The sequence below is a fragment of the Nocardia sp. NPDC058499 genome (assembly GCF_042719915.1).
Classification (GTDB): domain Bacteria; phylum Actinomycetota; class Actinomycetes; order Mycobacteriales; family Mycobacteriaceae; genus Nocardia.
The window spans coordinates 544,251-601,921 of the sequence record NZ_JBHXMZ010000003.1; the positions used below are offsets into that span (position 1 = coordinate 544,251).

Annotated in this window: 46 protein-coding genes and 2 tRNA genes (2 of these 48 cut by a window edge); 20 read left to right on the plus strand and 28 right to left on the minus strand. The window is 67.0% G+C overall.

Translation table 11 applies throughout. The features are described 5' to 3' along the window. Window positions 1-175, plus strand: the 3' end of a protein-coding gene (locus ACFWPH_RS12710; protein WP_378750350.1) for a TetR/AcrR family transcriptional regulator. The gene continues 407 nt to the left of window position 1, outside the view; the window shows 175 of its 582 coding nt (coding positions 408-582); the start codon falls outside the window, past its left edge; it ends in the stop codon at window positions 173-175. A 72-nt stretch (window positions 176-247) separates the two neighbouring features. Here the strand turns inward: ACFWPH_RS12710 and ACFWPH_RS12715 are convergent, their stop codons facing one another. The 4 genes from ACFWPH_RS12715 to ACFWPH_RS12730 all read right to left on the minus strand — a co-directional run bounded on the left by ACFWPH_RS12715 (window position 248) and on the right by ACFWPH_RS12730 (window position 4,283). After that, the gene (locus tag ACFWPH_RS12715) at window positions 248-1,606 is read right to left on the minus strand and encodes an MFS transporter (RefSeq protein WP_378750352.1); all 1,359 of its coding nucleotides are present in this window, start codon (window positions 1,604-1,606) and stop codon (window positions 248-250) included. A gap of 153 nt (window positions 1,607-1,759) precedes the next feature. Then, window positions 1,760-2,581, minus strand: coding sequence for an SDR family oxidoreductase (locus ACFWPH_RS12720; RefSeq protein WP_378750354.1), 822 nt, complete (start codon window positions 2,579-2,581; stop codon window positions 1,760-1,762). A gap of 153 nt (window positions 2,582-2,734) precedes the next feature. Continuing rightward, on the minus strand, window positions 2,735-3,595 hold the full coding sequence (locus ACFWPH_RS12725) for an acyl-CoA thioesterase domain-containing protein (RefSeq protein ID WP_378750356.1): 861 nt from the start codon (window positions 3,593-3,595) through the stop codon (window positions 2,735-2,737). 82 nt (window positions 3,596-3,677) lie between these two features. Continuing rightward, window positions 3,678-4,283, minus strand: a complete 606-nt coding sequence (locus ACFWPH_RS12730) for a TetR/AcrR family transcriptional regulator (RefSeq protein ID WP_378750358.1) — start codon at window positions 4,281-4,283, stop codon at window positions 3,678-3,680. A gap of 195 nt (window positions 4,284-4,478) precedes the next feature. On the opposite strand from ACFWPH_RS12730, the gene ACFWPH_RS12735 reads away from it, so the two are divergent. Next, window positions 4,479-5,279, plus strand: a complete 801-nt coding sequence (locus tag ACFWPH_RS12735; RefSeq protein WP_378750360.1) for a ferredoxin reductase — start codon at window positions 4,479-4,481, stop codon at window positions 5,277-5,279. 36 nt (window positions 5,280-5,315) lie between these two features. Here ACFWPH_RS12735 and ACFWPH_RS12740 read toward each other — a convergent pair. The 3 genes from ACFWPH_RS12740 to ACFWPH_RS12750 form a co-directional block, all read right to left on the minus strand. Beyond that, window positions 5,316-5,406, minus strand: a tRNA-Ser gene (locus ACFWPH_RS12740). A gap of 56 nt (window positions 5,407-5,462) precedes the next feature. Further along, window positions 5,463-5,909: a nucleoside deaminase gene (locus ACFWPH_RS12745; RefSeq protein WP_378750724.1), complete on the minus strand. Its 447-nt coding sequence runs from the start codon at window positions 5,907-5,909 to the stop codon at window positions 5,463-5,465. A 28-nt stretch (window positions 5,910-5,937) separates the two neighbouring features. Beyond that, window positions 5,938-6,477: a tRNA adenosine deaminase-associated protein gene (locus ACFWPH_RS12750; protein ID WP_280415033.1), complete on the minus strand. Its 540-nt coding sequence runs from the start codon at window positions 6,475-6,477 to the stop codon at window positions 5,938-5,940. Window positions 6,478-6,535: 58 nt separating this feature from the next. Between ACFWPH_RS12750 and ACFWPH_RS12755 the strand changes: the two genes are divergently transcribed. Further along, the gene (locus tag ACFWPH_RS12755; RefSeq protein WP_378750362.1) at window positions 6,536-7,492 is read left to right on the plus strand and encodes a prephenate dehydrogenase; all 957 of its coding nucleotides are present in this window, start codon (window positions 6,536-6,538) and stop codon (window positions 7,490-7,492) included. Between the two features lie 100 nt (window positions 7,493-7,592). On the opposite strand, the gene ACFWPH_RS12760 is transcribed toward ACFWPH_RS12755, so the two are convergent. Both ACFWPH_RS12760 and ACFWPH_RS12765 read right to left on the minus strand, forming a co-directional pair. After that, window positions 7,593-8,207 (minus strand): putative glycolipid-binding domain-containing protein, encoded by a 615-nt coding sequence (locus ACFWPH_RS12760; protein ID WP_378750364.1) that lies wholly within the window; start codon window positions 8,205-8,207, stop codon window positions 7,593-7,595. 67 nt (window positions 8,208-8,274) lie between these two features. Continuing rightward, on the minus strand, window positions 8,275-8,517 hold the full coding sequence (locus tag ACFWPH_RS12765; protein WP_378750366.1) for a type II toxin-antitoxin system Phd/YefM family antitoxin: 243 nt from the start codon (window positions 8,515-8,517) through the stop codon (window positions 8,275-8,277). Between the two features lie 62 nt (window positions 8,518-8,579). Here ACFWPH_RS12765 and ACFWPH_RS12770 point away from each other — a divergent pair, with 62 nt between their 5' ends. Both ACFWPH_RS12770 and ACFWPH_RS12775 read left to right on the plus strand, forming a co-directional pair. Beyond that, window positions 8,580-8,864, plus strand: a complete 285-nt coding sequence (locus ACFWPH_RS12770; protein ID WP_378750368.1) for a type II toxin-antitoxin system Phd/YefM family antitoxin — start codon at window positions 8,580-8,582, stop codon at window positions 8,862-8,864. Continuing rightward, window positions 8,861-9,130 (plus strand): type II toxin-antitoxin system RelE/ParE family toxin, encoded by a 270-nt coding sequence (locus tag ACFWPH_RS12775; RefSeq protein WP_378750370.1) that lies wholly within the window; start codon window positions 8,861-8,863, stop codon window positions 9,128-9,130. The genes ACFWPH_RS12770 and ACFWPH_RS12775 overlap by 4 nt, the downstream gene beginning before the upstream one ends. Before the next feature lie 27 nt (window positions 9,131-9,157). On the opposite strand, the gene ACFWPH_RS12780 is transcribed toward ACFWPH_RS12775, so the two are convergent. Further along, window positions 9,158-9,242, minus strand: a tRNA-Ser gene (locus ACFWPH_RS12780). 78 nt (window positions 9,243-9,320) lie between these two features. Further along, the gene (locus ACFWPH_RS12785) at window positions 9,321-10,496 is read right to left on the minus strand and encodes an alpha-hydroxy-acid oxidizing protein (RefSeq protein WP_378750372.1); all 1,176 of its coding nucleotides are present in this window, start codon (window positions 10,494-10,496) and stop codon (window positions 9,321-9,323) included. A 463-nt stretch (window positions 10,497-10,959) separates the two neighbouring features. Between ACFWPH_RS12785 and ACFWPH_RS12790 the strand changes: the two genes are divergently transcribed. Continuing rightward, the gene (locus tag ACFWPH_RS12790; protein WP_378750374.1) at window positions 10,960-11,958 is read left to right on the plus strand and encodes an NAD(P)H-quinone oxidoreductase; all 999 of its coding nucleotides are present in this window, start codon (window positions 10,960-10,962) and stop codon (window positions 11,956-11,958) included. A 19-nt stretch (window positions 11,959-11,977) separates the two neighbouring features. Here the strand turns inward: ACFWPH_RS12790 and ACFWPH_RS12795 are convergent, their stop codons facing one another. Beyond that, window positions 11,978-13,180, minus strand: a complete 1,203-nt coding sequence (locus ACFWPH_RS12795; protein ID WP_378750376.1) for a cysteine desulfurase-like protein — start codon at window positions 13,178-13,180, stop codon at window positions 11,978-11,980. 136 nt (window positions 13,181-13,316) lie between these two features. On the opposite strand from ACFWPH_RS12795, the gene ACFWPH_RS12800 reads away from it, so the two are divergent. From ACFWPH_RS12800 to ACFWPH_RS12825, 6 genes are all read left to right on the plus strand, one after another. Next, entirely contained in the window at window positions 13,317-13,907 is a 591-nt protein-coding gene (locus tag ACFWPH_RS12800) for a bacterial proteasome activator family protein (RefSeq protein WP_378750378.1), read from the plus strand. A gap of 204 nt (window positions 13,908-14,111) precedes the next feature. Next, window positions 14,112-14,966 (plus strand): ABC transporter permease, encoded by an 855-nt coding sequence (locus ACFWPH_RS12805; RefSeq protein WP_378750726.1) that lies wholly within the window; start codon window positions 14,112-14,114, stop codon window positions 14,964-14,966. A gap of 13 nt (window positions 14,967-14,979) precedes the next feature. Next, window positions 14,980-15,861: an ABC transporter ATP-binding protein gene (locus ACFWPH_RS12810; RefSeq protein WP_378750380.1), complete on the plus strand. Its 882-nt coding sequence runs from the start codon at window positions 14,980-14,982 to the stop codon at window positions 15,859-15,861. Continuing rightward, window positions 15,858-16,826 carry a glycosyltransferase gene (locus tag ACFWPH_RS12815; RefSeq protein WP_378750382.1) on the plus strand — a complete coding sequence of 323 codons (969 nt, stop codon included), beginning with the start codon at window positions 15,858-15,860 and terminating at the stop codon, window positions 16,824-16,826. Before ACFWPH_RS12810 ends, ACFWPH_RS12815 begins: the two co-directional genes overlap by 4 nt. A 125-nt stretch (window positions 16,827-16,951) precedes the next feature. Then, entirely contained in the window at window positions 16,952-17,671 is a 720-nt protein-coding gene (locus ACFWPH_RS12820; protein ID WP_378750384.1) for a hypothetical protein, read from the plus strand. 356 nt (window positions 17,672-18,027) lie between these two features. Next, window positions 18,028-18,879, plus strand: a complete 852-nt coding sequence (locus tag ACFWPH_RS12825; RefSeq protein ID WP_378750386.1) for an SDR family oxidoreductase — start codon at window positions 18,028-18,030, stop codon at window positions 18,877-18,879. Window positions 18,880-19,289: 410 nt separating this feature from the next. On the opposite strand, the gene ACFWPH_RS12830 is transcribed toward ACFWPH_RS12825, so the two are convergent. Together ACFWPH_RS12830 and ACFWPH_RS12835 are read right to left on the minus strand one after the other, a co-directional pair. Beyond that, window positions 19,290-21,188, minus strand: coding sequence for a glycosyltransferase (locus ACFWPH_RS12830; protein WP_378750388.1), 1,899 nt, complete (start codon window positions 21,186-21,188; stop codon window positions 19,290-19,292). A 74-nt stretch (window positions 21,189-21,262) separates the two neighbouring features. Beyond that, entirely contained in the window at window positions 21,263-21,805 is a 543-nt protein-coding gene (locus tag ACFWPH_RS12835; protein ID WP_378750390.1) for a GtrA family protein, read from the minus strand. A gap of 98 nt (window positions 21,806-21,903) precedes the next feature. Between ACFWPH_RS12835 and ACFWPH_RS12840 the strand changes: the two genes are divergently transcribed. Next, entirely contained in the window at window positions 21,904-22,899 is a 996-nt protein-coding gene (locus ACFWPH_RS12840; RefSeq protein WP_378750392.1) for a glycosyltransferase, read from the plus strand. Beyond that, on the plus strand, window positions 22,896-24,416 hold the full coding sequence (locus ACFWPH_RS12845) for a DUF2142 domain-containing protein (protein ID WP_378750394.1): 1,521 nt from the start codon (window positions 22,896-22,898) through the stop codon (window positions 24,414-24,416). Before ACFWPH_RS12840 ends, ACFWPH_RS12845 begins: the two co-directional genes overlap by 4 nt. 2 nt (window positions 24,417-24,418) lie before the next feature. Here the strand turns inward: ACFWPH_RS12845 and rfbB are convergent, their stop codons facing one another. The 3 genes from rfbB to ACFWPH_RS12860 form a co-directional block, all read right to left on the minus strand. Further along, window positions 24,419-25,429, minus strand: coding sequence for a dTDP-glucose 4,6-dehydratase (rfbB, locus tag ACFWPH_RS12850; protein ID WP_378750396.1), 1,011 nt, complete (start codon window positions 25,427-25,429; stop codon window positions 24,419-24,421). A gap of 28 nt (window positions 25,430-25,457) precedes the next feature. Further along, complete coding sequence (locus tag ACFWPH_RS12855) at window positions 25,458-27,440, minus strand: hypothetical protein (protein ID WP_378750398.1); 1,983 nt, start codon at window positions 27,438-27,440, stop codon at window positions 25,458-25,460. 114 nt (window positions 27,441-27,554) lie between these two features. After that, window positions 27,555-28,595, minus strand: coding sequence for an acetyl-CoA carboxylase biotin carboxylase subunit family protein (locus tag ACFWPH_RS12860; RefSeq protein WP_378750728.1), 1,041 nt, complete (start codon window positions 28,593-28,595; stop codon window positions 27,555-27,557). A 494-nt stretch (window positions 28,596-29,089) separates the two neighbouring features. On the opposite strand from ACFWPH_RS12860, the gene rfbA reads away from it, so the two are divergent. The 3 genes from rfbA to ACFWPH_RS12875 all read left to right on the plus strand — a co-directional run bounded on the left by rfbA (window position 29,090) and on the right by ACFWPH_RS12875 (window position 31,430). After that, the gene (gene rfbA, locus ACFWPH_RS12865) at window positions 29,090-29,962 is read left to right on the plus strand and encodes a glucose-1-phosphate thymidylyltransferase RfbA (protein ID WP_378750400.1); all 873 of its coding nucleotides are present in this window, start codon (window positions 29,090-29,092) and stop codon (window positions 29,960-29,962) included. An 8-nt stretch (window positions 29,963-29,970) separates the two neighbouring features. After that, the gene (locus ACFWPH_RS12870) at window positions 29,971-30,525 is read left to right on the plus strand and encodes a dTDP-4-dehydrorhamnose 3,5-epimerase family protein (protein WP_378750402.1); all 555 of its coding nucleotides are present in this window, start codon (window positions 29,971-29,973) and stop codon (window positions 30,523-30,525) included. A 413-nt stretch (window positions 30,526-30,938) separates the two neighbouring features. Beyond that, on the plus strand, window positions 30,939-31,430 hold the full coding sequence (locus ACFWPH_RS12875; RefSeq protein ID WP_378750404.1) for a hypothetical protein: 492 nt from the start codon (window positions 30,939-30,941) through the stop codon (window positions 31,428-31,430). A gap of 132 nt (window positions 31,431-31,562) precedes the next feature. On the opposite strand, the gene ACFWPH_RS12880 is transcribed toward ACFWPH_RS12875, so the two are convergent. Next, a complete protein-coding gene (locus ACFWPH_RS12880) occupies window positions 31,563-31,985 on the minus strand; it encodes a GtrA family protein (RefSeq protein ID WP_378750729.1) in 423 nt (140 codons plus the stop codon). A 265-nt stretch (window positions 31,986-32,250) separates the two neighbouring features. On the opposite strand from ACFWPH_RS12880, the gene ACFWPH_RS12885 reads away from it, so the two are divergent. Both ACFWPH_RS12885 and ACFWPH_RS12890 read left to right on the plus strand, forming a co-directional pair. Then, window positions 32,251-33,726, plus strand: coding sequence for an FAD-binding protein (locus ACFWPH_RS12885; RefSeq protein ID WP_378750406.1), 1,476 nt, complete (start codon window positions 32,251-32,253; stop codon window positions 33,724-33,726). Beyond that, window positions 33,723-34,502, plus strand: coding sequence for a decaprenylphospho-beta-D-erythro-pentofuranosid-2-ulose 2-reductase (locus ACFWPH_RS12890; RefSeq protein ID WP_378750408.1), 780 nt, complete (start codon window positions 33,723-33,725; stop codon window positions 34,500-34,502). The genes ACFWPH_RS12885 and ACFWPH_RS12890 overlap by 4 nt, the downstream gene beginning before the upstream one ends. 243 nt (window positions 34,503-34,745) lie before the next feature. Here ACFWPH_RS12890 and ACFWPH_RS12895 read toward each other — a convergent pair whose 3' ends face one another. From ACFWPH_RS12895 to ACFWPH_RS12910, 4 genes are all read right to left on the minus strand, one after another. Next, complete coding sequence (locus ACFWPH_RS12895; protein ID WP_168433881.1) at window positions 34,746-34,907, minus strand: hypothetical protein; 162 nt, start codon at window positions 34,905-34,907, stop codon at window positions 34,746-34,748. A 122-nt stretch (window positions 34,908-35,029) separates the two neighbouring features. Continuing rightward, window positions 35,030-38,449, minus strand: a complete 3,420-nt coding sequence (locus ACFWPH_RS12900) for an arabinosyltransferase domain-containing protein (RefSeq protein WP_378750731.1) — start codon at window positions 38,447-38,449, stop codon at window positions 35,030-35,032. A gap of 530 nt (window positions 38,450-38,979) precedes the next feature. Continuing rightward, window positions 38,980-41,229, minus strand: a complete 2,250-nt coding sequence (locus tag ACFWPH_RS12905; RefSeq protein WP_378750411.1) for a galactan 5-O-arabinofuranosyltransferase — start codon at window positions 41,227-41,229, stop codon at window positions 38,980-38,982. Between the two features lie 184 nt (window positions 41,230-41,413). Continuing rightward, window positions 41,414-44,731, minus strand: coding sequence for an arabinosyltransferase domain-containing protein (locus ACFWPH_RS12910; RefSeq protein WP_378750412.1), 3,318 nt, complete (start codon window positions 44,729-44,731; stop codon window positions 41,414-41,416). 193 nt (window positions 44,732-44,924) lie between these two features. Between ACFWPH_RS12910 and ACFWPH_RS12915 the strand changes: the two genes are divergently transcribed. Next, window positions 44,925-45,425, plus strand: coding sequence for a peptidylprolyl isomerase (locus tag ACFWPH_RS12915; RefSeq protein WP_378750414.1), 501 nt, complete (start codon window positions 44,925-44,927; stop codon window positions 45,423-45,425). 68 nt (window positions 45,426-45,493) lie between these two features. Here ACFWPH_RS12915 and ACFWPH_RS12920 read toward each other — a convergent pair whose 3' ends face one another. The 6 genes from ACFWPH_RS12920 to ACFWPH_RS12945 all read right to left on the minus strand — a co-directional run. Beyond that, entirely contained in the window at window positions 45,494-47,038 is a 1,545-nt protein-coding gene (locus ACFWPH_RS12920; protein ID WP_378750416.1) for an acyl-CoA carboxylase subunit beta, read from the minus strand. Next, window positions 47,035-52,512, minus strand: coding sequence for a polyketide synthase Pks13 (pks13, locus tag ACFWPH_RS12925; protein ID WP_378750418.1), 5,478 nt, complete (start codon window positions 52,510-52,512; stop codon window positions 47,035-47,037). Before pks13 ends, ACFWPH_RS12920 begins: the two co-directional genes overlap by 4 nt. A gap of 306 nt (window positions 52,513-52,818) precedes the next feature. Then, on the minus strand, window positions 52,819-54,729 hold the full coding sequence (fadD32, locus tag ACFWPH_RS12930; protein ID WP_378750420.1) for a long-chain-fatty-acid--AMP ligase FadD32: 1,911 nt from the start codon (window positions 54,727-54,729) through the stop codon (window positions 52,819-52,821). A 187-nt stretch (window positions 54,730-54,916) separates the two neighbouring features. Continuing rightward, complete coding sequence (locus ACFWPH_RS12935) at window positions 54,917-55,936, minus strand: LLM class F420-dependent oxidoreductase (RefSeq protein ID WP_033243840.1); 1,020 nt, start codon at window positions 55,934-55,936, stop codon at window positions 54,917-54,919. A gap of 436 nt (window positions 55,937-56,372) precedes the next feature. After that, complete coding sequence (locus tag ACFWPH_RS12940; protein WP_378750423.1) at window positions 56,373-57,365, minus strand: cutinase family protein; 993 nt, start codon at window positions 57,363-57,365, stop codon at window positions 56,373-56,375. Window positions 57,366-57,374: 9 nt separating this feature from the next. Then, a protein-coding gene (locus ACFWPH_RS12945) for a DUF732 domain-containing protein (RefSeq protein ID WP_280415178.1) crosses the window boundary here: on the minus strand, window positions 57,375-57,671 show its 3' portion. Its footprint extends 237 nt past the window's final position; the window shows 297 of its 534 coding nt (coding positions 238-534); the start codon falls outside the window, past its right edge — the gene reads right to left on this strand; it ends in the stop codon at window positions 57,375-57,377.

Below are 57,671 nucleotides of genomic sequence, written 5' to 3' on the forward strand. Positions count from 1 at the left end.
GGCTTTCGCTCGACGCGTCGGCCGGCAACCCGACGACCCACTGGTCCGGTATTGGACCGGTGCCGTCGCGGGTGTGGCGGTGATGGCCTATCTGCGTGCGGTCGACCAGGACGAGGACATCTACGTCGTCGTCAACGAGGCGCTGGAGTTCCTGGAGAACGGTATGCCTCTCTGACACAGCAGAACCGCCACCCGGGACCCAGTTTGTCCCGGGTGGCGGTTTCGGTCGCACAGTGCGCGCTGGGAGCTACCGGAAGGCGCTGCCCTGTTCGCGGTCGAGTGCCGTCTCGCTCTTGTTCTTCAAGGCGAAGAGATACACGAGCAGCGACGCGAAGACGACAACGGTCACGTACACGATGAACAAGGTCACGTGCCCGCCGTTCTTCGCCGCCTGGTAGATCATCGGCGCGGTGCCACCGAACGCCGAGTTCGCCAGCGCGTACCCGACACCCACGCCGAGAGCTCGGATATGTGACGGGAACAGTTCGGCTTTGACGATGGCGTTGATAGAGGTGTAACCGGTGAGGATGATGTAGCCGATACCGGTCACCAGCAGGGTCGCCGCGATCGAGGTCGCGTCCTGCAGATAGGTGATCAGGAACCAGGTGTAGGCGACACCGCCGACGCCGAAGAACACCAGCACCGGTTGGCGGCCCACCTTATCGCTGATCATCCCGCCGACCGGCTGCAAGAGCATGAGGAAGATCAGGCCGGTCAGGTTGATCCATGTGGCCGTCATACCGCGGTCCCCGAACGCGGTCTTGATCATGGCGGGAGCGTTCACGCTGTAGACGTAGAAGGCGAGAGTGCCGCCCATGGTCACCAGGAAGCACAGCACCAGCGGGCGCCAATGGTTGCTTACCAGCTCGCGCAGTGACCCCGATTCGGAATCCTCACCCCGCTGGACGGCTTCGAGCTGCTCCGTGCTGAGCGATTCGTCCATACTGCGCCGCAGCCAGAACACGACCACCGCGGCGATACCGCCGATGAAGAACGCGATACGCCAGCCGTAGTCGGAGATCTCCTGCTTGTCCATGAACAGTTGCAGCACCAGCAGGGTGAGCTGGGCGAGTACATGACCACCGACGAGGGTGACGTACTGGAAGGACGAGAAGAAACCGCGGCGTTCCCGGGTGGCGGCCTCGGACATGTAGGTCGCCGAGGTACCGTACTCGCCACCGGTCGCGAATCCCTGCACGAGCCGGCACAGGATCAGGATCACGGCGGCACCGACACCGATCACCTCCCGGCCCGGCACCAGCGCGATCACCAGGGAACACGCCGCCATGAGCGAAACGCTGAAGGTGAGCGCCGCGCGCCTGCCGTACCGGTCGGCGTAGCGGCCGAAGAACCACGACCCCACCGGCCGCATGAGGAAGGTGACGGCGAAGATCGCGTACACGTAGACGGTGGAATTCTTATCCGCCGAATCGAAGAAATGGCTTTCGAAGTACGAGGCGAACACCGTGTAGACGTAGACGTCGTACCACTCGACCAGGTTGCCGGACGAGCCGCGCAGTGTGTTCCAGACGGCGCGGCGGGTGGCTGCCCGCGATGATGCCGGTTCGCCGGGTCCGACCGGGTCCGCAGTGGTGGTTTCGGACATTCGCGCTTCCTCCCGTTCGCCGGTGCGCGCCGACGTGCTACCCGCGCCGCTGCATGCTCAGTGTGCAGGTAGGAAAAGGGATTCGGAGCCGAGTACGGATTTTCCGGGCAGCACAGGATGCAGGGACCACCCGCGACCGACGCGGGCGAAAGTTCAGCCGCGCATCGCCGCTCGCATCGTCGCCACGACTCCACCGTCGACGAGCAGGTCGGTGCCTGTAATGAAGCTACTGGCGGGGTCGAGCAGGAAAGCGACTGCGGCGGCGATATCTTCGGCGGTGCCGACGCGACCGGTCGGCGAGCTGTCGACCATCTGCCGCATCCGCGCGCCCGATTCACCGGCCAATTCGTCCTGCCCCATCGCGGTGGAGATCACGCCCGGGCTGATCGAATTCACCCGGGCCCCGGCCCGGCCCCACGCACCGGCCGCCGCTTGCACACGAATAATGGCTCCACGCTTGGCGACCGGGTAGGCGTGCATCGGATTCAGCTCGGCTGCCGCGTTCAGGAACGGTAGATCGGCGAGTTCCGCGGGCGGTGTCGCGGCCAGGGCAGCCTCCTGTTCGGCGGTCAGCTGCGCCATATGTCCGGCCATACTGGCGATCACGACACCGGCCCCACCGCGGGCCATCCGAGGACCGAATTCGTCCAGTACATACGCCACCCCGCACAGGTCGACCCGCACGATCACCTCGGTGGAAGCGTGCACCGGAGAAACCCCTGCCGTATGCACCAGGTGCCGGATCGGCCCCGCCTCGGCGGCCGCGGCGGCGAGCGCTGCCACCGACTCCGGATCCCCGGCATCTACCTGCCGGGTGCTCACCTCGAATCCCTGCTCGGTGAACTGCGCGGCCGTCTCGGCCAGTAGGCATTCGTCGAAATCGGCCAGCAGCAGATGCCGGCCGCTACCGATCCGCGCGGCGATGGCACGCCCCATTCCCCCGGCACCGACGACAACGCTGACTTCGCTGTTCATACCGCTTCCTTTCAAGTCTGTTCTGTGACAGTCCGCACTGTAAGGCCCCGTCGTCGCGGATATCGCCGAAGCCGCACCGCATACCGTGGATGTCGCCGTCGCCGATCTCCACGGCTGAAACTCCGACGTCACTGCCCTCCGAGCGACCCGCACTCACCCCCGTGGCCGGTAGATACGCCCTTGGCTGGTCGCTGTTGCTCGCGGTTCACCGTTCCGGTCGATGAGAGCCGCTTCGATCGTCGCGAGTTGTCCCCGGGTGCCGGCATTCGCGTGCAGCAGCGTGGCCACGGGCGGGTTGGCGAGGCGTGTCCACGTAGCGGAGAGGTCCAGCGTCACCACGGCCGTGTCCGGTTGTTCATCGCGCAGGACAGCGTCGACGAGGTGCGCGTCGAGGAACATGATGTCGCTCAGGCGCCCCGCCATCGGATCGGAGTACGTCTCGTCGGGGACCGCCCACAACGATATGGAGTTGCCGCCGTCGCGGAAACCGGCTTCGAACTCCTCCAGCGTGACGGGATAGTCGACGCTACGAGCGTGAAAACCTTTGAGAAAAGGCGCCACCTCGGCGATCCACGGTATTTCGGGACAGGACTCCGGGGAGGGCGCCGGCTCGGACGAACCCGGCCGAGGCCTCGCGGAAGCGTCGCCCTCCGAAACCTCCGGATCGCCGATGAGGTTCGCTTCGACGAACCAGCAGGATGCGAGGACGACGGTCTTTCCGTCCTGGTCGACTCGGACCTGGCAGGCATCGGCGCTGCGCCCCTGAACCAGCGGCTGGACCTTCAGTTCGAGGTCGCCGGGGACAGCCACGTTGGGGAAGAGCGCGTGAATGCTGTTGAGCTGGCGTCCGGACGACCATCGGGAGCCCGCCGCGGCGGCAAGGGCTGCCGTGTACCCGCCGAATCCTCTGCCGTCGAAGCAGAACGATTCCGGGAGATACGCGGAGAACTGGGTCTCCGACTGTTCGTCGAGGTTCAGGTCTCCGAGAGGTGTTGCGGTCGTGATGGTCGCCATCGGGGGATCATCGCACCGGGCACCTAGAGCATGCCAGCGGTGTCCGCTGTACCGCACCCCGATCCGTGGCAGGCGGCAGCTGTCAGCCGGTGACCATCGGCACCACGTAGGTCCGGGCGAATTCGCCGAGTTGTTCGTCGGACTCCAGCGGGACCAGGCCGGAGGGGCAGAGGATGAACGAATGCACCACCCGGCACACCAGTTCCGCGCGGGTGAGCAGGTCGGCCGGTTCGGCGAGCAGGCCGGAGTCCGCGGCGCGGCACAGGGCGGTGTGGGCGGCGGCGACCGACATCGCGAAGACCGGACCGCCTTCGATGGTGAGTTTTTCCAGGATTCGCTCCGGTTCCACATCGAGCATGCGCCGGACGAGAACGTGTTCGCGCCACCGGGTGATGATGGTGACGAAGATATCGGCGATCATATCGTCGAGGCGGTCGTGGCGGGTGGATATCGCATCGACCTCGGTGAGTACCGCCGCCACCTCGCGGCTGACCACGGCCTGGACCACATCGTCACGTGAGCCGACGCGGCGGTAGATGGTGACGCGGTCGACACCGGCCTGGCGGGCGATGTCTTCGATGGTGGTCTTCTTGACCCCGAACTCGCCGAATCTGATCAACGCCGCGTCCAGAATGCGGGCTTCGATACCATCCTGCAGCCCTGGGGACGAGGTGTACGCGGCGGACATGAGCTAACGCTAGCAAGAGCGCCGTCGGCGCAAACACCTATCGGCCAGGACGCAAACGCATATCCTGCACTCGCAATATTGCAACATTGCCATTAATTCTGTTGCCATGTAGATTCGCCGAATGGTGCAGACCACCCAAGCAGCCGCTTGTTTCTCACTGGTGTGTCTTCTGTCCCGACTATCGGGGCGCAACTGATGGGCACCCAGACACCGGCTCGCGGCCTACAGATGATCGGCGCGGCAGTGGACGCCTGCCGATCGATATTCGTGACACATCGGCCGACGTCGGTACTGCCGCGGTCGAAAATGCTCTGGCACAGCGGCTTCAACCGCCGGCTCGTCGTCGCAGCCATCCAGCGGGAAGCCGCCGATGTGGTAGCCGTGGTCCTGGTCGACCCCGAGGGAGACCCCTTACCGGCCTGGCTTCCCGGCGCCCACCTCGACGTCTTCCTACCCTCCGGCCGGCAGCGGCAGTACTCGCTGTGCGGGAATCCGCGCGACCGCTCCGCCTACCGGATCGCCGTACGGCTCATGCCGCACGGTAACGGCGGCTCGATCGAAATCCACGAAAACCTGCGCAGCGGAGACGTTCTCCGCGTCCACGGCCCCCGCCACACCTACCCGTTCGTCGATGCCGACGACTACCTGTTCATCGCCGGCGGTATGGGCATCACCGCGCTCCTGCCCATGGCGCGGGCGGCGGGGCAACGCGGCACGCTGATCTACACCGGCCGCTCCGCCGACTCCATGCCGTTCCGAGACCGGCTGCCCGGCGCCGAGATCCGCACCGACGACGAATTCGGCAGCCCCGATATGGCCGAGCTACTCGCCCGCGCCAAACCGGGCGCCGCGGTCTACGTCTGCGGACCCCCGCCGATGCAGGAAACCGCGGCCCGTGTCCTACCTCGGGTGAACCCCACCTGTTCCCTACATCTCGAACGTCATCAGGCGCCGCGAGCCCACCGTGCGGTAAAGGCGACCCTCGCGGACGCATGAAAAAACCTCTGACCCGGTTTCCCGGATCAGAGGTTGTGGCGGTGGCGGAGGGATTTGAACCCTCGGAGGGGGGTTACCCCTCACACGCTTTCGAGGCGTGCTCCTTAGGCCGCTCGGACACGCCACCGCCCGTCACAATACCGGACCGGCCGCCGATCTTCTAAATCGGGCCTCGACCTGCGCTTACCCACCGGAACGACGCTGGGAGCGGAAGAACGTGTCGAGCATCGCCGCGCATTCGTCCTCCAGAATTCCCCCGCGAACCTGTGGACGGTGATTCAGGCGGCGGTCGCGGACCACATCCCACAGCGAACCCACCGCGCCCGTCTTGGGCTCCCACGCACCGAACAACAGCCGATCCACCCGCGCCGCGACGAGCGCGCCGGCACACATCGTGCACGGCTCGAGCGTTACCGCCAGGGTGGTTCCGGTGAGCCGCCAGCCGTCGTCGTGGACCGCCGCGGCCCGCCGCAGCGCCAGAACCTCGGCGTGCGCGGTGGGGTCGCCGGTGGCTTCGCGTGCGTTGGCGGCGCGGGCCAGTTCACGGCCCCGGCTGTCGAACACCACCGCACCGACCGGTACGTCCCGCGGATCGGCGGTACCGGCGGCGGCCAGCGCCGCCCGCACCATCTCGGTATCGGAGAGCCCGCCGCCCACTTCAGCGTGGCAGTTTGTCGAGCACCGCGGAGAACTCCGAGGCGAACCCGAGCCGTTCGGCGATCATCGCGAGCTGCTCATCGGGGTAGAGGTCGGTCTCGGCGAGAATCACACTGAATACCGGCTCGGGGAGACCCAGATCGGCCAGAATGCCGAGGTCACCTTCCTCCCACGGCTCGGTATCGTCCAGGTCGTCGGGGTCGATATCGGGGATCTCGATATGCAATTCCTCCAGGACATCGGCCGCTATGTCGTAGTCGATCGCCGCGGTCGCATCCGACACCAGCAGCCGAGTGCCGCTGGGGGCCGGCCTGACCACGATGAAGAACTCGTCGTCGACGTCCAGAAGTCCGAAAACCGCACCGGATGAGCGGAGTGCTTTGAGCTCGTTCTCCGCGGCGGACAGTGTGGTGAGCGCGGCCGTGGTCAGCGGACTGCATTTCCATGTACCGTCTTCCCGGACAACGGCCACCGCGAACCCCTCGACGTCGTCGTAATCGTCCGACGTCGCCCTGTTCGTGCCCGAGCGCTGTGCTGCCATGGGCGCAACGGTAGTCGGCTGGAGGCCGTTAGATGAACTCGTATGCGAATCTGTTCCGGTGACGGCTGACAACCATACGGCGCTCTGTGTTCTCGGGACGGGTTTGATCGGCGGATCGCTGCTGCGTGCGGCGACCGCGGCGGGCTACACCGGCTGGGGATACAACCGATCGGCGCCGGGCGTGGCGGCCGCCCAGGAAGCGGGTTTCGACGTCTCCGGTGACCTCCCGGCAGTGCTGGGCCGCGCCGCCGAGACCGATGCCCTGATCGTGGTTGCGGTGCCGATGCCGGCGGTCGATCCGATGCTCGACGCGATCGCACAGTACGCGCCGCAGTGCCCGCTGACCGATGTGGTGAGTGTGAAATCCCCGGTCGCGGCCGCGGTGCGCAGGTACGGCCTGCAAGATCGCTATGTGGGCGGGCATCCGATGGCGGGCACCGCCGAATCCGGCTGGCAGGCCACCGAACCCGGCCTGTTCCAGGGTGCCGCCTGGGCGGTGGGGGTGGATCCGGGGACCGACCCGCATGCCTGGACACGGGTCACGCGGCTGGCCCTGGACTGCGGGTCGGTGGTGGTCCCGGTGATCGCCTCGGAGCACGACCGCGCCGTCGCCCGGATCTCGCATCTGCCGCATGTGCTGGCCGAAGCGCTGGCGGTGGCCGGGGCACGCGGCGGGGACCTCGCGCTGGGGCTGGCGGCGGGTTCCTTCCGCGACGGCACCCGGGTCGCGGCAACCGCGCCCGGTCTGGTGCGCGCGATCTGCGAACCGAACTCCGACGCCCTGCTCGCGGTACTGGACGAAACCCTCGCCGCCCTCACCGAGGCCCGGGAAGCGCTGAGCGCGCACACCTCCCTTGACGACCTCACGATCGCCGGGCACGCCGCGCGGCAGCGTTACGAATCCGCGCAACGCTGGGAGATCACCGATATCGAGCCGGGTGCGCCGGGTTGGCTGGAGAAATTGCAGGACGCCGGCCGGACGGGCGGTGTAATCACCCGCCTCGGCACCGGGTGAAGCCGGCTCGACCCGCCATATCCGATTCGGCAGGACCCGGTAGTCGATGCCTCGGCGCTCTGCCGGGTCCGAGAAGATCTGCCGGGTCCGAGAAGAGCGGTCAGATTCGCTCGGCCAGGCCCGGATAGTCGAGGACGAAACCGTCCGGATCGACGGTGAGCGTCGCACTGGACACCGGTGAAAGCACACTGATCCCGTCGCCCGCGCTGCTGTAGGTGAGATCGGCTTCCTGCACCGTCAAATCCGGCAGGCTCACGTAGACCACGGGAACCTGGACGTCCTCCATCGCGTGCTGCAGACCGAAACGCCGGATCGGCAGCGTGTTGAAGAACGGGCTCAGCACCACATCGGCGTCCAGTGCCCCACTGAATGTCGAGCGAACGTGGGCACCGGTGGTTTCGATGAGCCAGTAGTTCTCCTCGTCGCGCGCGATCGACGCATGCCGTTCCCCGACTGCGGTCGTACTGCGCAGCGATAACCGTCTGGTTGCCCCGTTCTCATCGGTGACCAGGTCATAGGAGGCGCTGAACGCGGGATGCTCCCCGCAGCCCCCGCCGATGATGCGGCCGCTGGCCCGGATCCGGTTGCCGTTGAGGGTTACGCGAACCGATTCCATCCGCGAGGAGTCGTGGGAGCGCCAGGTGAGCACAGCGGGCCACCACACCGGCTCCGGCACGGTGCCCGGACCAGGGGTTTCGTCGCTCGTCTCTGTCACGGGTCCCACCGTACGCAACCAACCGCCCAACTGTGCTGATGCGCACGCCGAGCCGGGATCGTTCTCATCACCATGGCTCGTCCGTGACGTCGCCGTCGGTCACTTCCTGATCGATAAGCGAATCCGCCGTTGCACGCCATTCGGCGTAGTCGATGCGTGGCAGGTGGGCGGACGTGCGGGCGAGTTCGGCGACCGGCACGAAGCGTCGCCGGGTCACCGGCGTCAACTCAGCGACCGGATTTCCTTTCTGGGTGATCACGAAGCTCTCGCCGCGTTCGACCGCGGCGAGGATGTTTCCAGGCGAGTGCACAGTCCATACCGGTCATCGGATGACAATTGACCGGCGACGGGGAAATGGTCACACTTATGACTATGAAGCTTGCGGAGGCGAAGGCAACCCTTTCCGAGGTCGTCGGCCGGGTGCGCAACCAGCATGAACGCGTGACCATCACCGTGCGCGGTGAGCCGGCCGCGGTGCTCGTCGCCGTCGAGGACCTCGAATCTCTCGAGGAGACGATCGCAGTGCTCTCCGACCCGGAAACCGTCGCGCGACTGGTCGCCTCGGATGCCGAGTTGGCGCGCGGTGAAACCGTCACGGCCGATGAATTGGCGACGGCCATGGCCAATCGCCGGGCTATGACGCGCCACAGTGCATGACCGAATACACGCTGGAGACGACCCCGACCGTCCGCCGGATGCTGACCGAGAAGCTGAGCGAAGCCGTGGCCACCGCGGCTTTCGAGTTCATGACCGACCCTCTGCTCGAGAATCCGTATCGCGTCGGCAAGCGGCTACAGCCGCCGTTGGACGACCGGTTCTCGGCCCGCCGCGGAACATATCGACTGCTCTATCGCGTCGACGACAAACGGATGGTGGTCACCGTCGTCGATGTCAACCATCGTCGCGACATCTACCGAACATGACCGGTAGGCCCGCGGGGACGGCGGAAGCGGAGACGGAGGGATTTGAACCCCCGGTCGCTCTCACGACTCTCGCTTTCAAGGCGAGTGCATTCGGCCGCTCTGCCACGTCTCCAGGGCCTCGATGTTAACCGATACACCCGGCCGGAACCGAAATCCGGCGAGGGTACCCGTTGGCAGCCGATTCCCGGGTTCAGCGGGGGACGGCGAGCAGGTCCCGGGTGATTCCGGAGAGGCCGGCGCAGCCGGACAGGCCCATGGCGGAATCGAAATCGGCGAGCAGTAACCGCAGTGCGTGCCGCACACCGGGCGCACCGGCGATACCGAGGGCATAAGCCCAGGGGCGGCCGTAGCAGACGGCTTTGGCGCCGAGGGCGAGCGCGGTGAGGATATCGGAGCCGGTGCGGATACCGGAGTCGAAGAGCACATCGGCGCGGTCACCGACGGCAGCGACGATCGGGCCGAGCGCATCGAGGGCGGCAATCGAGTTATCGATCTGGCGGCCACCGTGATTGCTCACCAGGACACCGTCCGCGCCGGCATCGACGACCAGACGGGCGTCGTCAGGGTGCAGGACGCCCTTCACCGCGATCGGCAGATCGGTCCAGTCGCGCAGTTTGGCCAGGTCGGTGGGTCGCAGGGTGTGGTTGCCGAACAGACCCACCCAGGTGAGGATCGCCATCCGCATGGCGTCCTCGCTCTCCTCGGGCGGAGCGGGCAGCTTGGCGCGGAAAACCGGGTCGGACAGGTAGTTCACGATACCTTTGCCCAGCAGGAACGGCAGATGAGCGAGCTCCAGGTCACGAGGGCGCCAGCCGAGCGACGGTGTATCCACGGTGACCACGATCGCCCGCGCACCGGCCCGCTCGGCGCGCTGGACGAACGACCGGGCCAGCTCGTCGTCGGCCGGCCAGTACAGCTGGTACCACCAGTCCCTCGCCACTTCGCCGACTTCCTCGATTGTCGACGAGGACGCCGTGGACAGCACACTGCCCACGCCGAGTTCCTTCGCAACCCCCGCGACCACGACCTCACCTTTTTCGTGCAGCAACTCCAGCACCCCGACCGGCGCGGTGAGTACCGGTGCGGCGAGTTTCGTGCCCAGGACCTCCACGGCGGTATCCCGGGTGCCGGGGCCGCTGGTACCGCGCAGCATGCGCGGCACCAACCGGAACCGTTCGAACGCCGCCAGATTCGCGGCAGCAGTGCGTTCACTGGACGCGCTACCGGCCACGTAGGCGAAGGCACGCGCATCGAGCAACTCACGGGCCCGGCTCTCGAACCCGTCCGCCGTCATCGGCAGTTCGGGCACCGCCCCGCCCATCCCCTGGAGGTAGATCTCGTTCTGGAAGTCGATGAAGCTGCTCACGCACGCACACGCTAGCCCCGCCGAGCCGATCCAGGGCGCATATGGGCGAGTACCTTGCTCTGACGCCGCGCCCGCCACCACCCCCGCCCGCGTACGAGGGGGCAGCTACGCACGGCACCAACCGTGATCGCGCGCCTGCAGCGGGGCCCGCACCGGGTCGAGCGCGGCGCCGCATCCGGCGTCGACCGTCTACACGCGGTGGCCGCGACATACGTGATATGCCCCCAGGGCGACGGCTTCTGCCCACGGTGTGACGCGCTGCCGGGTCTCACCCGGGCGCGACCCTGCCGACTGTCGCTGCCGGCTGTGGCGCTGTCACCGGTTCGGCCTCGCCGAGGGTGCTGACAGCGCCGCCGTGCGGACCGCGCCGCCTGGGTGGTCACGCCCTCGTGCCACCGCGGTGAATGACTCGCCAACAGGTGGGCGGGCTCCTGTTCGGTGGTCACTGTTGCACTATTGGGCGATGCGCGCGATCAATTTGAACGGTTTCGGTGGGCCCGAGGTGATGGAGTGGTCGGAAGCATCCGACCCGGTCCCCGGGCACGGTGAGGTGCTGATCGAGGTGGCGGCGGCGGGGGTGAACCGGGCCGATCTGCTGCAGCGCCGCGGCTTCTACGCGCCACCGCCCGGGACGACTGCGGTCCCGGGACTGGAATGTTCCGGCGTCATCGCGCAGGTCGGCGACGGTGTCCGCGGATGGTCGGTGGGCGACCGGGTGTGCGCGCTGCTCTCCGGCGGCGGTTACGCCGAGAAGGTCGTGGTGCCCGCCGGACAGGTACTGCCGGTTCCGGACGGACTGGACCTGGCAGCCGCCGCCGGGCTGCCCGAGGTGGCCGCCACAGTCTGGTCGAATCTGGTGATGACCGCCGGACTGCACTCCGGCCAGCTGCTGCTCGTGCACGGCGGGGGCAGCGGTATCGGCACACACGCCATCCAGGTGGCGCGGCAGCTGGGCGCCCGGGTCGCGGTGACGGCGGGTTCGGCGGCCAAACTCGAACGCTGCGCGGAACTCGGGGCGAGCGTGCTGATCAACTACCGCGAACACGATTTCGTGGAGCTGATCCGCGCCGAGCACGGTCTGGGCGGGCCGGGCGCCGATATCATCCTCGACAACATGGGCGCCGCGTATCTGGGCCGCAATGTCGAGGCGCTGGCCCTGGACGGTCAGGTCGTGGTCATCGGGATGCAGGGCGGGGTGAACGCCGACCTGAACCTGGGTGCGTTGATGGCCAAACGGGGCACCGTCCGTGCGATCAAACTGCGCGACCGCCCGGCCACCGGCCGCGGCAGCAAGGCCGACATCATCGCCGAGGTGCGCGCCCATGTCTGGCCGCTGCTGGAGAAGGGGGAGATCGTCCCGGTGATCCACGCCGAGGTGCCGGTGGCCGAAGCGGGCCGCGCGCACGAAATGCTCGACGAGCACGAGACATTCGGCAAGGTGATCCTGCGGGTTGGTAGCTGATCCGCCGGCGCCGCGGACCTCAGCCGAGGGAGGTGAGCGCCCGGCCGAACAGGTCGATCTCGCGCCGGGTCGTGTACGGCGCGAGACCGATCGTCACCGCACCGCCTTCGTCGTTGACGCCCAGCGCGTCCAACAACCGGCTGCCACCGTGCGAGCCGGCGAGCACGGCGATCCGCTTATCGGCCAGTTCGGCCGCGATCTTCTCCGCCTGCATACCGTCGATGGTGAAGCTGACCGTGGGAATGCGGGTGGATGCCCGGCCGATCACGGTGAGACCGCTGATCTTGTCGAGGGTGCTCATCAGATGGTCGAACAGCTGGTCGTGGTAGTCCTGCAGGGAGGTCACCGAAATCTCGAGCCGTTCCCGCCGGGTCCCCTCGGCGCGTTCGTCCAGCCCGGCCAGATAGTCGATCGAGGTGGTGAGCCCGGCCAGCAACGCGTACTGGTGACCGCCCACCTCCAGCCGTTCCGGCCCCTTCGCGTACGGATTCAACGCCATGGACGGGATCCGGTCCAGGAACGCCGGGTCCCGGAAGACCAGCGCCCCGACCTGCGGCCCACCCCAGCTCGGACCGCTCAGCGCGACCACATCGGCGTTCAGGTCCTCGATATCGATCAGTGCGTACGGCGCCGCCCCCACCGCATCGGCGACCAGCAGCCCGCCGACCTCGTGGACCCGTTCCGCGGCAACCCGCACCGACGGCGCCGACCCCACGATCGGCGAAGCCGCCGTCAGCGCGACCAGCCGCGCGGTGGGCCCGATGAGCTCCTCGAACTGCCAGGCCGGCATTTCACAGGTCTCGATCTCCACCTCGGCCCAGCGCACATGCGCGCCGTACCGGTTGGCGATCCGCAGCCACGGCGCGACATTCGCCTCATCGTCCAGGCGCGACAGCACGATGCCCGTCCCCAGGCCCAGCCGGGAACTCAGTGATTCGGACAGCCAGGACAACAGGACCGCGCGGTCGGGACCCAGTACGACGCCGCTCGGGTCGGCGCCGACGAGATCCGCGACGGCCACCCGGGCGTCGTGCAGGATCTCCGCGCTGCGCTTGGCGGCACCGTGGCGGCCGATATGGGTGAAAGACGACGAGCGGAACCCGGTCGACACCGCGCGCGAGACAGAATCCGGAACAAGCATGCCCGCCTGCGGAGCCAAGTTGATCCAGCCGTCGGCCAGGGCGGGAATCAGTCCCCGGACCCGCGCGACGTCGTAAGTCATGCAGGCCACTTTAAGGCCAGCGGCCTCCGCCCGGTAACCCTGGTCCGGCCCAGTGCGCCAGACTTGCCGCCCGCGCGACCCGCACTACGACCACCGGCTTTAGCGCGTTCGCCGCGAACACGACATGATGGGGAGCATGACGCAATCGGATGACGCATCGGAGCCCGTTGTCGTGATCGGCCCCGAAGGCCGCCCGCTGGTGTTGCCGCCGGGTGCCGCGTCGAACGCGTCGTATGCCGGCGGGGAGAACTCCACGGGCGACGAGGCCGAGGGCGACCGCACCGAAACGCTCGCCGATATGGTCGAACAGCCGGCCAAGGTGATGCGGATCGGCACCATGATCAAACAGCTGCTGGAGGAGGTGCGGGCGGCCCCGCTCGATGACGCCAGCCGCACCCGCCTGGCCGAAATCCACAAATCTTCCATCCGGGAACTGGAGCAGGGGCTGGCCCCGGAGCTGCGCGAGGAACTGGAACGGCTGGCGCTGCCGTTCAGCGAAGACGCCGTCCCCTCGGACGCGGAACTGCGGATCGCGCAGGCGCAGCTGGTGGGCTGGCTCGAAGGTTTGTTCCACGGTATCCAGACGGCGCTGTTCGCCCAGCAGATGGCCGCGCGAGCCCAGCTCGAACAGATGCGCCAGGGCGCCCTGCCACCGGGTGTCCACGCCGGTGAGGGCCGCGGCGGCCAGCAGGGCCACACCATCGGGGGCACCGGGCAATACCTCTGAACGCGGTGGTGTATATGCCAGGCGTTACCGGATCGTATTGCCGGGGTAGTGTCGTGCACCGTGCCTGCAGCTTCCGCTCGCCCCGACCTGGTAACCCCTGAAGATCCGGCGAGCACCGACGAGAGCTCGGTGCGCGCCGACCACACTCCCGCCGCAGATGAGAAGCCCGTGAGTTCCGAGCAGACCCCGGTAGCCGATACCGATATCGGCCAGGTGAGGGCCCCGGCCCCGATCGAGCCCGATTCACAGTCCTGGGCCCGCGCATGGCGCGATATCCGCGACGGCTTCCGGCAACGCGAACTATGGCTCTCACTCGGCTGGCAGGACATCAAACAGCGCTACCGGCGTTCGGTGATCGGCCCGTTCTGGATCACCATCGCGACCGCCGTACAGGCCACCGCCATCGGCATCCTGTACGCGGCGCTGCTCGGTCAGCCGCTACAGGAATACCTGCCGTACGTCGCGGTGGGCCTGATCGTGTGGAATGTCATCAACGCCTCGATCCTCGAGGGCGCGGATGTGTTCATCGCCAACGAGGGCCTGATCAAACAGCTACCTTCGGCGCTGAGCGTGCACGTGTTCCGGCTGGTATGGCGGCAGATGCTGTTCTTCGCCCACAACCTGCTGATCTATGTCGTGGTCCTGGCGCTGTTCGGGGTCTGGCGCGATCTGCACTGGACGGCGATCGCCGCGGTACCGGCGCTCGTGCTGCTGTTCATGAACGCCATGTGGGTTTCGGTGCTGTTCGGTATCTTCAGCACGCGCTACCGCGATATCGCGCCCATCCTCGGCAGTATGACGCTGATGCTCTTCGTGCTGACCCCGGTGATGTGGAGCACCAAGAGCCTCGAGGCCCAGGGCGGCGAGGTCGCCGAACGAGCCCGCGTGGCCGAAGTGGTTCCCACCTACCACTACCTGGAGATCGTGCGCGCGCCGCTGCTCGGCGACGACCAGAAGCTGTACCACTGGGCGATCGTCGGCGCGATCACCGTGGTCGGCTGGATCGCGGCCGCGATCGCCCTGAAGAAGTACCGTTCGCGCGTGCCCTACTGGGTTTAGGAGTCAGCCGGTCATGACCGATCAGGTGAGTATCGAAACCCGCGACGCGTGGGTGGAGTTCCCGATTTTCGACGCCAAATCGCGGTCGCTGAAGAAGGCGTTCCTCGGCAAGGCGGGCGGTTCGATCGGCCGCAATCAGTCCGATGTGGTGGTCGTGGAGGCACTGCGCGACATCACGCTGTCGCTCAAGGAAGGCGACCGGGTGGGCCTGGTCGGCCATAACGGCGCCGGTAAATCCACCCTGCTGCGACTGCTGTCCGGTATCTACGAACCCTCGCGCGGCAGCGCGCGCATCCGCGGGCGGGTGGCGCCGGTATTCGATCTGGGTGTCGGGATGGACCCGGAGATCTCCGGGTACGAGAACATCATCATCCGCGGCCTGTTCCTCGGGCAGACGCGCAAGCAGATGATGGCCAAAATCGACGAGATCGCCGATTTCACCGAACTCGGCGAATACCTGTCCATGCCGCTGCGCACCTATTCGACCGGTATGCGGGTCCGGCTGGCGATGGGCGTGGTGACCTCCATCGATCCCGAAATCCTGCTGCTGGACGAGGGTATCGGCGCGGTCGACGCGGAATTCATGAAAAAGGCCCGGATCCGGCTGCAGGAACTGGTCGCCCGCTCGGGCATCCTGGTTTTCGCCAGCCACTCCAACGAATTCCTCGCCCAGCTCTGCGATACCGCGATGTGGATCGACCACGGCCAGATCCGGCTACAGGGCGGAATCGAAGAGGTGGTCCGCGCCTACGAGGGTCCGGACGCGGGTAATCATGTGGCGACGGTATTGCGTGAACTGGAGGCCGAGAAGTCCGGTGGTTCCACCGCCGGAGCCGGTGAGCCCGAACCGCAGCCGGCCGACAGCGAACGAGAACTGGAGAAGAACCAGGTATGAGCGAGTCAGGCCCGGAGGGGGCGGCCGTATCCACGGACCCCACCGCAGCGGTACTGCCCGCGGTCGACTACAGCGCCGATGCGACCGTCGTCGCAGTAGTGGTGACGCATAAGCGGCGTGACCTGCTCGCCGAATCACTGAAAGCCGTGGCGACCCAGTCGCGTCCGGTCGATCACCTGATCGTGGTCGACAACGGGAACGAGGACGAGGTGGCCGAACTGGTCGCCGATCAGCCGGTGCCGACGACCTACCTCGGTTCGGCGCACAATCTCGGCGGCGCCGGCGGGTTCGCGCTGGGCATGCTGCACGCGCTGAGCCTGGGTGCGGACTGGGTGTGGCTGGCCGATGACGACGGCCGCCCCGACGGGCCGGAAGTACTTGCCACGCTGTTCGATTGCGCCCGCCGCCACGAACTCGTGGAGGTTTCGCCGGTGGTGTGCGATATCGACGAACCCGACCGGCTGGCTTTCCCGCTGCGCCGCGGTCTCGTGTGGCGGCGGCGGCGCTCCGAGCTCGGTGACGACGATTTCCTGCCGGGTATCGCCTCCCTGTTCAACGGCGCGCTGATCTCGGCGCAGGCCGTGGACGTGATCGGCGTACCGGATCTGCGGTTGTTCGTGCGCGGTGACGAGGTGGAGGTCCATCGGCGCCTGGTGCGCTCCGGATTACCCTTCGGCACCTGCCTGCAAACGGCGTATCTGCACCCGAACGGTGCCGCCGAATTCAAGCCGATCCTGGGCGGGCGGATGCACACCCAGTACCCGGACGATCCGGTGAAACGCTATTTCACCTACCGCAACCGCGGGTATCTCATGTCGCAGCCTGGTATGCGAAAGCTGCTGCCGCAGGAATGGATTCGTTTCTCCTGGTTCTTCCTGGTAACCCGCCGGGATCCGGCCGGTTTGCGCGAGTGGTTCCACCTGCGCAGCCTCGGGCGCAACGAGCAATTCCAGAAACCGGATTAGTCCCGGATCGCCCATACGCCTCATATCGGTCAACCGATTCGTAACAGGGGTTGACGGCGGATGCGAGAGTTTCCTCCCCAGCAGGTAGGTTCGGCTGGCAATCAGCATGATTCGGGAGGAGATCGATGAGTTACCCCGGCGGTCAGCCGCCTCAGGGAATGCCCGCACCCGGCCAGTATCCGGCGCCGCAACCACAGTTCGCGCCGCCGGCACCGCATCCGGGCGGGCAGCCGCAGCAACCAGGGGGACCACAGGGGCAGCAACAGTGGGGCGTGCCGCCGCAGGGATTCGGGCAGCCTCCCGGGCAACGGCAATACCCGAGCAGTCCACAACCCCAGCCGGTGGGGCAACCACAGTTCCAGAGCGGACCGTACCCGCAGCCGGGGCAGCCGCCGGCACAGTTCGGGCCGGGTGGGCAGCCCGGGCCGTACGGTCAGCAGCAGCCGGGGCAGCCGGCGCCGAACGATCCGCCGGGAATCACGGTGGACTGCTCCTACACACCCATGGCCTTCCTGCTGGCCATCACCAAACCGAAGATTTTCGTGAACGGGCAACAGGTGCCGAATACGCGCTGGGGCGCGAACCATATCCCGGTCGGCGCCGGTAACTATCACCTACGCGTGGCGACGCCGTGGTTGTTCGATATGGGTCCCGCTGAGGCCCCGGTTCCTGTTCAGCCGGGGCAGGCGGTCCGCTACTACTACCGGACGCCCGCGATCATCTTCATGAACGGCGCGATCGGGCCGGTACCGCAGAAGACACCCGGCATGGTGGTGATGTACGTGCTGTGGGCGTTCATAGCGCTCATGTTCGTGCTCAACATCGCCGTGATGGCCTCGATGTGAGTTGACGCGACGCGCTCGGCGGACCGATACCGGCCCGCCGAGCGCCCACGTATATCCGACACCCGCGCGATCCCGTGGCCTGCGCCGAATCACCGCCACGCCCGTAATGCCGAATGGCGCGCGATGCGGCGGAATCCGCGCGTTGCGAGAACAGTCACGGCCCCCGCTCACCGGAGCACGGCCCGGATCGGCCGGAAACTGTCGAAACGGCACGAGGCGGGGATCACGACCCGCCTGACCTGCGAGGATCGCGCACCCCCTGGGCAACGCACGGTCCGTTGCCTAGGCTCGGACCGCATGCGCCGACCATGTGGTGAACCGCTGGGCGGCGGCCGCGACGACAAAAGGGGCAGGCTATGACGGCAACGGGAGACAAACCACTGAGCGGGCGGACGATGATCATGTCCGGCGGCAGCCGGGGCATCGGCCTGGAGATCGCCAAACGGGCCGGCGCCGACGGCGCGAATATCACCCTGATCGCCAAAACCGATCAGCCGCATCCCAAACTGCCCGGCACCATCCACACCGCGGCGGCCGAGATCGAGGCCGCGGGCGGGACGGTGCTGCCGTTCGTCGGCGATATCCGGCTCGACGATTCGGTGGCCGAGGCCGTCCGGCAGACCACCGAACGTTTCGGCGGGATCGATATGGTGGTGAACAACGCCTCCGCCATCGACCTGTCCCCCACCGACGCGCTGGCGATGAAGAAGTACGACCTGATGCAGGACATCAACTGCCGCGGCAGTTTCCTGCTCTCCAAACTCTGCATTCCGGAACTGCGCAAATCCGCGGCGGCCGGGCGTAATCCGCATATCCTCACCCTGTCGCCGCCACTGAACCTGGACCCGAAATGGGCGGGTTCCTCCCTGGGCTACACGATCGCCAAGTACGGCATGTCGCTGACCACGCTGGGCCTGGCCGAGGAACTGAAATCCGACGGTATCGGCGTGAATTCGCTGTGGCCACGCACCACCATCGCCACCGCCGCGGTGCGCAATCTACTCGGCGGCGACGAGATGGTGAGCACCTCCCGGACCCCGGATATCTACGCCGACGCGGCCTACCTGGTGCTCACCTCACCGGCCGCCGAAACCACCGGCAATTTCTTCATCGACGACGACGTACTGGCCGCCCACGGCATCACCGACCTCGAAAAATACCGCGTAACCCCCGGCGACGGCCCGCTCACCACCGACCTCTTCCTCTGATCACCGGCGGCCCACTTGCCGCGACGCGCCGGCGACCCGCGCCCGGCGGACAGACAGCTGTTACCGGCTGCTGAGTCCGCACGAATGGGGTGAGGTCGCCGGGGTGTCCCGGCCGCACCGTGCGCGTCGAGGCCGGTAGCCGACGGGCGCGGTCTCCCCCGTACTGGACGACCGGTGTCCTCACCGCCGCGCGTCGTGGGCCGACCTCCGTCGGCAGGCTGGGCGGCGGGGGTCGCAGGACGAGTCTGCACAATGCGGCCCTCGCACCCCTCGACGAGCGAGTGGTGGCCGCATGCGGGCGACACGCAGGGTGCGGCGCCACGGCCGCGGGCAACCGGCTACCGCGGAGCGCTGCGCGCGCGAATACCGACGGGTACGGGTGGAACGCCCCGGTTCCACCCGTGATCAGTTCATTGCCCGTTGATGCTGTACAGCCGCTCCCAGTTCTCGCGACTGGTGAGTTCGGCGTGGGCGCTGCGGTAGCGCTCCTGCAGCGTCGGCAGTTCCTTGCGCAACCGGCGCAGGACCCGCAGCGTGCGCAGCAGCAGGGCGCGCGCCCGCGCCTTGTCACGTTTGCGTACCCGCACCCCCGATTGCGAGGCGTCGGTGACGACCACATGGTCGAACAGCGAGACATGCCACCAGTGCGCGTCCTCGCGGGTCACTCCCATGAGCCCGTACTGCACCCGGCCGGTCCACTGCTGGATCGCCCGTTTGACCAGTACTGCCAGTAGCCGGCTCGGTTCGCCACCGGCCCGGCGTATCCGGATATCGGCGGAGTTCACCGTCGGGGTGGCGGCCGGATGTTTCACGGTTTCGGGGTAGTCGGCGCGGCTGGTGCGGGCCCGGCGCAGTACCTCGGTGCCGCCGTCGCGGAGAATCTGCGGCCCCTGCAGGAAGTCCTCGATGCCCTGCAGTGTGGTGTGGGCGAGACCGTACTGCATCCCGACCAGGTACTCCGAGATATTGCGGAGCAGCTGCCGGGAAACGGTGCCGGCGTCCAGGTCGGTATGCATGGCGCTGACGATCAGCGAGTTACGGGTGCTGAAGTAGCGGGCCCAGTCGTCGAAATCCTTCCAGTAGAAGTCCGCGTGCCACACCGCCGCGTTCGGCAGGGTGACCGTGACGAACCCGTGCTCGCGGGCGCGGACCCCGTACTCCACATCGTCCCACTGGAAGAAGATCGGCAGCGGCAGCCCGATCTTCTTCACGACCTCGGCCGGGATCAGGCAGGTCCACCAGGCGTTGTAACCGGCGTCGACGCGGCGTTCCTGGTTCTTCTTCAGCATGCTGGTGTTGCGCAGCGCCTTGGGCACCTTCTGGCCGTGCATCAGCTTGTCCAGGTGCACATCCTCGGCGCCGACGTTCAGGTAGTCGGGGTTGAGCAGGAACAGCATCTGGGCGCCGACCAGGGTCGGTTCCACGGTGAGGTTGGCGAAGGCCTGCAACCGCAGCACGGTTTCGGGTTCGCAGAGAATATCGTCGTCCATGAGGATGACGTCGGCGTGGTCGTTGGCCGCCGACACCTCGTACAGCCCGCGAGTGAAACCGCCGGCGCCGCCCAGGTTGGGCTGGCGGATATAGCGCAGTTTCGCGCCGAGCGCGGGCCGGGTTTCCTGGTATCGAGGCTGGTTCTCCACCAGATCGGTGCCCTGGTCCACCACGTATACCGCGTCGAGGGCGCCGAGCACCGTCTCGTCGGAGGCCAGTGCCGCGACGGTTTCGGCGCAGTCCTGGGCGCGGTTGAAGGTGCAGATGGCGATGGCCACCGGGCGGACGGTATCGGGCGCCGGGGCGGTCCAGGTGAGGTCCGAAACGGCCAGTTCCCCGCCGACAGCATCGAATTCGAGCCAGAGTGCCCCGCCGTCGACGAACTGATCCAGTGGCGCGGTCAGGGTCACCGAGCCGCTGGTGGTGATCTCGGTGCTGCCGACGATGCGGCGGTGCCCGGCGATATCGGAGGCGACGATCCGCGCTCTGGCGTGTTTGCCGACGTGCAGGGTCATGGTCGCCTGCACTTCGGTCACCACGGTCCAGCGCTGCCAGTAGCTGGCGGCGAAACGGCCGAAGTAGGTGTTGGTGTGTGCGGTGGCGCCCTTTTCCAGGTGCAGGCTCATCCGCTCGCGGGTGGCGCGGCCCTTGACCACCGCGTACAGCTCGTCGCTGATCTTGGGTGACGGTCCGGTGAAGATGCCCCGGGCGAGCACGAGCCGGTCCGGTGCCCGGTGGTGTTCGGCGCGCAGCGACTCCGGCGCGACCGCCGAGTGTTCGTTCGTCTCGCTAACGGCCTGCATAGCCGACTGGTCCATGAAGTCCTCGAAATCCTTATATGCCGACGGGACCGACATGTCCCGGAATACGGTTCGCGGCGGGCCCGAGAATATCAATCAGCCACGCCGGTCGCCCGTTCGGTCGTTTCCCTATCGCCTTCGCCGGTAAACACGAACTTGTCATAAGCCCAATACCGGAACACCACCGCGACAATCTGACCTATCAGTGTTCCAGAAATATTGTCGGCCAGCGGGGTGGACAGATCCAGCACATACCGGGAGAAACCCAGGCAGCCCAGCTGCAGCCCGATGGCGATCACATTGATCAGCGCGTACATCACGTATTCGCGAGCCGGGCTGCCGGTTTGCTTATGCGAGAACGTCCACCATTTGTTGCCGAAGTAGGTGACCACGGTCGCCACCGCGATCGCGATGATCTTCGCGGGCAGCGGGACGTGGAACATCACCCCCTCGCCGCCCCAGGCGCCGAAGTTGAACACCAGCAGGTTGTAGGTGCCGGCATCGACCAGGAACCCGATCACCCCGACCACCAGGAACGCCGCGCTCTGCCGTAACCCGGCGCGCACTCGCGCGGCGAGCGAACGGGGGGCCGGCGCGCCGGTGTCGACCACGGCCGACGACTCACCAGATGACACGCGCCGACGGTACCGTAGTGACCTGAGCCATCGAGCCCGGCACCGACCCGGTACTCTCCCCGTGTTCCCATATCCATCGATTTCGAGGATTTGACCAGGTGGAGTCCACCGTTCTGCGCGTTGCCGCCGTGGTTCCGTGCCACAACGAAGAAGCGTCGGTCGCCAAGGTCGTCACCGACCTCAAGGCGGCGGTACCGGGGATCGTCGTGTACGTGTACGACAATCTCAGCACCGATGCCACGGTCGAGAAGGCACAGGCCGCCGGCGCCATCGTGCGCAAGGAACTGGCCAAGGGCAAGGGCAATGTCGTACGCCGTGCCTTCGCCGATATCGAGGCCGATGTGTACCTCATGATCGACGGCGACGATACCTACGATGCGGCCGCGGCCCCGCAAATGATCGAAACCCTGCTCTCCGGCCCCTTCGACCATGTGCTCGGCGTCCGGAAGCAGGATGTGGGCGGATCGGCCTACCGGGCGGGCCACGAAACCGGTAACCGAGTCCTCAACGGCGTGGTCGGCAAGGTTTTCGGCGAAAACGTCGAGGATATGCTGAGCGGATTCCGGGTGTTCTCCCGCCGCTTCGTCAAGAGTTTTCCCGCCGTATCCCGGGAATTCGAGATCGAAACCGAACTCACCGTGCACTCGCTGCATTTGCGCGTTCCGAAGGCCGCCGTGCCCGTCGGCTTCCGGGATCGGCCCGCAGGCAGTGAGAGCAAATTACGCACCTACCACGACGGATTCAAAATCCTCGCCCTGATCTTCGGCCTGGCCCGGCACGAGCGGCCGGTCGCGTTCTACGGCCTGTTCGGGACACTGGGCTGGTTGGTCTCGGTGGTACTGACCATCCCGATCATCGCGGAATACTACGAATCGCATACCGTGCCGCGCTTCCCCACTCTCTTCCTGGCGTGCACACTGCTGCTGGTGGGGTTCCTCGCCTGGACCGCAGGCCTGATCCTGGACGGTATCCGCCGCTCCCGGCACGAAGCCGCCCGGCTGATCTACCTGCGCTACGAAGCTCCGACCGCGGCGCGACCGGCCGCTTCGACCGGCGAACCCCAGCCGGATCCGGTGGCCGGGGACGTCCGTTGATCGCCGATACCGAGACCCGTCCCGCCGGAAACGAGCGGGCCGCGGGCAGAAAACGCCTGTCCGCTCCGGCCCGCGCCGGCCGCGCCGTGGTCCACCGGGCCGGCCCGGCGACCGTCGCCTTCCTCCTACTCGCCGGGATCTTCGGCCTGGTGTTCGCGGTGATGAGCCCGCCGTTCTGGGGCCACGACGAACTCACCCAGTTCGGCCGCGCCTACCAGGTATCGCAGGGCGGGCTGGGTCCCACCGAAATCGAGGACGACCGCGGCGTCGCCTACGGCGGTGAAGTACCGGCCTCCGTGGAAGCGCTCATGGGGTTCGCGCTCGACGATTACACCCACAACCCGGGCGAGCCCTTTCCTCTCGTCGCCGACCCCGGCACCTACCAGCGGCTGAGCGACGCACCGGTCACCGATGAGCGGAAAACGGTGTGGTTCACCAATACCGCGGCGTATTCGGCGGTGCCCTACATCCCGAACGCGATCGGTATCTGGGCCGCCGACCTCGTCGGTGCCGATACGGGCACCCTGGTACGCCTCACCAGGCTCGCCGGACTGGCCTCCTACCTACTGGTGGTCGGTTTCGCGCTGTGGGCGCTGCGGGCGCACCGAATCCAATGGCTGGCGTTCACCGTGGCCGTTCTGCCGATCGCGGTGTTCCAGGCCGGCACCATCACCGCCGACACCCTCACCAACGCGCTGGCCCTGCTGGTCTCCGCGCTCCTGGTGAAGGGGCTGTTCCTCGGGGACCGGCTGGGTCGCACCGAAACGGTCGCGGTGATGGCCTGCGCCATCCTGCTGCCGTTGTGCAAACCGACCTACATCCTGCTGGCCATGCTGGTGGTACTGATTCCGGCCGAGCGAATGGGCCTGACCGGGTGGCGCCGTTGGATCACCTGGGCCGCCGCCGCCGTGGGTGCCGTCGGCTTCGCGGTGTGGATGAAGATCGCGGCACCGACCGGCGAGGGCACCAGCCTGATGCGCCCGCAGCACCAGTGGTACACGGTCGATACCGGCGAACAGTTGATCGGCATCCTGACCGACCCGTTCGGTTTCCTGCGCACCTTCTGGGAAAGCATTCTGCGCCGCGACCACGAATGGTTCACCGAGTTCTTCGGCGAACTCGGTTTCGCCTACGTGAACGTGCCCGCCACCGCGATCGTGGCCTGCCTGCTGGCCCTCGCCGTGAGTGTCGGGACGGCCGAACGCTTGGCCCGCCCGGATTTCCGGCGGACGCTGGTGGTCGCACTGACCATGGCCGCCAGTGTCGCGATGATCTACGTAACGCTGTACATGTCGTTCACGCCGGTCGGCTACTACATCATCGACGGCGTCCAGGGGCGGTACTTCATTCCGCTGGCCCTCGTGACGTTGGCGGTGCTGTTGCGCTGGATGCCGTTCCGACTGCGCGGCCCCGAGGACCGCGAGCCGGGGCGGGGCGCCGCGGTGACGATCGTGGTGGCGGCGACGATCGCGCTGGTTGCGACGGTCGCGAAGTATCACATCTACGTCTGGGCGTAGGTCTAGGGCGCGGCGATGGTTCGTTCGCCGGCTTCGGCGTAGGCGCGTTCGGTGGCGGCTTTGACGGGGCGCCACCAGGATTCGTTGTCCCGGTACCAGGCCACGGTGGCGGCCAGGCCGGTCCGGAAGTCTGCGTAGCGGGGGCGCCAGCCGAGTTCGTCGCGGAGTGTGCTCGCATCGATGGCATAGCGCTGATCGTGCCCGGCGCGGTCGGTGACGAAATCGAAATCATCGGGGGCGCGACCGAATTCGGCCAGTAGTAGTTCGACCACGGTGCGGTTGCCGAGTTCGCCGTCCGCGCCGATCAAATACGTCTGGCCGATCCGGCCGCGTTCCAGCACATCCCAGACGGCACGGTTGTGATCGTCCACGTGGATCCAGTCGCGGATCTGCTGTCCGCCGCCGTACAGTCGCGGCCGCACGCCGTCGATCAGATTGGTGATCTGGCGTGGAATGAACTTCTCGACATGCTGATACGGCCCGTAGTTGTTGGAGCAGTTCGACAGGGTGGCGCGGATCCCGAAGGACCGCACCCACGCGCGGACCAGCATATCGCCGGACGCCTTCGTCGCCGAATAGGGACTCGACGGGTTGTACGGCGTGCATTCGGTGAACGCGGGATCGCCGGGGCCGAGATCACCGTAGACCTCGTCGGTGGACACATGGTGATAGCGCACACCGTGGCGGCGCACGGCCTGCAGCAGGGCGTAGGTGCCGACGATATTGGTCTGCACGAACGGCCACGGTTCGGTCAGAGAATTGTCGTTATGCGATTCGGCGGCGAAATGGACCACCGCGTCCACCCCGCTGACCAGTTCGTCGACCAGGTCGAGATCCGCGATATCCCCGTGCACGAAATCGATGCGGTCGGCCACCGGGTCCAGCGAGCGGCGGTTACCGGCATAGGTGAGCGCGTCGAGGACCGTGACCGTCACCTCCGGCCGCTCGGCGACGGTCTGCTGGACGAAGTTGGCTCCGATGAACCCGGCCCCACCGGTCACGAGAAGACGCACCCGTCCACTCTACGTCCCGGTACGCAGTTCACGCGGGCAGTCGATCCGCTCCCCAGCTGCGGTGCACATAGCCGACGACCCGGTCCAGTTCGGTGCGGTCCACCGAGGCCAGTTCACCCGGCTCGAGCGGATCGAAGTGGAAGATGTAGAGCCGGGAGGCGAACTGTTCGAACGGCAGCGACGCCTCACCGAAGCGTTCGCCGTGGCCGGCCGTACCCACCACGACCCCGTCGCCCCAGTCCTGACCGCTGTCGTTGTTCGGGTTGTAGAAGTAGACCCGCATCCGGTCCTGTGGATCCAATGCGACCCGCAGGATGGTGATCGCATGCCAGCCCACGAACCGCGCGGCGCTGTCGGTCACCGCGACCCCGGCCGGCTGCGGGTGGATCAACGGCTGGTTGCCGTTGTGGAACGGGTGGTAACTGGCATAGAAGTGGCGCAGGAACTCGTCCAGATCGGTGAGCTGCCCGGTGGCCACATCCACGTTGATCCGGAAGCCCCGGCCCGACCACCAGCCGTGGAATTCCGGGTTCACCCAGCGGTGCGGATCACCCTCGCGATCGGCGCACTGCCGGCCCATTTCCGCGTAGATACGGTCCAGATGCGGCACCACCAGCAGCGATACCGGGTCCAGATCGACCGGCAGCTTCGTGGCGACCCCGCCCGCGCTGTCGCGCGAGGAGATGGGCCGGCCTTCGAAATGCATGACGACCTCGTCGTCGCGTGCCGCCCACGCCAGCGTCTGCAGCAGATAGTCGGGGTCGTTGTAGGCCCACATCGACAGCGCGCGGGCCGACTGACAGGTGGGGTTGTCGCCCTGACCGACGCCGAGTGGCAGCCCCAGTATGGACAGCATGCCCGCGAGCAGGCGGGCATGCGGGTCCGGTTCGGGACCGAATGCCTGGGTGAGCCGTTCGGCCGAATACGGCGACAGCTGCAACGCGAGCTGCCGCCACAGCGCCGGAGCGACGGGCGGCTGATAGAGGATTCCGCGTTCCAGCAGCAGGGCGATCCCGTAGATGCACTGCGCGGTTTCGACGTGTACGGCGTCGGCGATGAGACGGCGTACCAGTTCGTGGTAGCACAGCAGGCATTCGCGGCCGGTGCTGGACAGGCCCAGCGCCTCCCCCAGCAGGTACTCGCCCTTGCCGAGCAGGAAACGCACCAGCACAGCGTGATACGGGGAGACCAGGCCGGTGTCGTGCATGGACCGGGCGAAACCCGCGGTCTCGTACGCCAGCGCACTGTCGTCCATGGTTTCCAGGCGCTCCCGGTAGACCTCGACACCCGGATCCTCCCGGCACGCCTCGGTCGTGCCGTAGAGGCTGCTGATCAACCTGTCGGCACCGAGTCCGGCGGCGCCGAGATCGATATCGGGGTTGGTCCGGGCGACGGCGATCTGGGTGATCATCCGCTTCACCGGCTCCACCTGGATCGGCCGCTGCCGCAGGATCCGCCAGATCTCGTCGACCAGGTTCTCCAGCACCTTCTCGTAGCCGATCTCCTCGACGAGATGGCGCAGCAGCTCCCGCGAAACCTGGGCCATCCGGCCCTGCTGCGCCCGCTCCGCCTCGGTGGGGGGCGTGAACAGCAGGGTCAGGTTCATGGCCAGCACCTGGGACAGATGATGGTTCGCCTGTTCGGCGGAGATCATCGGGTGCACGTACTCGCCTTTGGCCACCGCCAGCAGCCGCAGATTGCTCACCGTCTCCAGCACCACTGTGTCGGCGTTGGCGCTGCGCAGCGAACCGGTGCTCAACGAGGGGATCAGAATCTGCGGCTGCGCCCAATCCGTACCGCGGAACAGCCCGGCCGATTCCAGCCGCGCCGCCCGGGCCCGGACGGCCGCACAGCCGCCGGGCAACAGCAGTACTCGGCGCAGCGCCGCGAGAACCCTCGACAGTTTCAGGTGTTTGCCGAAATCGCTGGTGTCCGCGAGCAGCTGCGTCGCGTCATCCAGCAAGGCCAGACGTCTGTCGAGGGTTGCCCCGTCGCCGCTGAGTGGGGTCAAATGAGGATCCTCCCCGTGATCAGTGCCTATGGCGTATGAGCGACGGCCCTGCGTGGTTACGCTGCGCTACCGCCTTCGGGCCCGAGTCGCTCATACGCGAAACCGCCGAACGAATCAGATGTAGAAATCGAGCTCTTCCTGTCGCTTCAGCAGATCCCGCAAAGTGTACGGGTCGTCACCGAAGAAGTACAACAGGCCCCAATGGTTGCCGAACGCGGTACGTTTGGTCACTTTTTCCGTCAGCGGTTCTGCGAGCTCGTGGGTTTCGAAATATTCGTGGTCCTCGGTCTCGTCGGGTACAGACAGCTGGCTTACCACACGCCGCCGCGGATATACCCCGAAGCAGCCGGCGTGGCCTTTCGCATCCTCCACTTCCCGGGGAAAGAAGTTCTCGATCTCTTCCTCGGTGGTCTTCGGGTCGAAAGCCAGAACGAGGGCATGGTAGGCGTTGAACCCGTACGAGCGCTCCAGCAGTTCGAACACCTTGAATCCGGGCGGCCGGTAGGCGACCTCACCGAAGTACATCTCCCCGTCGCTGGTGACGAAGTATTCCGGATGCACGAAACCGAATTCGATATCGAACGTTTTGATCAACCGCTCGACCTGTCGGGTGATCTCCGACCGGTATTTTTCCAATTCGGGCGTCGCGGGGACGAAAACAGAATAACCGAGAGTGACGTATTCGGAGATGTTCAGGAAGCATATCCGGCCGTTGTGGATCCAGGCCTCCACCGCGAATTCCCAGCCGTCCAGATGTGACTCCATGAGCACGGGGAACTCGTCGTCGGGGATCGTATCGATCTCGTCCGGGGTCCGGATAACGCGGTGTCCGAGACAACCGGCCTTGTCGAAGGCCTTCACGTGAATGGGATCGTTGGGGTCGCCGTCGAGTTTCAGCAGGGTCTGGTTCACTCGCTTCAGAAAACGGATCACATCATCGCGTTCGTGCGCTTCCTCGAAGATTCCGACGCGGATCCCGCCCAGTTGCGCACGCCGCTTCATCAGCGCTTTGTCGCGCAACAGCATGGCCTGCCCGAAAAGGCGCGGATTGTCCATCAGTACCGAGTTGATCGCACCCGCCCATTCGACGGTTTCTTCGAAGATGGGGATGGCGACGTCCACGCCCATATCCTGTAATGTCTCGGCAATTTCCATCGATCGATCGTTGAGCCGCTCGAAATTCCAGGGGATATAAGGTATGCCGTTGTCGGCGCAATAATCCGCCACCCACTCCGGCGCTACCACAACGTAGCGCCGGTCGAAACGATCCACCGCTTCCACAGCATTCAAACTCCAACCCAGCAAGGCCACGTAACCTTTATCCGGGTTGTACTCTTCATCCGGTTTCCGAACTCTGGATTCTGATGCCGAAATCGACAAAACCTCTCCCCTCTCGACCACATCTACAGCTCGCTGAATCACGAGGGCGTCGGTTCACAGGCGAAAATCCGGCCACACCGCCGGCACAGATATCGGGCAGCTACCGAATCCGCGTCGAAAGTTCGAATTCGCCGTGGACCGGAAAATGTAACGCCCTCATTTCTACCGAGTACCCGATGTTTCCGGAACGAAACCGGCAGGCGGGTCCCGGACCACGGAGAGCCTGCCGCACGAGCGCCGCCGCACCCGGGCTGGCACACTGATCGAACATGCGCGGAATCATTCTGGCGGGCGGCACCGGGTCACGGTTGCATCCGATCACGCGCGGGGTGAGCAAACAGCTGGTCCCGGTCTACGACAAGCCGATGGTCTACTACCCGCTGTCCACCCTCATGCTGGCCGGTATCCGGGACATCCTGGTGATCACCACGCCCGAGGACGCCGAATCCTTCACGCGGCTACTCAGCGACGGATCGCAGTTCGGCATCTCGATCAGCTATGTGGTGCAGCCGGTTCCCGACGGCATCGCGAAGGCCTTCGTGCTCGGCGCCGGCCATATCGGCAGCGACTCCGCCGCGCTGGTGCTGGGCGACAACATCTTCCACGGCCCCGGCCTGGGCACCAGCCTGCGCCGGTTCGCCGATATCGACGGCGGCGCCGTCTTCGCCTACCGGGTCTCGGATCCCACCGCCTACGGTGTCGTCGAATTCGCCGACGGCAAGGCGATCTCCATCGAAGAGAAACCGAAGGTCCCCCGCTCGAACTACGTGGTGCCGGGGTTGTACTTCTACGACAACGACGTGGTGGAGATCGCCCGCGGACTCGTCCCGTCGGCGCGCGGGGAGTACGAGATCAGCGATATCAACCGGGCTTACCTGGAAGCGGGCCGGCTGGGTGTCGATGTGCTGGCACGGGGCACCGCGTGGCTCGACACCGGCACCTTCGATTCGCTGCTCGACGCCGCCAACTACGTGCGCACCGTCGAGGAACGCCAAGGCCTGAAGATCGGCGTGCCGGAGGAGGTCGCGTGGCGGATGGGCTATATCGACGACGAACAACTGTGCCTGCTGGCCGACCCCCTCACCCGCTCCGGTTACGGTAAGTATCTGCTCGATCTGCTCGAGCACGGACGGAGTTGGTGAGTAGGTAGATGCGGATCAGTGAGATGTCGGTCCCCGGCGCCTGGGTCTTCAGCCCCACGGTCCACGGCGACGATCGGGGCTGTTTCGCCGAGACCTTCCGCGCCTCGGAGTTCGAGAAGGCCACCGGCCGGCCGTTCGATCTGCTGCAGGTGAACACGTCGGTATCCGCCGCCGGGGTACTGCGCGGGATCCACTACACCGACGATCCGCCCGGCCAGGCGAAATACGTCACCTGCGTGCGCGGCGCGTTCCTGGATGTGGTGATCGACCTGCGGGCCGGATCCCCCACCTTCGGCCGCTGGGACAGCGTGCTGCTCGACGACCGCGACCGGCGTTCGGTGTTCCTCTCCGAGGGGCTCGGGCACGCCGTCCTGTCGCTGGCCGACGATTCCACCCTCACCTACCTCTGCTCCCTCGAATACAGCCCCGAATTCGACCACGATCTGGACGCCTTCGATCCGGATCTGGCCATCGACTGGCCGACGGCCGGTCGCGACGGGCAGCGGCTCACCTATCTCCGTTCACCGAAGGACGCGGCAGCGCCGCGGCTGCGCGACCGCTGACCGCCCGGGCGATCCGGGACCAGCGTCGAAACATTGCCCAGAACCCGTCCTCCGGCGCGGTTTCCGCCGGATTCGCCGAGTCGCCGGTTCGGCGGTAATGTCGCTGCGCGGCGGTTCCGTGACGGAGCCGCCCCCACGGTGCCGGTGAAATCACCGGCCCAGGCGCCCCGGCTGCCGCCGGGCCGGTTCTCGGGGGATTCGTCCACTGACTCACTGGCCGTACCGGGATCCTCCCTGGATTCCACCCGGGAAGCCGACCGTGACCAGGTATAGCGGTGCCGGCCACTGCTATTCCCCTGTGGAAAGGAATGAGACCTAGCCGACAGTCGAAAAAATTCGCTGGAACGGCGTAACGCCACGGGGACCCGGCACCGATACGACCCATGAAAGCCGGAGCTGATCTATACCGGGGAATGGAGATGACAGTGCGTACGACGTTTTCGACTTCCGTCTCGGCGGGCGCCAAGTCCGCGGCTGCGCGGGACTACGTCCAGCGTGGCTGGACGGTCGCCGAAACGACCAACGGCCTGTGCCTGATCACCGATGCCGACGTATCCGCCGTCGAGGTCACCGGGGAGTTGGCCGCGTCGGTACGCCGGTACCTGCGCGCGAACAACCTGACCGGTCCGGTTATCGAGATTCCGGGCGCCGAGCGCCGCGAAATCCATCTGGTCACCGGTATGCGCAAGGCCGAGCGTGCCGTCGAGGCGCTGCGTGTGGCCGGCGCGGTGGTGCACACCGACGGTGACGGCATCCCGCTGCCGCCCACCCACCTCTCGGCGGGTTCGGCCAGCTGGGGCGTCTCCCCCGACGAGGCCCGCTGGATTCCACCGGTGGTCGCGCTCGGCGCGGCGGTGCGTACCGCCCTCGCCCGGCGCCCGCGCCGGCTGACCAGCGTCGCCTGAGCAGGCACAATACATACCTGGCAGCGAGAACCCCGGTCGTAGACCACGACCGGGGTTCTCGTGGTGCCACAGCACCGCCGGACAGCGGGATCCCGGGTACCGTCGCCGGGCCTGGAACAGCGCCGAACGTAATCAGCGGATGCGGAAGATGACCAGGCGTTGCACCACGAAGTTGATAACCGTCGCCGTCCCTTGAGCGATCACATAGGCCAGCGGTACCCGCCACCACAGACCATCGTCGATGGCCTCGTAGAACACCCAGTTGATGCCGACCTGCACACAGAAGGTCAGGGCATACAGCACGACCACCGCGATGAAACGGGCCCGGCTGGGCGGCGCGTTGAAAGTCCACCGCCGGTTGATCAGATAGGCCGTCGTGGTGCCTGCGATGAAACCGATCGCCTTCGCGATATTCACCGGCAGTCCGGCCACCTCGAGCAACAGCCAGTACAGCCCGAAGTCGACCACCGCCGAGAGCGCACCGGTGGCCACGAACCGCACCAGCTGCGTCTTCAGGCCGATTTCCGCACTCTGCTGCCCGGAAACGTCCGGCACGCCCCCCGGAGCCGCCTGCTCCTCGGCCGAGACGGAAAGATCCCCGGCTCCCCCCGGCGCTACCCGAGGTTCCCGGCTTACGGCATTGCTTTCAGGGGCCACCGCCCGAAATCTACTTGCCGAACCCCACCCGCAGCACCCCTGGGTCCCCGCCTCCCGAAACCCACCCCACCTTCCATGAATGCCGTCCCCCGATAGCAGGCGTGGATAAGCCCTCGGCCCGCGACACCGCAGGCGGCGCAATGTTGCAGTAGCCTCTATCCCGATGTCCACGAAAGCTCCGACCTCGACCCAGTCGGCCGGTACCGAGACCCCGGCGGCCGGCGAACCCGATACAGCTGTTATCGGGTTCGCGCTACCCACCACCACCCGGAAACTCGCCGGATGGGCTCGTACCGCCGCGACCACCGCCGAGGTGCTCTCGACGAGCGACCCGGAACTCATCGCCGAAGCGGTCGCCAAGGTCGCCACGGACAACGATGGCAAACCGGCCCATCTGCGGCGCGGTGTGATCGCCCGCGGTCTCGGCCGCTCCTATGGCGACAACGCGCAGAACGCGGGCGGCCTGGTGGTCGATATGACCGCGTTGAACAAGATCCACCGGATCGACCGGGACAGCCGGTCGGTGGATGTCGACGCGGGCGTGAATCTCGACCAGCTGATGAAGGCCGCGCTGCCGTTCGGGCTGTGGGTCCCGGTGCTGCCCGGCACCCGGCAGGTCACCGTCGGCGGCGCCATCGGTTCCGATATCCACGGTAAGAACCATCACAGCGCGGGCAGTTTCGGTAACCATGTGCGCTCGATGCAGCTGCTCACCGCGGACGGCACCGTGCAGACCATCAGCCCCAAGAAGAACGCCAAACTGTTCTGGGCCACGGTCGGCGGCTGCGGCCTGACCGGCATCATCCTGCGGGCCACCATCGAGATGACCCCGACCGAAACCGCGTACTTCATCGCCGACGGTGATGTGACCGCGGGCCTCGACGAAACCATCGCCTTCCACAGCGACGGTTCCGAGGACAAGTACGAGTACAGCTCCGCCTGGTTCGACGCGCTGAGCCCGATGCCGAAACTCGGCCGGGCGGTGATTTCGCGCGGTTCGCTGGCGAAGCTGGACCAGCTGCCGAAGAAGCTGCAGAAGAATCCGCTCGGGTTCACCGGGAAGACCTTCCTCACGTTCCCGGATGTCTTCCCCAACGGTCTGCTCAACAACAAGACCTTCACGCTGGCGACCGAGGTCTGGTATCGCAAGGGCGCGACCTACCGGCAGAAGCCGCAGAATCTGACGGCCTTCTACCACCCGCTCGATATGCTCGGCGAATGGAACCGCGCCTATGGTTCACGCGGTTTCCTGCAGTACCAGTTCGTGGTGCCGCCGGAGGCGGTGGCGGAGTTCAAGCAGATCCTCATCGATATCCAGGCCAGCGGGCACTACTCGTTCCTCAACGTGTTCAAGTACTTCGGTGCAGGCAATCAGGCGCCGCTGAGTTTCCCGATGCCGGGCTGGAACGTCTGCCTGGACTTCCCGATCGTGCCCGGCCTCAACGAGTTCGTCACCGAATTGGACCGGCGGGTCCTGGAATTCGGTGGCCGGCTCTACACCGGGAAGGATTCGCGCACCACCGCCGAAACCTTCCACCAGATGTATCCCCGGATAGACGAGTGGATCAAGGTGCGCCGCAGCGTCGACCCGACAGGCGTATTCATGTCCGATATGGCGAGAAGGCTGGAGCTTCAGTGATCAACGCGGTAGGCAATCCGCAGTCCATTCTGCTGTTCGGCGGGACCTCGGAAATCGGCCTCGCGATCTGTGCGGAGTACCTGAAGAAGGGCCCGGCCCGGGTGGTCCTGGCCGTTGTGCCCGGTGACCCGCTGAGCGATACCGCTGTCGCCCAGTTGAAGGCGGCCGGTGCGAGCCGGGTCGATGTGATCGATTTCGACGCGCTCGATACCGCCGCACACCCCGAGGTTGTCGAAAAAGCCTGGGCCGAGGGTGATATCGATGTGGCGATCGTGGCGTTCGGGTTGCTCGGCAATGCCGAGGAACTGTGGCAGGACCAGCGCAAGGCGGTCCAGATCGCGCAGATCAACTACACCGCTGCCGTCTCGGTGGGTGTGCTGATCGGCGAAAAGATGAAGGCGCAGGGCTTCGGCCGGATCATCGCCATGTCCTCGGCGGCCGGTGAGCGGGTACGGCGCTCGAATTTCGTCTACGGCTCCACCAAGGCCGGCCTGGACGGTTTCTACCTGGGCCTCGGCGAGGCGCTGCGGCCGTTCGGGCCGCGCGTGCTGGTGATCCGGCCCGGTCAGGTGCGCACCACCACCACGATCGAGCACTGGAAGGCCACCGGCGCCAAAGAGGCACCGCTCACGGTGGACTCCGAAGAAGTGGCGGCGCTGGCCGTTGCGGCCTCGGAGAAGGGCAAGGAGCTCATCTGGGCGCCCGGCGCGTTCCGGTACGTGATGATGATCCTGCGCCATATCCCGCGCCCGATCTTCCGCAAACTCCCCGTCTGACGGACAGTAACCGGGGACAGCCACAGGGAGCCGCGGCGCAGGTACGCCGTCACCGTGGCGAATGAGGCCTGACCGGACCAAACGCAGGTCTCCGTGCCGTTCGTCCCGGCTCACCGGGCTCGCTACTTCCGTCGATCTGATCGGTAAAGCTCGAGGGCCGTCGCAACCGGATCCACTCCGGCGCGACGGCCCTCGTCGTATTTCGGTTCGCCCGGCCTCCGGGTTTCTGGGCCGGGTTCGCTCTCATACCCGCGTCATTCGCTGTCCGAGTTCCCGGCGCAGCACCTCCTGAGACGGCAGGCGCCCGAGGACGCGTAATACCGTGGGTCGTAGTTCTCGCTGCTCCTCATCGGTGAGCAAGCCGACGAGATCGCGCAGTTCCATATCTTCGAAGGCCGAGGTCATGCGACCCAGGGTACGGCGTGAGTCCGGGTTCGTCATCCGTTCTGGAATTCCCTCACCTGGAAATAAACCGGAGTGTGAGGCAACACACATGATTGACGAGTTTCGATGTAGCGCACCGTAGTTCAACTCACCTTGATGGGGGCGTCGGTCTCCAGACCGCTGCGATTGCGCTGGGTGACGGTCAATTCCGCGGGCTGTGCGGCGGGCCGGTACGGGGTGTACCGCTCGAGCGAACCCCAGTCCCGCGCCCAGTCCTCGGCGAGGTAAGTAGCCACCGAATCCGCCTGCAGGAGCAATTCGGTCCAGCCCAGCGGACCGCCACCGATATGGTCCTGCCAGGCATTGGACGCATCCGATCCGGTCCGGTCCGGCAGGATGCGCCAGCGCGGCACCTCCGCGACACCATTCGCGTGGTCGAACGGCCGCTGGCAGCCGAAGGCGAGCCCGACGTGCCAGTCCAGCAGTACCGGATCGGTGTGCCCGACAACCGAATCCAGGGTCGCCAGGCGCGGCAGGCGAGGCGGGGTGACGGCCAGCCACTGGCGGCTGGTGATGTCGTTGTCCACCGCGACCAACCGGACGGCATTCACCTCGGGCGGCAACTGGTCCAGCGGGACCCGCAGATTGCGCCAGGACGGGTTCGGGCCGATATCCAGCGGAGCCACCGAGCCCAGTACCTGCATGGTGCCGTCGGCGGCTCGCGTGCCGTATTCGACGGTCAGTTCCTGGCCGTAGGTCAGCACTCCATCGGCATCTATCGATTTGATCCGGCCGGCGGCGGTTATCGCCAGCACCCGGTAGGCGGGGTCGGCGCGCATCTCGTCGGTCAGGTCCAGGCGATACCACTGCGAGGTCAGTTTCGCCTGCTGCTGGTCACCGGCCTGGTAGCTGCCCAGCACCGGCGTGCGGGCGGGGTCGAGACCGAACGGCAGGGTCACGGTGGAACCGTTGATACCGGGCTGGGCCTCGGTACCGCCGCCGGTCCCGGCACCGGTGGTATCGGTGGTCTTGTTCTCGCTGTCGGATTCGAGCGAGTTCGCGCTGCCGGAGACCGTTTCCTCCGCATCGGCGGTGAGATCGTCGGCCACTCCGTCCGGAGTGAAACCGGTCGTCTCGGTCTCGGGATCAGCGGAGACCAGACCGTTGGCCGGATCGCCCTCGTACGGCTGCAGCAGAGAATCGGCGGTATCCGTCTCCACCAGCACCTCGTCGGCCAATCCGCAGGGGTCACCGGCCAGCGCCCGGATATTGGATTTGGCGATCGAATACGCGGGATACTGGGCGACCGCCGCCTTGGTCAGCGAAGCGATCTCGAACAGCACCATCAGCGCCGCGGCAACGGTCAGCGGCGCCGTATATATGGCGCCGCCTCCGGCGGTGCGGGGTTCGGGGCCCCCTCGGTCTCGATTCTTCACTCCGCCGCTCCTCCGCTTCGCTCCCCCGCTCTGTCGCTCCAGAATCGAGACGGGCCCCGAACCTCGGAGGTAGGGCGCGCGGTAGTGGAACCAGAGCGCGGCCAGCAAGGCGAGCACGCTGAGCCCGAGGAACAGTGTCGAGAAACCCTTACCCGCGATCAGTGGCGCCTTGTCCCACCACGGGACCCCGTAGCTGGACACATACCACCAGCCGTTCGACCCGGTGAAGGTGATCGCCAGCAGGAACAGGAGGGCGGCGGCGAACAGCGCGCGGTTACGGGGCGCGCGAATACCGTTGGTGCCCACGGCCACCGCCGCCAGTGCCGCGAGCGAACCGGCCAGGCCGGCATAGACGCCGAAGTGATGGGTCCATTTGGTGGGGGTGAACATCATCAGCAGCAGCGAGGCGAACACGATGCCGAGAACGCGCACCGACGGTCCTCGCGCGGTACCCGGGATCCGGCCCTTGCGCAGTACCTGCAGAACGCAGACCAGCAGGCACAGCAGCATCAGCAGCACACCGAAACGCCGGGCCAGCGAACCGTCCGGGGAGAGCATGAGCAGCGAATCCCAGCGGGTGCGTTCGTCGAACCACGCCACATTCGGGCCGACCGCGGTACGTACCCGGGTGGCCTCGAGCACCGTTGTCAGGGTCTGATCGGCGAAGATCACCACGAGTACCAGCGTTCCGGCGGCCAGGCCGGGCGCGAGCAGACTCGCGTACCGCCCCACGGCTCCCCATACGCTCCTGCTCCGCCCCTCCGGGCTCGATCCGGTCCGGTCGCCACGGGCCCGTTTGATGATGATCTGCAGGACCGGACGGGAACCGGCGATCAGCGCGGCGATACAGATGAGCCCGGTCGGGCCGGCGGCCAGCGAGAACGCCGCGATCAGGATGGCGACCGCGGCCGGTAGCAGTCGTGCCGTGGCGATGGCGCGTTCGATCGAACACCAGGTGAGCAGCGCACCGGCGGCGATCAGCGGTTCGGGGCGCAGACCGTTGTCGTAGGGCAGCCAGAAGGCCAGGAACACCAGCCCCGCGGTCCACAGCGCGACCTGGTTACCGCGTACCCGGGCGCCGAGCCGCGGCAGCACTTCCCGGCTGATCACCAGCCAGCAGACGATCCCGGCGAGCAGCGTGGGCAACCGCATCCACGGGCTCGACTCCGAGATCCGCGACATCCACGCCAGCACCTCGTACGACCAGCCGAACGGCGCTTCCGGCACCCCGAACCAGCGGTAGTAGTTCGCCAGATAGCCGGATTTCTCCGATACCCGGGCCATGTTCAGGATGTAGCCGTCGTCGGAGGTGTTGGCGCCGATCACATGCCAGCCCACCAGCACCCCGAGTACCGCGCCGTCGGCGAGCCGGAACCGCCACCAGTGCGATGGCAGGAACCGCCGGGCGCGGCGTCCGTCGCTGGTGTCGAGCAGGTGCAGGGCCAGCAGCGCCAGCAGCGTGAACACGACCGCACCGATGATCGCGGCCAGTTTCAGCGGGGTCGGCGAGGAGGTGAAACGGGAGTCGATATCGGCGTGCAACCGGATACCGCCGCCGAGCTGTTCGGCGGGCAGATCGGTGAAGACCCCGACCATTTGCGGCCGGATATCCCGATCCACCTGTGTGCGCAACGGAGTGCCGTCCGCACGGACGGCACCGGCGAGCTCGGCGGTGGTCGAGGCCGCGGTCGAAATCACCGACAGCGATTCACAACCGGTCAGTTCCGCGCGGTCGGCGGACAGCAGCGGCACATCACGCAGCACCACCGAAAACGTGTCGCCGGACATGCTGACCCGCAAGCCGCGGGCCGACGATTTACCCGATTCGTCGGGAACCGTGGCCACCACGGTGCCCTCGGCGGCGGCCGCTACCGGGCACGGCACCGTGAGGTTCAGCCGCAGCGGCTGATAACTCACCAGCGGCGCCTCGACATCGGTCGCACCGGCCTGCGGCCACTCCAGGACCGTTTCGTCCTGCCGGACCGGCAGCACCGGCGCCAGAATCGCCAGCACGAACCCGAGTAGCCCGGACACCAGGGCCAGCAGTCGGATACGGTTCAACGCTCGGGGGGATCGTTGCGGTCGCACGGGGCTCGACTCTAATGGGCGCAACCAGGCGCAGCGCATCCACGGCCGGGCACGGCCAGGCGGGTCGTCCGGAGCGAACCGGACGGCATATCGGCCGATTCGCCGACACACTGCCTGCGCAGGGACTCGTGCAAGCATGCGTACGACCGTGACTCAGCGTGAACCTGCTGCGCCGACACGCCGGGTGCAGCCGGAGACCCTGCCCGCCCGACCGGGCGCGATCCGGACACAGACACCACGGCCTGGGCGGCCATCACCCGGGCCTCGGCACCGGCAGCTGGCGTGCCGGCCGCTACCACCGACCGGCGAGCCGGGGCGAGGTCGCGCACGAACCCGCCCGCACCGGGCAGTCCCGGCGCAGGCAGCGCCGATGCAGGCGGTCCCGATGCAGGCAGCCCCGATGCAGGCAGCCCCGATGCAGGCAGCGGCGATGCCGCCACGAGGCTGATGCCGCCGAGCCCGAAGAAGTCGACGTCGGCACGCGCGGACGATGTGGTGTCGTACTCGGTCCGGCTCGGGCACACCACAAAAGGCGAATGCCGACGTGTGCCCGGGCCCGGTCCGAGAACTCAGCGCTTCACCACGATCAGGGTGAACGGTCCTATATCGGTGGTGGTGAAGCGGGGATCGTCGAACAGGGCCGCCGGGAAGGTGACGGTGTAGCGGCGGACGTTGGGGTCGTTCGGGTATACGTCCGCGGCCAGCCGCAGGGTGTAATCGTCGCCGCTGCGGCGGAACAGGAAAGCGTCCGGGGCGCGCCAGGGGGCGGCGGCCATCGCGTCGAGGAGTTCCTGCGGCGTCTCCAGTTCGCTCCAGGCCTCGATGGTCGCCGACCGGTCCGCGTAGTCGGCCAGCGGGTTCGCGTAATGCGAGGTCAGGCCCTGGAATCCGAAGTACGGGTAGTAGGCGAGGAAGGTGGTGTCGCCGGTGAGCACCACGTTCTCCGACGGTTCGCGACCGGTCTGGGCGCGCAGGGCGTCGTCGATGTGGTGGTAGTGCCGGACAGCGGCAGGGTCGCGCTGGTCGGCGCGGTTTCCGTCGCCGTCGGTATCGGTGTAGGCGGTGGTGATCTCGGGCGCCAGGACGTGCGGAATATTCTGGCAGTAGGCCAGCGCACCCACGGTCGCGAGGACGATGGCCACCCAGCGGAACCGTGCCGGCTCGTTCAGCGCCTGATAAACCGCCCGGGCGCCCTCCACGAACCCGAACGCGCCCGCCGCCGCCAGCAGCACCAGCAGCACCGGTTCCAGCCGGAAGGACAGCAGGGTGCTGCCCGCCACCGTGGCCAGCATCGACAGCAGCGACCACAGATACACCGCGATCACCCCGAGCCCCAGCGATTGCGCCCGCCGCGAGGAGTTCGCGCGCAGCACCAGCCAGATCACTCCGATCAGGCACAGACCGCCGAGCAGCGAGAACTCGGCCATCGGCAGCGGCAGTTCGGAACCGGCCTCCGGCAGATAGTGGAACGCGCCACCGGATTCCAGCTTCGGGTTGTCCAGCATCCGCAGCAGGAAGGGGACGAACACGGGCAGTCCGACCAGCGCGGTGATCACGCCCATCACGACCAGCCGTAGCAGCGGCGCACCGATCGCGCGCCCGATCCCCTGGATCTTCTCCCCCACAGCCCCCTGCTGTGCCGCGATCCGCCGCGGTGTCCGCGCGGCGTAACGGGCCCGGACCCCCAGCCCGGCCGCGACGACCGCCATGAGCACTACCGTGAACACAGCGAACGCGAAGTAGAGCGTGTAGAACGTGGCCGCGAGACCCAGGAACAGCCCCGTCCCCAATACCGCGGCCCAGCCGCCCGCCGTGGCACCGGGTAGTCCGGCGATCTTCCCGGCCGCGCCGGAATCCCGCGCGGCCGTGGCACCGGTCGACCCCGCAGCGGACGGGTTTTCGTTGCCGGCGCCGCGTTCCGTCGCGACGGTCTGCCGATCCGCCGGATCGGCGGGCGAAACTGCCGGCCCAGAGGTACCGGCGGGAGTTGTCGTTGCGGTACCCGCTACCGGTTCACCAGCCGAGCGACCCCGCCCGGGTGCCCTGGTGCTCCCCGGGCGCACCGCTCCCGCGCTCGCGGGCGAGATCCGGCGTGCGAGTTCGGCCGGGCGATACAGCGCGCCCCACGCCATCACGAGTACCGGCGGAACGAGGATCGCGATCACGGCGCCGTAGGCCTCGGGTGCGGCGTAGGTGACCCCCACCGCGGTGATCGCGGCGGTCACCCCCACCGCCCAGTCGGCGCGGATCAACCGCGACCACAGCACCAGCGAGACCACCGCCGCCACCGCGATCGACCCGATCGCGTACGGCTTGAAAACCTCCCAGCCGTCCATCTCGAGCACATTCGCCACGCGCCCGCCGAACCAGAACCACCCGGCCGGGTAGAACGGCGGCATATCCGCGTAGGTCATATCCCGCAGCGCGGCGCTGTCGGTGAGGCGGGTCAGGTATTCGGTGCGGAATTCCTGATCGACCGAGATCCCGAACAGGTACAGCTTCGTCGCCGCCAGCGGCAGTCCCAGAGTGACCGTGACGAATGCCGAGATCCCGGCCCAGGACAGCAGTTTCGCCCACCAGCGGGCCCGGCGCAGCCGCAGCAGCGTGATCGATACCGCCAGCAACACAGTGGCGCCGACCTGGCCCACGGTGGTCAGGGCCCGCAGCACATTGGACGAGTTGAACGCCGGCCAGTTCACCAGCGAAAACGCCACCAGCCCCAGCGCAACCACCAGCACGGCGACCACTGTGGCCAGTACCGCCTCGCCGATTCCGGCCCCGACCTGACGCCCCAAACGCGCGCCACGACTCGTCGTCATCGGCGTACTTACCTCCGGCTCCTGTCCACCTGCTGGCCGTCGGTCAGCCTAGTGGAGAACCACCCAGCGCCCACCGCGCCGGCCGACGGGCCCGGCCGCCCTCGGGGCCGATGGACGGGCCGGGCTCAGGTAGCCGGCCCGTCCGGACCTTCGTACACACGTTCTGACCACGATGAATCGACTATCAGTACACCCGCAGCATCCCCGGATCCCACAGACCGCTCCGGGTTGCGGTGCCGGTCTGCAATTGGGCGGGGACCGCGTCGTAGTACTGGTCGTAGCGTTCCAGCGTGCCCCAGTCACGACCCCAGTCGTTCTTCAGATAGGTCGGGATGGTGGTGGATTTCGCCAGCATCTGGGAGAACCCGAGCGGCCCGCCGAACTCCTGGGCCTGCCAGGTGTTGGTGGAGCTCACCGCCAGCGGGCGGTCGGGCAGGACGCGGAACTTCGGCACCTCGGCGACACCGTTCTCGTGCCGGAACGGGCGCTGGCACGGGAACTGCAGGCCGACCGCCCAGTCGAGCAGGATCGGCTGTTCCGAACCCAGGTAGTCGTTGGCGGTTTCCAGTTTGGGCAGCCGAGGTGGGGTGAACGCCAGCCACTGGTCGCCGATGAGGATCGGGTCGTTGGCGACGATGCGCACCGCGTCGGCTTCGGGGGCGATCTCGTCCAGCGGGATACGCAGGTTGCGCCACGACGGGGCGGGCCCGATATCGCGCGGCACGTAGGTGCCGATATAGCTGACCGAACCGTCCGGCTGCCGTTTCCCGTAGTCGACGGTGAGCGACTGGCCGTACTGCATGACACCGCTGTCGTCGTAGGACATGATCCGTCCGGCGGCGGTGACGACCAGCAGCGGATGATCCGGGGAGCGCTGCGGCATTTCGTACCAGCTGGAGGTGACCAGCGCGGGCCGCTGCACACCTTCCTGGTAGCTGCCGAGGATCGGCGTGGTGGCCGGGTCCAGCCCGAACGGCAGGGCAACGGTGGAGCCGTTGACGCCGAGCGCGCCTTGACCACCACCGGTACCGGCGTTCTGGCCCTCCGCGAACGAGGCGCCCACCGACTGGTTGGAGGTGTTGCCGGTACCCGGTTTCACCTCGACCGCATCGGCGGACAGATCGTCGGGGACCCCGTTGGGATCGAAGCCGACCGGGTCCACACCGGCCAGCGGGTCGGCGGGGTTGGTCGGCGGGTTCGCCGGATCGACGATCGGGTTCAACCGGCCCGCGTTGGCGTTCACCTCGACCAGCACATCGTTGGCGAGCCCGCAGGATTCACCGGCGAGAGCGTCGATATTGCCCCGCGCCAGCGAGTAACCCGGGTACTGCGAGTACGCGCCCTTGGCCAGCGACAGCACCTCGAACAGCACCATCGCCGCGGCCACCAGGGTCAGCGGGATGGCGGCGAACTTACGAACCCGCCGGCCGCGCACCGTCCGAGTGGATTTCGGGGGTTTGGCGTAACCCTCCCGCAGTACGTGCCAGCCGACCAGCAACAACGACAGCCCGAACAGCACCAGCATCACGGTGTTGGACGAGATACCGAACAGCGAGATCCGTTTGTCGAACCACGGGACCCCGTAACTGGAGACATACCAGTAGCCGTTGATCCCGGAGAACGCGAGCGCCAGCGTGAACAGCAGACCGGCCAGGAAGATCGCCCGGTTCTTGCGCGCGCGCAGCGCCGCCGCCGACACCGCGACCGCGGTCACCGCCGCCAGCGAACCCGCGATACCGGCGTAGGCGCCGAAGTGGTGGGTCCACTTGGTCGGGAGGAACATCATGAAGAAGATCGTTCCGATCACCACGCCCATCAACCGCCAGGTCGGGCCGACGGCGATACCGGGGACCCGGCGGCGGCGCAGCAGCACCAGCATGGTGGTGAACAGGCACAGCAGCATGACCAGGAACGCGAAGCGGCGCGCCAGCGACCCGTCGACGGTTTCGACGAACAGGTAGTAGTAGCGCAGGTAGTCCTCGTACCAGGCGAGGTTCGGGCCGGCCAGCTGCCGGACGCGGTTGGCCTCCTGGATCCCGGCGAAGGTCTGATCGCTGTAGACGACCGTGAGCACCAGGAATCCGGCGGCCGCCAGCGGCGCCAGCAACGCGGCGGTGCCGTGCTCACGGTGCCGTTTCACGATGATGCGGGTGATCGGCCGGATACCGGCCAGCAGCGCAGCCACACACATGAGGCCGGTCGGGGCCGCGGCCAGCGTGAACGCCGCGACAACGACCGCGACAGCGGCAGGTAGGAGTCGCGCTGTGGCGATGGCCCGTTCGATGGAAACCCAGGTGAGCAGCGCCCCCAGCGCGACGATCGGTTCCGAACGCAGACCGTTGTCGAAGGGCATCCAGAACGCCAGGAACACCAGGCCGCCGGTCCACAGCGGCACACTGCCGAACCAGGCCCGAGCCCGCGCGCCCCGCAGACCGTTGCCCAGCCGCGGCACCACCTCGCGGCTGAGTACCATCCAGCAAAGGATTCCGCAGGCCAGGGCGGGCAGCCGGACCCACGGGCTGGCCGTGGAGACCTCGGCGAACAGCTGGATCACGTAGTAGTACCAGCCGAACGGCGCCTCCGGGACGCCGTACCAGCGGAAGTAGTTGGCCATATAGCCGGCGTCCGGCGCCACCCGGACCATGCTCAGGATGTAGCCGTCGTCGGAGGTGTTGGCGCCGAGGAAATGCCACACCAGCAGGGTGCCGATCACCCCGCCGTCGGCGAGCGTGGGTTTGAGCCAGTTCGCGGGCAGGAACCGCCGGTGCCCGCGCCCGTCGCTGGTATCCAGCCGGGCCAGCGCCACCAGCGCGAGCACAGTGCACAGTACGGCCGCGATCATGGCGGCGAGTTTGATCCAGGTGGGACTCGAGCTGAACCGGGTGTCGATGGTCGACTCGAGGGTCATACCGGCCGGGACATCACCGGTCATATCGGTGAAGATGCCCACCATCTGCGGGCGCAGATCACCGAGCAGCTGGCCCGCATTGGGAGCGCCGGTCTCGTCGACCAGGCCCTCGAACGCCGCCGTGGTGCGCTCGTTGTCGGAGCTGATGGTGATGGCCGAGCAGTTCGCCATCTCCGCCCGGTCGGCGGTGGCCACCACCGCATTCCGGTCCACCACATCGACCGAGGTGTCCGAGACCCGCACGAACAGCGCCTCCAGCGCCGCCCGGTCACCCTGCGGGGGCGCGGTGGCCAGCAGCATGCCACCCTCGGGCGGCAGCTGGTTCACCGCCGAACACGGGATGGTCGCGGTGAGGTCGAGCGGCACCTGCGACATCAGCGGGGCCTGCGTATTGGCCAGGCTGTTGTTCTGCGGCCAGTTCAGCGTCGCCGTGGTCTGGGTGACCGGTAGGAAGGGGGTGGCGATCGCGAAGAGCGCACCGAGTACTCCGGTGACGATCGCGACGAGACGCGCCACCCGGAAATCCCTCGGCGTAACTCCCGGCCCCGGTTCCGGTGGCGTCTTCGTCAGTACTGCGGTGGCGACTTCTGGCACGCTGGCATGCTACTTGGGCGCGCCGCGCCCGGCCCGCTGATACCCCGGCGCGTACCCGGCCGAAACGAAAACGCTCAGGCGAACTGGGCATAAAAAGTAGCGGAACGGGGTAAAGAGGGGCGGCTGGCACAATCGGCCCGGAAATCACCCCCTTATGCGCGGGGTATGGCGGCGGTAATGGAAAGGTAGGGGCATGACCAAGGTGAATCTCGAGACGAACTACGGAACCATCGGCCTCCAGCTGGACGAGGCGAAGGCGCCGGACACCGTCCGCAACTTCGTCGAATACGTCGAGTCCGGACACTACGACGGCACGATCTTCCATCGCGTGATCCCGGGCTTCATGGTTCAGGGCGGCGGCTTCGATCCGCAGATGCAGCAGAAGCCGACCAAGGCGCCGATCCAGAACGAGGCCGCCAACGGCCTCAAGAACGATAAGTACACGGTCGCGATGGCGCGCACCAACGACCCGCATTCGGCGACGGCGCAGTTCTTCATCAATGTCGCCGACAACGATTTCCTCAATCACACCCAGCCGGCGGGTCAGGGCTGGGGTTACGCCGTGTTCGGCGCCGTCACCGACGGCACCGATATCGTCGACGAAATCGCGAAGGTGTCCACCTCGTCGCAGGGTATGCACCAGGATGTGCCGTCGGAGAACGTGGTGATCAAATCCGCGACCATCGCCGGCTGAACTCGGGTTCTAGCAGCGGTTCGGGTCGGGCCGGCGCCGGTATCCGGCGCGACCCGAACCGTAGCCCGTCACAGCGGCAGCAGATGGTGTTTACGCGGATTGCGGATCACCGTCTTGTCGCGCAGTAGTTGTAGCGCGCGGCGCAGTTCCAGCCGGGTCTGCGCCGGCTCGATCACCGCATCGATGAAACCGCGTTCGGCCGCCACCCACGGCGTGGCCACGGTGGCGTTGTAGAAATCGACCAATTGCTGGCGGACGGCCGCTTTCCGGTCCTCCGGCGCGGCGGCGATCTGGCTCGCGCCGATCAGGCTCACCGCGCTCTCCGCGCCCATCACCGCGATACGAGCGGTGGGCCAGGCGAGGTTCACGTCGGCACCACACTGTTTGGACCCCATCACGGCGTACCCGCCGCCGTAGGCCTTGCGGACGACCACGGTCACCTTGGGCACGGTGGCCTCCACGAACGCGAACAGGAACCGGCCACCGCGTTTGATGACGCCGATCTTCTCCTGTTCCACACCCGGCATGAAACCGGGGGTGTCGACCACGAGCACCAGCGGAATCTCGTAGGCATCGCACAACCGGATGAAATGCGAGGCCTTGTCCGAGGCGCGGGCGTCGAGCGCGCCCGCGTACACCATCGGCTGATTGGCGACCACGCCCACACTGCGACCGTCCACCCGGGCGAAACCGGTGATGATGTTCTTCCCGGCTTCCGCGCCGTATTCGTGGAAGTGGCCGTCGTCGAACATCCGTAGCAGCACATCGTGCATGTCGTAGCCGGCATTGTCGGAATCCGGGACGATCGAGTTCAGTTCCCGATCGCTGTCGGTGACCTCCGGTTCCAGCCCCGGATTGATCACCGGCGGCTGCTCCTGGCAGCTGGTCGGCATATACGACAGGTAGTCGCGCACCCAGGCGAACGCGGCGGTCTCGTCCTTCGCGATGTGATGGATATTGCCGTACTGGGCCTGCGCATGCGCACCACCCAGCTCTTCCAGGCTCACATCCTCACCGGTCACCTCACGGATCACCTTCGGACCGGTGACGAACATATGCGCGGATTCCACCGCCACCACGACATCGGTGTTGATCGGCGAATACACCGCACCACCGGCGCAGTTGCCGAGAATCATCGAAATCGTGGGCACCATCCCCGACAGCGGCTCCTGCCGGGTGCTCAACTCGGCGTACCAGGCCAGCGAGGACACCGCCTCCTGCACCCGGGCACCACCGGAATCGTTGATCCCGATCATCGGGCAACCGACCTTCGCGGCGTACTCCATGATCGCGGCGACCTTACGGCCGAACATCTCCCCCACCGACCCGCCGTAGACGGTCTGATCATGGGAAAACACCGCCACCGGGCGGCCGTCGACCAGTCCGTGCCCGGTCACCACACCGTCGCCGTACAGCGCGGCCGGGTCGCCGGGCCGGCGAACCAGCGCACCGATCTCGGTGAAGCTCCCGGGGTCGAGCAGCATATTGATCCGGTCACGAGCGCTGGGGATACCCTTGCGCGCCCGCTTCGCCACGCCGGCCTCGCCCGCCGGTTCCTGGGCGAGCTCCAAACGCTGCCGCAGGTCGGCGAGTTTTTCGGCGGTAGTGCTCACTTGCTCCCTTTCACACCCGATGAATCGATCCGGGCGAGTTTAGCGGTGAGGTCCGCGCCTATTTTTCCGATCCTGGGCTCATCGACGATCTGCAGGTGGTCGCCGGGGATGTGGATGACCTCCAGGTTGGGCACGTACTCGTCCCAGCCGCCGTTGGGCTGACGCTCGGCGAACCGGGGTTCGAGCTCGATCATGCCGTCGTGGTAACGGTCGGCGAGATAGAGCACTACATCGCCCTCGTAGTGGCTGGGTTGTACCCGCTGCAACGCCTGGTTCTCGATCCAGGAGGTGCGCTGGTGTTCGATCACGCCTCCGGGGATCTTCGCCCCGGTCATCTTGATCAGGCTCGACACCATTTCGAACTGTTCCTCTGGCGTGGCATCGGCCAGCTCACGCAATTGCCCGGGGTCCAATTCGCCCTGCACCCCGTAGGTCTTCTGCGCGAAGGCCTGGTAGCGCTCCATCCGGCGCAGACTTTCCTCGGAGCTGTTGTCCTGCGGTTCACTCGGGATGGCGAGATCGATCAAACCCACGACCCGCACATCGGCGCCCTCGGCGCGCAGCACCTGCGCGACCGCCATGGCGAGAACCGCACCGAGCGACCAGCCGTACAGCACATAGGGGCCCTCGCCCTGAAGCTTCCGCAATTCGGGAATGTACTGCCGGGCACGCTCTTCGATCGAGCCTTCGACCCGTTCGAACCCGTACATCGGAGTCTCGGCGGGCAACCGCTTCAACAGCGGTTCGTACACGAGAGTGTTACCGCCGGACGGATGGAACACGAACACCGGAACGGCCTGAGACCCTTCGGTTCGTGCGCGCAACGGCCGGACGAACCCGTCCACATCCGCACCGCTGTCCTGCAGCGTGCGCACGATATCGGCGAGCTGTTCGATGGTTTCGCAATCGAGCACATCGTCGACGGTGATCTCCGCCCCGACCCGCTCGGTGAGGCGTTCGGCCAGCTTCTCGGCGGTGTCTTCGTCCAGGATCGGCAAGGTGTTGAAGATCCCGCCGGCCGATTCGCCGGTGATCGTGGCCCAGGAGGCGTAGGTCAGCCGTTCCGCAGCGTCACGTGGCGGAACGTTCTCCTCATCCGCGGCACCGGCCGCGCCGCCACCGAATACCGCCGCACCTGCAGCCGGGGCAGGTGCAGCCGTGGGCTGTGGTGTAGCCGTGGGCCGGGTCTCACTGCGTGCCGATTCCGCCTCGGTGTCACCGGCTTTCGAACCATTGGTGGGGGCACCGGGAGCCTGGTTCGTGGCGGCACGACCACCAGGTTTCGCGCCGTTCGGGATCACACCGGAATCCGTGGTCCCGGACGCGGTGCCGGCACTCGAATCGTCTGCGGCTATCGCAGATTTCGTACCCGCGGCGGGGCTATCGGTTGCCGGCTCGGGGGAAGTTGTGCCGGAGATTGCCTCGGCGGTGCTGTCGGCAGCCGGTTCGGTGGCTGTACTACCGCCCGATGCCTGGTTCAAGGCCGCGACCGGATCCTGCCCCGACTCCATGGCCGCCTTCGCCGCTTCGACGAAGTTGTCGTCCACATTGAGCGCCCCGGATTCCCCGGCGGCCTGCTTCTCCGCCATTTCCCGCACCTCGTCGCGGTGCTCGATCGCGTAGCGCAGCACCTTCCCGACCTCGTGCAGGCTGGCATCGCGTACCGCGGAAACCTGGAGCTGCGGAATATCGAATTCGTATTCGACCCGGTTCTTGATCCGCATCGCCATCAGCGAATCGAGGCCGAGTTCCATGAGCGGGATCTCCATCGGCAGATCCTCGACGGCGTAACCCATGGATTCGGCGACGATGAGCGCCAGCCGTTCCTCCACGGTCTGGCCGCTGTCCGGGTTCCAGCGGTCGCCGAAGCCGGCCGTATCCACCGCGTCCAGGACCTCGGGTGCCGGCGTGACCGCCGGGGCAACTGCCGCCGATTCGGCCGGGGCCGGGAACGCCTGAGCCGCACCGGAGGTGATCACCGCGTCGTACAGCAGCCGGAACTGCGCACCTTCGCGGGCATGCACCTGTACGGACGCGCCGCCGGGGTGTGGGGTGAGGGTGGTGGTCAGCGTCCCGGTCGCGGGCAGCGGTGCGTGGGCGATACTGGCACCCACTTTCACATCGGCCAGTACCTGCGCGGCCGCCGCGCCTACCAGCGCCGGCAGTTCGTCCACCGCCGCGGCCTGCACCTCCCAGACATGTCGGCCGTCCGGCAGCGCCACCGAGGCGCCCGGCACCCGCGCGCTGCCGCCGGTGGACAGCGGGCTCACCTTGGGCCAGTAGTGCTTACGGACGAACGCGGTACGCGGGATATCGGCGTAGGGCCCGGCCGGTACCAGCGACGCCAGATCCACCGAGTGGCCGTGCACGTACAGCTGTGCCAGCGCCGTGATCACCGCGGCGGATTCGTCTTCTTTGCGTTTGAGCGTCGGGATGAGCTGGGCGTCGTGCAGGCCGGCGGCGAAGGTGGTGCCGAGTACCTGCATGAGCGCCACCGAGTTCGGGGCCAGTTCCAGGAACGTCGTGACCCCGGCATCGACCGCGCGCTTCACCGCATTGGTGAAGTACACGCTGTGGCGCATGTTCTTCACCCAGTAGGCCTCGGTGTGCACCGGGTCGTGACCGGGCGCGTAGTACTGCTCCTTGTCGACCGTGGAGTACAGCCCGACCGTCGGTTTCGTCGGCTCGAGCCCGGCCAGTTCGGCGGCGAGTTCACCGAGCAGCGGATCCATCTGCGAGGTGTGCCCGGCGCCCTTGGTCTGCAGTACGCGGGCGAATTTCCCGGCTTCCTCGACCTTCGCGACAATCGCCGCGACCTGATCCACCGGGCCACCGATCACGGTGTTGGTCGGCGCCGCGTACACCGCGACCTCGATATCCGGGTAGTCGGGCAGCATGGCGGCAACATCCTCGGCGCTCAACTCCACCAGCGCCATATTGCGGACGTCGTCGTCGGTGAGCATCTGCTCGCCCTCACGCATCAGGCGGGAACGCGCGCAGATCACCCGCACCGCGTCCTCCAGCGGCAGCCCGCCGCTGATATACGCACCGGCCACCTCCCCCTGGGAGTGGCCGACGATCGCAGTGGGTTCGGCTCCATGCGCCCGCAGCAGCGCGGCGAGTCCGATCTGGATGGTGAACGTACCGACCTGCGAGGTGCCGATATCCCAGTCCTGGGCATCGTCGAGCATCAGCTCGCGCACCGAATAGCCGGCCTCGTCCTCGACGAGTTCGTCGACCTCGTCGACGGTGCGGCGGAATATCGAATTCTCTTGGTAGAGCTGTTTACCCATCTTCCGGTGCTGAGCACCGAAACCGGCCATCACCCACATCGGCCCCTCGGGCGCGGGCGCGTCCGCGGTGAACACCCCGGCCCCCGGCTTACCCGCGGCGATCGCGCGCAACCCGGCCACGGCCTCGGCGTGATCCTTGGCCAGCACGACGCCGCGGGACCGCCAGTGACTGCGCTTGGCCAGCGCCCGCGCCACATCCGCCAGCGGAGTCCGCTGCCCCGCTTCGCTTTCCAGCCAATCGGCCAGATCGGCGGCGGCGCGGCGACGACGCGAGGGCAGATAGGCGGAAACGGCCAGGATCACCGGCAGCGGTTCGGCGCGATCGGCCGACCATTCGGGGTCGGGCGCGGCCTCCGCGGTAACCGCTTCCGCCTCTGTCACCACATCGGTGGTCTCCACGTCGAGTCCGGCGGTCTCCGGCGTGCTGTCGCCCGGTTCTTCGGCCGCGGCGACCGGGGCGACGTACTCCTGGACCACCACGTGCGCGTTGGCCCCGCCGAAGCCGAAACCGGAGATACCCACCGTGGCGATGCCGCTGTAGCGCGGGAACGGGGTCGGTTCGTCGACGACCTTCAGCCGCGCCTGCTCGAACGGGATGTACGGGCTCGGCGCGGAGTAGTTGATATTGGCGGGCACGACATCGTTACGGAACGCCATGAGCACCTTGGCCAGGCTTGCCACGCCGGCCGCGGATTCCAGGTGCCCGAAGTTGGTCTTGGCCGATCCCAGCAGGACGGGCGCATCGGCGGCACGACCGGCGCCGACCACACGGCCCAACGCCGCCGCCTCGATCGGGTCACCGATGGGGGTTCCGGTGCCATGCGCCTCGATGTAGTCGACGGTGGAGGGCACGATCCCGGCGTCGCGATAGGCGCGGCGCAGCACATCTGCCTGAGCCTCGGGATTGGGCGCGGGCAGGCCGTTGGACCGCCCGTCGCTGTTGACCGCCGACCCCTTGACTACAGCCAGAATGTTGTCGCCGTCACGTTCGGCATCGGCCAGGCGTTTCAGCACGACCAGCCCGGCTCCCTCGGACCGCACCATACCGTCGGCATCGGCGGAGAAGGCCTTGATCCGGCCGTCCTTTGCGACCGCGCCGGCCTGGTCGAATCCCAGCGTGACCATGGGCGCAAGCATCATGTTGACCCCACCGGCAAGGGCCACATCGGCATCGCCGGCCCGCAGCGCCTGGACGGCCTGGTGTACGGCTACCAGCGTCGACGAGCACGCGGTATCCACCGCCACGGACGGGCCGCGGAAATCGAAGAAATAGGAGACGCGGTTGGGAATGATGCTGTTCGCGCTTCCCATGATCTTGTACGCCTCGGCCGAGGCCGGAACGTTCGGATCCGTGTCACCCAGGCTCATGGCGGCGAGCAGCTGGAAATCGCTGGTCGAGGTCCCGATGTACACACCGACCGATTCCCCGCGCAGATCACTGGCCGGGATATGCGCGTGCTCCAGCGCTTCCCAGGTGAGTTCCATCATCAGCCGCTGCTGCGGGTCGATCCGCTCGACCTCGATCGGCGACATGGCGAAGAACTCGGCGTCGAAATCGGTGACGACGTTCTGGTCCAGGTAGCCGCCGCGGGTATTGCCCTCCTCCACGGCCTGCGCGAACTGCGGTTCGCTCAGGAATTCCGCCCAGCGTCCCTCGGGGAGGTCGCGGATGGCGTCGCCGCCGTTCATCAGGAATTCCCAGGTCGATTCCGGGGTGTCGCCCGCACCCGGCAACCGGGTCGACAGTCCCACGATCGCGATATCGTGCGCTCCCCCCGGTGCGAGCCCGGCGGTATAGAACTGGTCGTCGGGAACCTCGAGCGTGCTCTCCGGTGGCCCGTTGACGATCACCTCGGCCAGCGAGGCGATCGTCGGATGCTGATAGATGATGGTGGGATCGAGTATCACACCGGTGAGGTCCTCGATTTCGCCGCCGAGGGCCAGCGCATCCCGCGAGGCGAGCCCGAACTCCTCCATCGGCCGGTCGACGGTGATCTTGTCGACCGACTGGCCGGTGGCCTCGGCCACCCAGCGCCGCAACCACTCTCGTAGTTCCGCCACCGATATCTCGGATTTCGCGGTCTCGGACCCGGCCGCCGCGCTCGTCCCGGCGGTATCGCCCTCCTGCTCGACGGGAAGGTTCTCGGTCGTATCCGGCGACGTGCCCTCGTTATCAGCCATCAGTCCTCAAGCTACCTGTCTGTATGCGGTGCCTGGCAACAGCCTGCATCGCAGGGATGGGTGGACGGCAACCGCCGGCGCCGCGGTGGTCACGATGCCACCACCTCCGGCGCACGACACGGGCCGCTGGGTTTCGTTCGGCCTCCCACCTGCGCCGATGCAGGTGAACACCGCGCGATACGGCGCTCGGCCGCCGCGCCGGTGGGCTGGTTCCGCCGCGTATGCGTGATCACGCTGCGTTACCTCCTCCGGCACTACGCTCAGCCGCCTATCATCCCGGACGCTGCGCCACCGCGTCGACCGGGCTCATTCCTCAGGTGCATCGGGGAACGCCTGCTGCGTGTAACCACCACGCAGCGTGCCCTCGATATACGCCGCCTTGCAGGCGCGTCGCGCGATCTTCCCGCTGGAGGTGCGCGGGATCGAGCCCGCGGGTACCAGCAGTAGGTCGCGCACCGTGACACCGTGGCGCTGGGAGATCGCCGCCCGGACCGCGTCCGCGATCGGCATCGGATCGGCCTTACCGGCGCCGGGGCCGCGCTCGGCGACGACGACCAGTTGTTCGGAGGCGTCGTCGGCGTCGAATTTCAGACCCGAGTGGCTGCCCTGCGCGAAAACCTCGGCGGGGAGCTGATTGGCCGGGACCGAGAATGCCGCCACGAACCCGGGCCGCAGGGCGTTGCTCGCTTCCTGCGCGGAGAATTCCAGGTCCTGCGGGTAGTGGTTGCGGCCGTCCACGATCACCAGGTCCTTCACCCGGCCGGTGATGTAGAGCTCACCGTCGAAGTACACGCCGTAGTCGCCGGTGCGCATCCAGTTCGCATCGGCGGCACTGCCCTCGGCGTGGCTGCCTTCGGGCAGGCGCTCGGTGACCTTGTTCCGGAAGGTCGCATTCGTCTCGTTCTCGCGACCCCAGTACCCGATCCCCATGTTGTTGCCGTGCAGCCAGATCTCGCCGACATGCCCGTCGGGCTGTTCGCGTGGCGTACCGTCGACCGATTCCGGGTCCACGATCACGGCCCACTGCGAGCGGGCGATATAACCGCAGCTGACCTGGGCGATCGCATTATCCGAGCCCGGTTCGACCTTCACCATCCGGCCGGCGTTCAGCTCGGCGCGGTCGACATAGGTGACCTTCGCCTCGTCCTCCGCCTTGGTGGCCGAGACGAACAGGGTGGCCTCGGCCATGCCGTAGCAGGGTTTGATGGCCGTCTTCGGCAGGCCGTACGGGGCGAATGCCTCGTTGAACTTCTTCATCGACGAGGTGGTCACCGGTTCGCTGCCGTTGATCAGGCCGATCACATTGGACAGGTCCAGCGATTCACCGTTCTTCGGCAGCCCGCGCACGGCGGCATGTTCGAACGCGAAGTTCGGGGCCGCGGCGAAGGTGCCCGCGCCGTCGGAGGCGGCGGCGAGCTCCTTGATCCAGCGGTACGGCCGCCGCACGAACGAGGCCGGCGACATGATGGTGATGAACTTGCCGCCCACGGCGGGCAGGATCACAGTCAGTAGGCCCATATCGTGGAACAGCGGCAGCCAGGTGACACCGCGCGAGTTCCAGTCCAGGTTGATGGCGTCGACCATCTGCAGCAGGTTGGTGCCCACGGCGCGGTGGGTGATCTCCACACCGGCCGGGGTACGGGTGGAACCCGAGGTGTACTGCAGGTAGGCGATATCGTCCACCGCGATATCCGGCCGCACCCAGCTCTCCCCGACACTGTCGGGAATCGCGTCGACGGCGATGATGCGCGGGCGCTGCGCCGCAGGCAGCGAACGGAAGAACTGGCGCACTCCGGCCGCGGACGAGCCGGCGGTGAGGATGGCCGACGGTTCGCAGTCGCCGAGCACCGCGTGCAACCGGTCGGTATGACCGGGCTCGTCGGGATCGAACAGCGGTACGGCGATCGCGCCCGCGTAGATGGCGGCGAAGAAGGAGATCACGTAGTCCAGGCCCTGCGGTGCGAGTACCGCCACCCGGTCACCGGGTTTGGTGACCTGCTGCAGTCGACCGGCCACCGCGCGCAGCCGGACCCCGAACTGTTGCCACGTCAGCTCGTGTACCTCACCATCGCGTTCGCGCGAATAGTCGATGTAGCGGTACGCCAAGGTGTTCGCGTCGTTGCGGGTGTGCTTCTCGACGTGGTCGACCAGGGTGCGATCATCGGGAATGGTGATGTTCCCGTTCTCGTCCAGGTAGTCGTCGAAAGTCTCGTCCATTCCTTCTCCTCCGAGGCGCACGCCGCAACGGCACGATGACCGTTATTTACTGTGTGGCCCCGACTCGCTTTCGCCGCGGTGCTCTCATCCGAGAACTTTTCCCGCGGGTTCGGTGTGCGGTCTGCGCGGTGACCGCTATCGGCTAGATGTTCTCAAACCAGAGTCATGTTACAGAGACATGAGCCTCTCACTCCTCCCGGAGCAAGGGAATCACCGGCGCGAAAGCGTCCATCTGGGTCGGGTAGATGCCTATATAGGACATGCCCGTGAGTTGGCGCACCCGCCGCATCTGGTCGGCGATCTCCTCGAACGTACCGATGGCCACATACGGGGAGTTCAGGATGTCCTCGACTGTGAGCTGGGTATCCACCTCGAGGTCGGGAAGCTGTCCGCGGTCCAGGGCCGCAAGGGCCATTTCCGCCATTTTCTCCCGGTCGTCGGTGATGACGATCGCGGTAACGGCCCAGTTCAGCTCGATCTGGGAGAACCGTTCCCCGGCGGCTTCCTTGATCAACTCCACCTTCTCGATGGTCTTTTCGAGGGTGATGCTGGACAGCAGGCCCTGGCCTTTCGGCGTGGTGACCGGTACCACCGAGATGATATCGGCGTGTTTGGCGGCCAGCTTCAGCATGCGCGGCCCACCACCACCGGTGCACAGCGGCGGACGCGGGCCCTGCCGCGGCCGTGGCGTCCCCTTGATGCCGCGAACCTGGTAGTACTTGCCCTCGAAGGTGCATTCCTGCCCACGCAGCAGCACATCGAGGATGGTCAGCGTTTCGTCCAGTTTGGCCAGCCGGATCCCGGGGCGGTCGTAGTCCAGCCCGGCGGCGGCGAATTCGTCGGCCTTCCAACCGGCCCCGATGCCCACCTCGAGCCGGCCCTTCGACAGCACGTCGATGGTGGCGAGGTCCTTGGCCAGCACCACCGGGTGCCGGAAGCCGTTGGCCAGCACCGAGGTGCCGAGGCGGATCTTGTCGGTGGCCTGGGACAGCGCGCCGAGGGCGGCGATCGGACCGATCTGGTCACCGAGATGATCCGGCACCACGAACGTGTCGTAGCCGTACTCCTCGGCCTGCTGCGCCGTCTGGATGAACTTGCGGGCGCCACCTTCCTGCTTGTTCCCCTCGCCGGCGGCGGCGAAGCGGAACTTTCGCAACGGAGTGCCCAGCGCGCTCAACTCATCCACCGGTGCGGCGGCTTCTGTCATGAACTCATGCTCCTGGATATCGGAAGTCACTGCGTATCCCGGCCGGCGCAGGGCCGGGACGCGCGATCACCAGCGCACTTTACAGCGTGCTGCGGGGGAAGGAACACGCTGCGTGCGGTGAATTGTCACAACACGCCGCCCATACCTCGCCACACCGCCGCGACAGCGGCTCACCAGGGACAATTTGGCCTACTCGAGCCGAACGGTCCGCGCCCGGTGTCTGGGCCGCCGACACCTATTCGCTGTCGGCGCAGTCGCCGCGGAACCGCGCCGCTTTTCCGTGGGTTTCCCGCACCGTTCCCGGCGCAGGCGGGCGCGAACGCGCGACCACGGTTGCCGGACGCAACCTGCCCGGCATTGTTCGAATACATGCTGTGCCCAGGGTGGCCCCTGCTGCCACCCGCGCCGCCGCAACGCCGCCCGACCGGGCGATCACTCATGAATGCGGCGGTTGCGGCGCAGCATCGACCAGGCCGACAGCCCAGTCGGCGGCCCACTGGGTGGCTGTGGTGCCGTCGGGCTCCACCACGAAGTTGTGATAGAGGCTGTGCACAGGGTTTCCGACGGCGGCCGTGAGTGTGCCCAGGCTGCCGACGATATTGGCGGGACTGAGCGCGTTACGCGGTGCGTCGCAGATCAGGTCGCCGGGGGCGCAGATCGTGTACACCCGGTCGGCGATTTCACCGAAACCTCCCTCACGCGCACCCGTCATCGTGATCCCCGGCACGCTCAAACCGGCCAGCGCGACCTCCGCGCCGATACCGGGCGGCGGGTTGCCCACCTGGATCGGTTGCCCCGGCCCCGGTTCACCGGATCGGCGGCCGTCGGCGATCAGGGTCACCCCGAGTACCCGGTCCGCCGGCACCGGGCCGTTGCCCTTACCGATCTGCTCGGCGATATCCCCGGCAATGACCGCGCCCTGCGAGAACCCGGCCAGCACATACGTGGTGAGCGGGCATTCCTCGTGACGCTGGGTCAGGAAATCGAATGTCCGCCGCGTGCCCTCGGTACGCGAGACGTTGTAGGAGGCCTGCCCGTCCGGCGGAAACGCCACCGGATTGGAGAACTGTGCGACGTAGGGAACCGTGTACACGTCGACTCGTTCGGCCGGGAACTGTTCCCGCACCGGATCGCTGATGTTCAGCATCAGCGAAGCCGGGTTGGCCGACGGGTTGTAGGGGTCGTCGGTACTACTGGACTCCCAGGTACCCGGCACCGAAATCATCTGCACGTCCGGGCAGCTCGCCGGCTGACTGGTCGGTTCTTCCGGGCCCGGACCCGGGCCGGGCCCGGGCGGCGGTTCCCGCAGGCACCCGGCCAGCAGGTACCAGAGCAATATCACGATGACGAGCCCGGCCACACCCAGCGCGAGCAGCGTCAGGCAGCCCGCCGACCGCGACCGACCGGCTCCGGAACGTCCCCTACTCATCGGCAGCCACTAGCAGTAGTGCGCTTTCGCGGTATTGATGTAGATCTGTCCCGCCTGCTCGACCGGCATCTTCGCGGGATCGAATGCCGCATCCGCACCGGCCATCGCGGTCACCCAGGTGAGCATGGCGGGATCCGGGGTGCCCTGAGCCACCTGACTGCACACATAGGAGCCGATACTCAGCGCGGTATCCGGGGTCGACGGGGTCACACCCTGTTTCGCCAGCTCATCGATGTAGGTCTGTTCCTTGGGTCCGAGCTCCGCTGCCGCGGGTTCCTGGGGCTCCACCGGCGCGGGACGCTCCAT

Excerpts from the sequence above, each read along its gene's own strand:
- rfbA (WP_378750400.1), top strand. The coding sequence starts at position 29,090 with ATGCGCGGAATCATTCTGGCGGGCGGCACCGGGTCACGGTTGCATCCG.
- ACFWPH_RS12875 (WP_378750404.1), top strand. The coding sequence starts at position 30,939 with ATGGAGATGACAGTGCGTACGACGTTTTCGACTTCCGTCTCGGCGGGC.
- ACFWPH_RS12800 (WP_378750378.1), top strand. The coding sequence starts at position 13,317 with ATGACGCAATCGGATGACGCATCGGAGCCCGTTGTCGTGATCGGCCCC.
- ACFWPH_RS12795 (WP_378750376.1), bottom strand. The coding sequence starts at position 13,180 with ATGACTTACGACGTCGCGCGGGTCCGGGGACTGATTCCCGCCCTGGCC.
- ACFWPH_RS12725 (WP_378750356.1), bottom strand. The coding sequence starts at position 3,595 with ATGGCGACCATCACGACCGCAACACCTCTCGGAGACCTGAACCTCGAC.
- ACFWPH_RS12900 (WP_378750731.1), bottom strand. The coding sequence starts at position 38,449 with ATGCGCTGCGCCTGGTTGCGCCCATTAGAGTCGAGCCCCGTGCGACCG.
- ACFWPH_RS12935 (WP_033243840.1), bottom strand. The coding sequence starts at position 55,936 with ATGACAGAAGCCGCCGCACCGGTGGATGAGTTGAGCGCGCTGGGCACT.
- ACFWPH_RS12720 (WP_378750354.1), bottom strand. The coding sequence starts at position 2,581 with ATGAACAGCGAAGTCAGCGTTGTCGTCGGTGCCGGGGGAATGGGGCGT.
- pks13 (WP_378750418.1), bottom strand. The coding sequence starts at position 52,512 with ATGGCTGATAACGAGGGCACGTCGCCGGATACGACCGAGAACCTTCCC.
- ACFWPH_RS12790 (WP_378750374.1), top strand. The coding sequence starts at position 10,960 with ATGCGCGCGATCAATTTGAACGGTTTCGGTGGGCCCGAGGTGATGGAG.
- ACFWPH_RS12735 (WP_378750360.1), top strand. The coding sequence starts at position 4,479 with ATGGGCACCCAGACACCGGCTCGCGGCCTACAGATGATCGGCGCGGCA.
- ACFWPH_RS12745 (WP_378750724.1), bottom strand. The coding sequence starts at position 5,909 with ATGGTGCGGGCGGCGCTGGCCGCCGCCGGTACCGCCGATCCGCGGGAC.
- ACFWPH_RS12830 (WP_378750388.1), bottom strand. The coding sequence starts at position 21,188 with ATGGACCAGTCGGCTATGCAGGCCGTTAGCGAGACGAACGAACACTCG.
- ACFWPH_RS12715 (WP_378750352.1), bottom strand. The coding sequence starts at position 1,606 with ATGTCCGAAACCACCACTGCGGACCCGGTCGGACCCGGCGAACCGGCA.
- ACFWPH_RS12730 (WP_378750358.1), bottom strand. The coding sequence starts at position 4,283 with ATGTCCGCCGCGTACACCTCGTCCCCAGGGCTGCAGGATGGTATCGAA.
- ACFWPH_RS12775 (WP_378750370.1), top strand. The coding sequence starts at position 8,861 with ATGACCGAATACACGCTGGAGACGACCCCGACCGTCCGCCGGATGCTG.
- fadD32 (WP_378750420.1), bottom strand. The coding sequence starts at position 54,729 with ATGGACGAGACTTTCGACGACTACCTGGACGAGAACGGGAACATCACC.
- ACFWPH_RS12885 (WP_378750406.1), top strand. The coding sequence starts at position 32,251 with ATGTCCACGAAAGCTCCGACCTCGACCCAGTCGGCCGGTACCGAGACC.
- ACFWPH_RS12825 (WP_378750386.1), top strand. The coding sequence starts at position 18,028 with ATGACGGCAACGGGAGACAAACCACTGAGCGGGCGGACGATGATCATG.
- ACFWPH_RS12820 (WP_378750384.1), top strand. The coding sequence starts at position 16,952 with ATGAGTTACCCCGGCGGTCAGCCGCCTCAGGGAATGCCCGCACCCGGC.
- ACFWPH_RS12815 (WP_378750382.1), top strand. The coding sequence starts at position 15,858 with ATGAGCGAGTCAGGCCCGGAGGGGGCGGCCGTATCCACGGACCCCACC.
- ACFWPH_RS12770 (WP_378750368.1), top strand. The coding sequence starts at position 8,580 with ATGAAGCTTGCGGAGGCGAAGGCAACCCTTTCCGAGGTCGTCGGCCGG.
- ACFWPH_RS12915 (WP_378750414.1), top strand. The coding sequence starts at position 44,925 with ATGACCAAGGTGAATCTCGAGACGAACTACGGAACCATCGGCCTCCAG.
- ACFWPH_RS12905 (WP_378750411.1), bottom strand. The coding sequence starts at position 41,229 with ATGACGACGAGTCGTGGCGCGCGTTTGGGGCGTCAGGTCGGGGCCGGA.
- ACFWPH_RS12870 (WP_378750402.1), top strand. The coding sequence starts at position 29,971 with ATGCGGATCAGTGAGATGTCGGTCCCCGGCGCCTGGGTCTTCAGCCCC.
- ACFWPH_RS12895 (WP_168433881.1), bottom strand. The coding sequence starts at position 34,907 with ATGACCTCGGCCTTCGAAGATATGGAACTGCGCGATCTCGTCGGCTTG.
- ACFWPH_RS12810 (WP_378750380.1), top strand. The coding sequence starts at position 14,980 with ATGACCGATCAGGTGAGTATCGAAACCCGCGACGCGTGGGTGGAGTTC.
- ACFWPH_RS12750 (WP_280415033.1), bottom strand. The coding sequence starts at position 6,477 with ATGGCAGCACAGCGCTCGGGCACGAACAGGGCGACGTCGGACGATTAC.
- ACFWPH_RS12860 (WP_378750728.1), bottom strand. The coding sequence starts at position 28,595 with ATGGAAATTGCCGAGACATTACAGGATATGGGCGTGGACGTCGCCATC.
- ACFWPH_RS12940 (WP_378750423.1), bottom strand. The coding sequence starts at position 57,365 with ATGAGTAGGGGACGTTCCGGAGCCGGTCGGTCGCGGTCGGCGGGCTGC.